The organism is Oceanobacillus chungangensis, assembly GCF_003369565.1.
Taxonomy (GTDB): Bacteria; Bacillota; Bacilli; order Bacillales; family Amphibacillaceae; genus Oceanobacillus; species Oceanobacillus chungangensis.
In genome coordinates this window covers 288358-345642 of record NZ_PIOD01000006.1, presented here as the reverse complement: position 1 = coordinate 345642, position 57285 = coordinate 288358, and the positions used below count along the sequence as shown (strand labels likewise).

General features: G+C 36.1%; 61 protein-coding genes and 2 pseudogenes (1 of these 63 only partly in view). 26 read left to right on the top strand and 37 right to left on the bottom strand.

What is annotated here, in order from left to right; all coding sequences use genetic code 11:
* Positions 1 to 881 carry the 3' portion of a DUF4179 domain-containing protein gene (locus CWR45_RS07770; protein WP_211315946.1) on the top strand. 151 nt of this gene lie to the left of the window's left edge, so only the last 881 of its 1032 coding nucleotides appear in the window; its start codon lies beyond the left edge, outside the window; its stop codon occupies positions 879 to 881.
* A 289-nt stretch (positions 882 to 1170) separates the two neighbouring features.
* On the opposite strand, the gene CWR45_RS07765 is transcribed toward CWR45_RS07770, so the two are convergent.
* Positions 1171 to 1422, bottom strand: coding sequence for a hypothetical protein (locus CWR45_RS07765; RefSeq protein ID WP_115749289.1), 252 nt, complete (start codon positions 1420 to 1422; stop codon positions 1171 to 1173).
* Between the two features lie 163 nt (positions 1423 to 1585).
* On the opposite strand from CWR45_RS07765, the gene CWR45_RS07760 reads away from it, so the two are divergent.
* The 4 genes from CWR45_RS07760 to CWR45_RS07750 all read left to right on the top strand — a co-directional run bounded on the left by CWR45_RS07760 (position 1586) and on the right by CWR45_RS07750 (position 3962).
* Complete coding sequence (locus CWR45_RS07760; protein WP_115749288.1) at positions 1586 to 2074, top strand: pyridoxamine 5'-phosphate oxidase family protein; 489 nt, start codon at positions 1586 to 1588, stop codon at positions 2072 to 2074.
* 350 nt (positions 2075 to 2424) lie between these two features.
* Positions 2425 to 3255 carry a Cof-type HAD-IIB family hydrolase gene (locus CWR45_RS07755; protein WP_115749287.1) on the top strand — a complete coding sequence of 277 codons (831 nt, stop codon included), beginning with the start codon at positions 2425 to 2427 and terminating at the stop codon, positions 3253 to 3255.
* 177 nt (positions 3256 to 3432) lie between these two features.
* Positions 3433 to 3555, top strand: coding sequence for a hypothetical protein (locus CWR45_RS20305; RefSeq protein WP_281271843.1), 123 nt, complete (start codon positions 3433 to 3435; stop codon positions 3553 to 3555).
* Between the two features lie 143 nt (positions 3556 to 3698).
* Positions 3699 to 3962, top strand: coding sequence for a NifU N-terminal domain-containing protein (locus CWR45_RS07750; protein WP_115749286.1), 264 nt, complete (start codon positions 3699 to 3701; stop codon positions 3960 to 3962).
* Positions 3963 to 4030: 68 nt separating this feature from the next.
* Here the strand turns inward: CWR45_RS07750 and CWR45_RS07745 are convergent, their stop codons facing one another.
* Entirely contained in the window at positions 4031 to 4873 is an 843-nt protein-coding gene (locus CWR45_RS07745) for a YitT family protein (protein ID WP_115749285.1), read from the bottom strand.
* A 101-nt stretch (positions 4874 to 4974) separates the two neighbouring features.
* On the opposite strand from CWR45_RS07745, the gene CWR45_RS07740 reads away from it, so the two are divergent.
* The 3 genes from CWR45_RS07740 to CWR45_RS07730 all read left to right on the top strand — a co-directional run bounded on the left by CWR45_RS07740 (position 4975) and on the right by CWR45_RS07730 (position 7118).
* Positions 4975 to 5841, top strand: coding sequence for a DegV family protein (locus tag CWR45_RS07740; protein WP_115749284.1), 867 nt, complete (start codon positions 4975 to 4977; stop codon positions 5839 to 5841).
* 122 nt (positions 5842 to 5963) lie between these two features.
* Entirely contained in the window at positions 5964 to 6167 is a 204-nt protein-coding gene (gene yppF, locus CWR45_RS07735; protein ID WP_115749283.1) for a YppF family protein, read from the top strand.
* 78 nt (positions 6168 to 6245) lie between these two features.
* Entirely contained in the window at positions 6246 to 7118 is an 873-nt protein-coding gene (locus tag CWR45_RS07730) for an SDR family oxidoreductase (protein WP_115749282.1), read from the top strand.
* 63 nt (positions 7119 to 7181) lie between these two features.
* Here the strand turns inward: CWR45_RS07730 and CWR45_RS07725 are convergent, their stop codons facing one another.
* Positions 7182 to 8666: an alpha-amylase family glycosyl hydrolase gene (locus CWR45_RS07725; protein ID WP_115749281.1), complete on the bottom strand. Its 1485-nt coding sequence runs from the start codon at positions 8664 to 8666 to the stop codon at positions 7182 to 7184.
* Positions 8667 to 8923: 257 nt separating this feature from the next.
* Entirely contained in the window at positions 8924 to 9295 is a 372-nt protein-coding gene (locus tag CWR45_RS07720) for a YisL family protein (RefSeq protein ID WP_115749280.1), read from the bottom strand.
* 244 nt (positions 9296 to 9539) lie between these two features.
* Here CWR45_RS07720 and CWR45_RS07715 point away from each other — a divergent pair, with 244 nt between their 5' ends.
* On the top strand, positions 9540 to 10736 hold the full coding sequence (locus CWR45_RS07715) for an ornithine--oxo-acid transaminase (RefSeq protein WP_115749279.1): 1197 nt from the start codon (positions 9540 to 9542) through the stop codon (positions 10734 to 10736).
* A gap of 70 nt (positions 10737 to 10806) precedes the next feature.
* Here CWR45_RS07715 and CWR45_RS07710 read toward each other — a convergent pair whose 3' ends face one another.
* The gene (locus CWR45_RS07710) at positions 10807 to 11985 is read right to left on the bottom strand and encodes a DUF418 domain-containing protein (RefSeq protein WP_115749278.1); all 1179 of its coding nucleotides are present in this window, start codon (positions 11983 to 11985) and stop codon (positions 10807 to 10809) included.
* A 252-nt stretch (positions 11986 to 12237) separates the two neighbouring features.
* Here CWR45_RS07710 and CWR45_RS07705 point away from each other — a divergent pair, with 252 nt between their 5' ends.
* The 6 genes from CWR45_RS07705 to CWR45_RS07680 all read left to right on the top strand — a co-directional run bounded on the left by CWR45_RS07705 (position 12238) and on the right by CWR45_RS07680 (position 14243).
* Positions 12238 to 12450, top strand: coding sequence for a spore germination protein (locus CWR45_RS07705; RefSeq protein ID WP_115749277.1), 213 nt, complete (start codon positions 12238 to 12240; stop codon positions 12448 to 12450).
* Between the two features lie 16 nt (positions 12451 to 12466).
* Entirely contained in the window at positions 12467 to 12682 is a 216-nt protein-coding gene (locus CWR45_RS07700; protein WP_115749276.1) for a spore germination protein GerPB, read from the top strand.
* A 132-nt stretch (positions 12683 to 12814) separates the two neighbouring features.
* Positions 12815 to 13399: a spore germination protein GerPC gene (gene gerPC, locus CWR45_RS07695; RefSeq protein WP_115749275.1), complete on the top strand. Its 585-nt coding sequence runs from the start codon at positions 12815 to 12817 to the stop codon at positions 13397 to 13399.
* Positions 13396 to 13611: a spore gernimation protein GerPD gene (locus CWR45_RS07690; RefSeq protein WP_115749274.1), complete on the top strand. Its 216-nt coding sequence runs from the start codon at positions 13396 to 13398 to the stop codon at positions 13609 to 13611. The genes gerPC and CWR45_RS07690 overlap by 4 nt, the downstream gene beginning before the upstream one ends.
* Positions 13590 to 13964, top strand: coding sequence for a spore germination protein GerPE (locus CWR45_RS07685; RefSeq protein ID WP_115749273.1), 375 nt, complete (start codon positions 13590 to 13592; stop codon positions 13962 to 13964). The genes CWR45_RS07690 and CWR45_RS07685 overlap by 22 nt, the downstream gene beginning before the upstream one ends.
* 60 nt (positions 13965 to 14024) lie before the next feature.
* Positions 14025 to 14243 carry a spore germination protein gene (locus CWR45_RS07680; RefSeq protein WP_115749272.1) on the top strand — a complete coding sequence of 73 codons (219 nt, stop codon included), beginning with the start codon at positions 14025 to 14027 and terminating at the stop codon, positions 14241 to 14243.
* A gap of 236 nt (positions 14244 to 14479) precedes the next feature.
* On the opposite strand, the gene addA is transcribed toward CWR45_RS07680, so the two are convergent.
* From addA to CWR45_RS07660, 4 genes are all read right to left on the bottom strand, one after another.
* The gene (gene addA / locus CWR45_RS07675; protein ID WP_115749271.1) at positions 14480 to 18217 is read right to left on the bottom strand and encodes a helicase-exonuclease AddAB subunit AddA; all 3738 of its coding nucleotides are present in this window, start codon (positions 18215 to 18217) and stop codon (positions 14480 to 14482) included.
* On the bottom strand, positions 18210 to 21704 hold the full coding sequence (addB, locus tag CWR45_RS07670; RefSeq protein WP_115749270.1) for a helicase-exonuclease AddAB subunit AddB: 3495 nt from the start codon (positions 21702 to 21704) through the stop codon (positions 18210 to 18212). The genes addA and addB overlap by 8 nt, the downstream gene beginning before the upstream one ends.
* Before the next feature lie 201 nt (positions 21705 to 21905).
* A complete protein-coding gene (gene lepB, locus CWR45_RS07665) occupies positions 21906 to 22457 on the bottom strand; it encodes a signal peptidase I (RefSeq protein ID WP_115749269.1) in 552 nt (183 codons plus the stop codon).
* A gap of 62 nt (positions 22458 to 22519) precedes the next feature.
* Positions 22520 to 23194, bottom strand: a complete 675-nt coding sequence (locus CWR45_RS07660; RefSeq protein WP_115749268.1) for a TVP38/TMEM64 family protein — start codon at positions 23192 to 23194, stop codon at positions 22520 to 22522.
* A gap of 227 nt (positions 23195 to 23421) precedes the next feature.
* Here CWR45_RS07660 and CWR45_RS07655 point away from each other — a divergent pair, with 227 nt between their 5' ends.
* The gene (locus tag CWR45_RS07655; RefSeq protein WP_115749267.1) at positions 23422 to 23811 is read left to right on the top strand and encodes a YhjD family protein; all 390 of its coding nucleotides are present in this window, start codon (positions 23422 to 23424) and stop codon (positions 23809 to 23811) included.
* Here CWR45_RS07655 and CWR45_RS07650 read toward each other — a convergent pair.
* The 3 genes from CWR45_RS07650 to CWR45_RS07640 all read right to left on the bottom strand — a co-directional run bounded on the left by CWR45_RS07650 (position 23747) and on the right by CWR45_RS07640 (position 26404).
* Positions 23747 to 24283: a competence protein ComK gene (locus tag CWR45_RS07650; RefSeq protein WP_245975375.1), complete on the bottom strand. Its 537-nt coding sequence runs from the start codon at positions 24281 to 24283 to the stop codon at positions 23747 to 23749. The genes CWR45_RS07655 and CWR45_RS07650 overlap by 65 nt on opposite strands.
* Positions 24284 to 24573: 290 nt before the next feature.
* The gene (gene lplA / locus CWR45_RS07645; protein ID WP_115749266.1) at positions 24574 to 25569 is read right to left on the bottom strand and encodes a lipoate--protein ligase; all 996 of its coding nucleotides are present in this window, start codon (positions 25567 to 25569) and stop codon (positions 24574 to 24576) included.
* Positions 25570 to 25675: 106 nt separating this feature from the next.
* Positions 25676 to 26404, bottom strand: a complete 729-nt coding sequence (locus CWR45_RS07640; protein WP_115749265.1) for an MBL fold metallo-hydrolase — start codon at positions 26402 to 26404, stop codon at positions 25676 to 25678.
* A gap of 468 nt (positions 26405 to 26872) precedes the next feature.
* Here CWR45_RS07640 and yhfH point away from each other — a divergent pair, with 468 nt between their 5' ends.
* Positions 26873 to 27001 carry a protein YhfH gene (gene yhfH, locus CWR45_RS07635; RefSeq protein WP_115749264.1) on the top strand — a complete coding sequence of 43 codons (129 nt, stop codon included), beginning with the start codon at positions 26873 to 26875 and terminating at the stop codon, positions 26999 to 27001.
* A 159-nt stretch (positions 27002 to 27160) separates the two neighbouring features.
* Here the strand turns inward: yhfH and hemY are convergent, their stop codons facing one another.
* The 4 genes from hemY to CWR45_RS07615 form a co-directional block, all read right to left on the bottom strand.
* Complete coding sequence (gene hemY / locus CWR45_RS07630; protein ID WP_115749263.1) at positions 27161 to 28576, bottom strand: protoporphyrinogen oxidase; 1416 nt, start codon at positions 28574 to 28576, stop codon at positions 27161 to 27163.
* A complete protein-coding gene (hemH, locus tag CWR45_RS07625; RefSeq protein ID WP_115749262.1) occupies positions 28573 to 29508 on the bottom strand; it encodes a ferrochelatase in 936 nt (311 codons plus the stop codon). The genes hemY and hemH overlap by 4 nt, the downstream gene beginning before the upstream one ends.
* 24 nt (positions 29509 to 29532) lie before the next feature.
* Positions 29533 to 30567 (bottom strand): uroporphyrinogen decarboxylase, encoded by a 1035-nt coding sequence (gene hemE, locus CWR45_RS07620; protein ID WP_115749261.1) that lies wholly within the window; start codon positions 30565 to 30567, stop codon positions 29533 to 29535.
* Between the two features lie 195 nt (positions 30568 to 30762).
* Entirely contained in the window at positions 30763 to 32937 is a 2175-nt protein-coding gene (locus CWR45_RS07615) for a transglycosylase domain-containing protein (protein WP_115749260.1), read from the bottom strand.
* A 426-nt stretch (positions 32938 to 33363) separates the two neighbouring features.
* Between CWR45_RS07615 and CWR45_RS07610 the strand changes: the two genes are divergently transcribed.
* Complete coding sequence (locus CWR45_RS07610; protein WP_115749259.1) at positions 33364 to 33861, top strand: antibiotic biosynthesis monooxygenase family protein; 498 nt, start codon at positions 33364 to 33366, stop codon at positions 33859 to 33861.
* 156 nt (positions 33862 to 34017) lie between these two features.
* Here the strand turns inward: CWR45_RS07610 and fosM are convergent, their stop codons facing one another.
* The 8 genes and pseudogenes from fosM to CWR45_RS07575 all read right to left on the bottom strand — a co-directional run bounded on the left by fosM (position 34018) and on the right by CWR45_RS07575 (position 38426).
* Positions 34018 to 34440, bottom strand: coding sequence for a FosM family fosfomycin resistance protein (fosM, locus tag CWR45_RS07605; RefSeq protein WP_115749258.1), 423 nt, complete (start codon positions 34438 to 34440; stop codon positions 34018 to 34020).
* Positions 34441 to 34478: 38 nt separating this feature from the next.
* Positions 34479 to 34666, bottom strand: a pseudogene (locus CWR45_RS20120) (hypothetical protein); the annotation flags it as partial.
* A gap of 1 nt (position 34667) precedes the next feature.
* Positions 34668 to 34748: pseudogene (locus CWR45_RS07595) on the bottom strand (LysR family transcriptional regulator); the annotation flags it as partial.
* A gap of 145 nt (positions 34749 to 34893) precedes the next feature.
* Complete coding sequence (locus tag CWR45_RS07590; RefSeq protein ID WP_115749257.1) at positions 34894 to 35097, bottom strand: hypothetical protein; 204 nt, start codon at positions 35095 to 35097, stop codon at positions 34894 to 34896.
* A gap of 60 nt (positions 35098 to 35157) precedes the next feature.
* Positions 35158 to 35973 (bottom strand): undecaprenyl-diphosphate phosphatase, encoded by an 816-nt coding sequence (locus tag CWR45_RS07585; protein ID WP_115749256.1) that lies wholly within the window; start codon positions 35971 to 35973, stop codon positions 35158 to 35160.
* A gap of 299 nt (positions 35974 to 36272) precedes the next feature.
* Positions 36273 to 36449 carry a hypothetical protein gene (locus tag CWR45_RS19770; RefSeq protein WP_170138816.1) on the bottom strand — a complete coding sequence of 59 codons (177 nt, stop codon included), beginning with the start codon at positions 36447 to 36449 and terminating at the stop codon, positions 36273 to 36275.
* A 51-nt stretch (positions 36450 to 36500) separates the two neighbouring features.
* Positions 36501 to 36971, bottom strand: coding sequence for a GNAT family N-acetyltransferase (locus CWR45_RS07580; protein WP_115749255.1), 471 nt, complete (start codon positions 36969 to 36971; stop codon positions 36501 to 36503).
* A gap of 438 nt (positions 36972 to 37409) precedes the next feature.
* A complete protein-coding gene (locus CWR45_RS07575; protein ID WP_115749254.1) occupies positions 37410 to 38426 on the bottom strand; it encodes a serine hydrolase domain-containing protein in 1017 nt (338 codons plus the stop codon).
* A 280-nt stretch (positions 38427 to 38706) separates the two neighbouring features.
* Here CWR45_RS07575 and CWR45_RS07570 point away from each other — a divergent pair, with 280 nt between their 5' ends.
* Positions 38707 to 39453, top strand: coding sequence for a hypothetical protein (locus CWR45_RS07570; RefSeq protein ID WP_115749253.1), 747 nt, complete (start codon positions 38707 to 38709; stop codon positions 39451 to 39453).
* 244 nt (positions 39454 to 39697) lie between these two features.
* On the opposite strand, the gene CWR45_RS07565 is transcribed toward CWR45_RS07570, so the two are convergent.
* The 5 genes from CWR45_RS07565 to liaF all read right to left on the bottom strand — a co-directional run bounded on the left by CWR45_RS07565 (position 39698) and on the right by liaF (position 43290).
* Positions 39698 to 40174, bottom strand: coding sequence for a thioredoxin family protein (locus tag CWR45_RS07565; RefSeq protein ID WP_115749252.1), 477 nt, complete (start codon positions 40172 to 40174; stop codon positions 39698 to 39700).
* A 3-nt stretch (positions 40175 to 40177) separates the two neighbouring features.
* Positions 40178 to 40624, bottom strand: coding sequence for a disulfide oxidoreductase (locus CWR45_RS07560; protein WP_115749251.1), 447 nt, complete (start codon positions 40622 to 40624; stop codon positions 40178 to 40180).
* A 212-nt stretch (positions 40625 to 40836) separates the two neighbouring features.
* The gene (locus tag CWR45_RS07555) at positions 40837 to 41463 is read right to left on the bottom strand and encodes a response regulator (protein WP_115749250.1); all 627 of its coding nucleotides are present in this window, start codon (positions 41461 to 41463) and stop codon (positions 40837 to 40839) included.
* 13 nt (positions 41464 to 41476) lie between these two features.
* Positions 41477 to 42517: a sensor histidine kinase gene (locus tag CWR45_RS07550; protein WP_115749249.1), complete on the bottom strand. Its 1041-nt coding sequence runs from the start codon at positions 42515 to 42517 to the stop codon at positions 41477 to 41479.
* 11 nt (positions 42518 to 42528) lie between these two features.
* A complete protein-coding gene (gene liaF, locus CWR45_RS07545) occupies positions 42529 to 43290 on the bottom strand; it encodes a cell wall-active antibiotics response protein LiaF (protein ID WP_245975374.1) in 762 nt (253 codons plus the stop codon).
* A 209-nt stretch (positions 43291 to 43499) separates the two neighbouring features.
* On the opposite strand from liaF, the gene CWR45_RS07540 reads away from it, so the two are divergent.
* Positions 43500 to 43934, top strand: a complete 435-nt coding sequence (locus CWR45_RS07540; RefSeq protein WP_115749247.1) for a ferritin-like domain-containing protein — start codon at positions 43500 to 43502, stop codon at positions 43932 to 43934.
* Positions 43935 to 44089: 155 nt separating this feature from the next.
* Here the strand turns inward: CWR45_RS07540 and CWR45_RS07535 are convergent, their stop codons facing one another.
* Both CWR45_RS07535 and CWR45_RS07530 read right to left on the bottom strand, forming a co-directional pair.
* A complete protein-coding gene (locus CWR45_RS07535; protein WP_115749246.1) occupies positions 44090 to 45304 on the bottom strand; it encodes an ABC transporter permease in 1215 nt (404 codons plus the stop codon).
* A complete protein-coding gene (locus tag CWR45_RS07530; protein WP_115749245.1) occupies positions 45297 to 46040 on the bottom strand; it encodes an ABC transporter ATP-binding protein in 744 nt (247 codons plus the stop codon). The genes CWR45_RS07535 and CWR45_RS07530 overlap by 8 nt, the downstream gene beginning before the upstream one ends.
* 692 nt (positions 46041 to 46732) lie before the next feature.
* Here CWR45_RS07530 and CWR45_RS07525 point away from each other — a divergent pair.
* The 3 genes from CWR45_RS07525 (at position 46733) to CWR45_RS07515 (ending at position 48511) form a co-directional block, all read left to right on the top strand.
* Positions 46733 to 47164 (top strand): HIT family protein, encoded by a 432-nt coding sequence (locus CWR45_RS07525; protein WP_115749244.1) that lies wholly within the window; start codon positions 46733 to 46735, stop codon positions 47162 to 47164.
* 295 nt (positions 47165 to 47459) lie between these two features.
* Positions 47460 to 47984, top strand: coding sequence for a tryptophan transporter (locus tag CWR45_RS07520; RefSeq protein ID WP_115749243.1), 525 nt, complete (start codon positions 47460 to 47462; stop codon positions 47982 to 47984).
* A gap of 167 nt (positions 47985 to 48151) precedes the next feature.
* Positions 48152 to 48511, top strand: a complete 360-nt coding sequence (locus CWR45_RS07515) for a YtxH domain-containing protein (protein WP_115749242.1) — start codon at positions 48152 to 48154, stop codon at positions 48509 to 48511.
* A gap of 410 nt (positions 48512 to 48921) precedes the next feature.
* Here CWR45_RS07515 and CWR45_RS07510 read toward each other — a convergent pair whose 3' ends face one another.
* The 3 genes from CWR45_RS07510 to CWR45_RS07500 all read right to left on the bottom strand — a co-directional run bounded on the left by CWR45_RS07510 (position 48922) and on the right by CWR45_RS07500 (position 52019).
* Positions 48922 to 49818 carry a glycine betaine ABC transporter substrate-binding protein gene (locus CWR45_RS07510; RefSeq protein WP_115749241.1) on the bottom strand — a complete coding sequence of 299 codons (897 nt, stop codon included), beginning with the start codon at positions 49816 to 49818 and terminating at the stop codon, positions 48922 to 48924.
* A gap of 151 nt (positions 49819 to 49969) precedes the next feature.
* The gene (locus CWR45_RS07505; RefSeq protein WP_115749240.1) at positions 49970 to 50827 is read right to left on the bottom strand and encodes an ABC transporter permease; all 858 of its coding nucleotides are present in this window, start codon (positions 50825 to 50827) and stop codon (positions 49970 to 49972) included.
* Complete coding sequence (locus tag CWR45_RS07500) at positions 50817 to 52019, bottom strand: quaternary amine ABC transporter ATP-binding protein (protein ID WP_115749239.1); 1203 nt, start codon at positions 52017 to 52019, stop codon at positions 50817 to 50819. The genes CWR45_RS07505 and CWR45_RS07500 overlap by 11 nt, the downstream gene beginning before the upstream one ends.
* 364 nt (positions 52020 to 52383) lie before the next feature.
* On the opposite strand from CWR45_RS07500, the gene CWR45_RS07495 reads away from it, so the two are divergent.
* A complete protein-coding gene (locus CWR45_RS07495; protein ID WP_115749238.1) occupies positions 52384 to 52878 on the top strand; it encodes a GbsR/MarR family transcriptional regulator in 495 nt (164 codons plus the stop codon).
* 4 nt (positions 52879 to 52882) lie between these two features.
* Here CWR45_RS07495 and CWR45_RS07490 read toward each other — a convergent pair whose 3' ends face one another.
* Positions 52883 to 53239 (bottom strand): DUF1878 family protein, encoded by a 357-nt coding sequence (locus tag CWR45_RS07490; protein ID WP_115749237.1) that lies wholly within the window; start codon positions 53237 to 53239, stop codon positions 52883 to 52885.
* 317 nt (positions 53240 to 53556) lie between these two features.
* On the opposite strand from CWR45_RS07490, the gene CWR45_RS07485 reads away from it, so the two are divergent.
* Positions 53557 to 54099: a DUF3267 domain-containing protein gene (locus CWR45_RS07485; protein WP_115749236.1), complete on the top strand. Its 543-nt coding sequence runs from the start codon at positions 53557 to 53559 to the stop codon at positions 54097 to 54099.
* 199 nt (positions 54100 to 54298) lie between these two features.
* On the top strand, positions 54299 to 55243 hold the full coding sequence (locus tag CWR45_RS07480) for a peptidylprolyl isomerase (RefSeq protein WP_115749235.1): 945 nt from the start codon (positions 54299 to 54301) through the stop codon (positions 55241 to 55243).
* Between the two features lie 51 nt (positions 55244 to 55294).
* On the opposite strand, the gene CWR45_RS07475 is transcribed toward CWR45_RS07480, so the two are convergent.
* A complete protein-coding gene (locus CWR45_RS07475; protein WP_115749234.1) occupies positions 55295 to 56617 on the bottom strand; it encodes a DUF5068 domain-containing protein in 1323 nt (440 codons plus the stop codon).
* 461 nt (positions 56618 to 57078) lie between these two features.
* Positions 57079 to 57276, bottom strand: coding sequence for a sporulation YhaL family protein (locus CWR45_RS07470; protein ID WP_115749233.1), 198 nt, complete (start codon positions 57274 to 57276; stop codon positions 57079 to 57081).
* Between the last annotated feature and the right edge of the window lie 9 nt (positions 57277 to 57285).

Genomic DNA, 57285 nt, shown 5'->3' with positions numbered 1-57285 from the left:
CTACTGCTGCTTGTGCCCTTATCGTAACTGGTGTAGTTCTTACAAATGAACATGTAATGGCCAGTATCAATGAATTTTTTAACTTTGGAGATAAGGGCATAGAGCAAGCCATAAATAATGGGTTTATACAGGAAAGTAATAGCACGATTACCGATCAGGGTATTAAAATAACGCTAGATAAACATTTTTCGGATGCTAATAAATTGGGATTAAATTTCCATCTAGCATTTGAAGATCCCTCAATCTTAAATAATGTATGGGAAGTTTCGATGGATTACCGATTAAAAAATGGTGATGGCGAATATATTCATGAGTTTATTCCAGATACAAAACCCTTAAAGGGTGACAACAGATATACATCTGGTTCTGATCATCAAAATCCAATATTGAATATAAAAACGGGGGAAATTCAGTATGATGTGTTAATAGATTCCAATGAAGGTGTTATTCCTTCTTTAAAGGATGCTGTAATAGAAGTGGAAAGTGTTAATGTTTTCTATAGTACGGGAGATCTCAAGAAAATTGATGGGGATTGGAAACTGTCAGTCGCCAACATGGAGAATGAAAAACCCGATTCAACTGTTCAGTTTGCTATGAAGGATCAAACATCCATCATTCAAGTTACCAAAGCAAACGCAAATCCAACATCATTAAATCTAACATTTTCATTGGATGGGATATATGAAAATGAAAATACTTTTGTAGACATGAAAATCGTAGATGAAGATGGTAATGAATATGGAGTAACTGGATTTAATAAGACTACAAAAAATAACGAAACGATTATTTCAACAAATTTCCCAATAACTTCTTATAACAATTCCAAAAATCTAAAACTTATTGTAGAGGGAATTGGTGAAGTGGAGCTGCATAAAAAATAGAAAGTAAAACAACTCCTGAATTATCCTGTTTTTTTACGGGGATGATTCAGGAGTTGTTTATGACGAAACTTTTGTCGTTGGAAATCAACATTTTCTAGTTGCTACCTCATTTATTAACATTTTTTAATATCGCAAATGCATGCAGTTTCTAAAGTTACTTTTCAATTAACCTGTACCGCCATGCTTTTCGGTTTTCCGCAAGCAGAAGAGGTACGATTCAATCCTTGATTCCGAGCTTCTGTCCTAGGTCTATCGTAAAGTTAGTAGAAAAGTTTGAAAGATTAAACCCTTATTCTTCATTATTATCATCTTTTCGTTTTGTTCTTAGATTATGGATATAGACTATTCGAAAGAGGCCACAAATAAATAGTATTCCACCCATAATTATCCCATTGATAATAGTAAAGCCATCAGTGAGTGATACAAAGAATCCTACAACAGTTGTAATAAATACAAGCACAGCCAGTGAAATGCCTAGACTCTTTTGTGAGTTAACTTTATTACTTTCAAGGTATTCTTTACATCCATTAATTCCATCCAAACATAAACCAACATCTCATACAACTTGATATTAAAAATAAGCATGGCCATCAAATCTACAGTTACTGGAATATTGTCCAGTGCCCTACTGTGTAAATTCCTAATTGATTAAAAATTGGTGTAAAGGGTAGTATACCTTTATAAACATAAAAGAGGTGATAGAAATGTCTAACACGATTAAACAAGAAGAAATGGAAACATTAAGAGAGTTAATCAAAGACGTAGACACTGCCATGCTGACGACATTAACGGAAGAAGGGCTTATTTCACGCCCTATGAAAACACAAGAAGTAGAGTTTGATGGTGACTTATGGTTTTTCACAAAAAAAGAAACTAATAAATATAAAGAAATTTTACATGATCAAGAAGTGAATGTTACTTATGCAGGAAAATCCTATGTCTCCGTTCGTGGAAGAGCAGAAATCGTTGAAGATATAGACAAGAAAAAGGAATTATGGAGCAAAACATATGAGAAATTCATGAAAACTTCTTATGATGATCCTAACATTGTCTTGATAAAGGTAAAAGCGGAAGCAGCAGAATATTGGGATACCGGTAATTTAGCGAAAAAAATCGCCTTTCTCTATAAACGCATAACAGGGCAAAGTTCCGAATCGACAGATGTAAATGAAACGGTTGAATTGGATAAATAACACTAAAAATGGATTGTCCGGTGATAGGACAATCCATTTCGTTATTTGAACGGAACGCTGACTCATCTTCAACTAAACTGACCCGTTAATACAATAACTTCTACATAAAATAGCTTTAATCCTTCTAGAATGCGAACAAGCGAGCATTTAAGAGTAAATCGGATCTATCTGAGGGAGTTATAGTACATTTCTTTACAAAGGATCATATATCATCATTTCAAAATAATGCCAATTTGGAATCTTCCTGACATACCATTTCCCTCACTTCATTGTTATTTAACGCTTGTCAGGTTAATATTACTTTACATCTGACCAATTGACTTATAAACTTAGTGCTATGAGGTGATCGAATGACAAACAGACATTTAATTGCATTAGATTTAGATGGTACGCTTTTAACTGATAATAAAGTAATCAGTTCACAAACAAAACAGACAGTACTAACTGCGATGGACGAAGGTCATATTGTTGTCATTGCAACAGGCAGACCCCATCGTTCAAGTATTAACTATTATCATGAACTTGGATTAAAAACGCCCATGGTAAACTTTAATGGCGCACTCCTACATCACCCAACAAATAGGAATTGGGATGCACTCCATAACCCAATGCCAATTCGTACTGCACATGCAATCATTGATGCATGCTTTGATTTAAATGTAAATAATATACTTGCTGAAGTGATGGATGATGTTTATCTTGCACAATACGATGAAAAGCTTATCGAAATTTATCAAGAGTCACCAGATGATCCCCCATTCAAAATTGGGAATATTAAACAAACATTAACAGAGGATCCTACTTCTATCTTAGTTCTGCCAAAGCAAGATCAAATAGAAACGCTGAGAAATCATTTAGATGACTATCATGCGGAATTTATTGAGCACCGAAATTGGGGTGCACCTTGGAACATCGTTGAAATTATTAAAAAAGGAATGAATAAGGCGGTTGGCTTGCAGAAGATTGCCCGTTATTATGACATACCGCAAGATCGAATTATTGCCTTTGGTGATGAAGACAATGATTTAGAAATGATTGACTATGCGGGAGTTGGAGTTGCAATGGGTAATGCAATACCGGGGTTAAAGAAACTGGCAAAGCATATTACGAAAACAAATGAACAGGATGGAATTGGGATTTTCCTCGAAGAATATTTGAAGCTCAATGTTAAAACAAGCTAGTTCCCTTTTGTTTCCATGATTAGAAATATAAAGAGTACCAATACTAGTAGTGAACGAATAATCGTTCACTCTTTTCTTCTTTTAGGAGGATTTTCTCCACGATTTCTATTGGACATTTGCAGAACCTACTGTGTTTTTTCATTTCGATTGATGTATTTTTCAAGAGGAGGAATCATCATGGGAAAAGGAAGTAAATCAAGAAGATTTACGCAGCAAGGTGCTGATTCTGTTAAGAAGCATGCCGAACGGTTTCCATATCGTTCCACTTTAGCAGAGGCAGAGACTGAGCGAAAACAGTAAAGAGCGAAATACCAAGGAAATCATCATTGACCTATGCAGACACCCATACTTATTTTTAGTTGGGTGTCTCTTTAATACTTTTTAAATGATAGTATTTCTGCTACTATAGAAGTAAGTATGATTTTGATTAGGAGGGATTTATTATGGGCGTTCGTATTGAACCTACACCAAATCCAAATGCAATGAAATTTTCAACTGACAGTATTATTTTTGAAGGAACAAATAGTGTATCCGTTATGCCTGGTGACATAAGTGAATATGCAGTATTAAATGATTTAATGAAGCTTGATGGTGTTGATAATGTGTTCGGTTACCAAAATTTTATTACTGTAAATAAGAAATTTGATGTCGAATGGGAAAGCATTACATCTAATATTCAAGAAGTTATTACCAAGCATGGCTTTTAAATAAGTACATAACGAATAAAATCGAGAGCAATCATTTTAGGATGATTGCTCTCGATTTATATTTAGTATTATTCTTTTCGAAATACACCATATACTCCAGCGGTCTCAATAATGTTTGTAAATGCATTTGGATCGACTTCTTGGATTATTTTTTCTAAGTCGTATAACTCATATCTTGTTATCACTAGATAGAGCATACTTTTCTCTGACTTCGTGTATGCCCCTTTAGCAGGCAAAATCGTAATTCCTCGTACCATAATTTTATGAATTGCCTGTTGTAATTCATCTGGCTTATGGGTAACTATCATTGCTGTAACCTTTTCATGGCGGGTATGAATGGCATCAATTATACGTGTAGTTACATACAATCCAACCATTGTATATAATGCGTTTTCTGGTTCATATAAAATTCCTGATAGCACGATAATTATAGCATTAATGATTAAAATAAAGCTGCCAATTGGTTTATCCTTCTTGCGTGATAATACCATTGCTATAATATCTAATCCACCAGTAGAAGCACCATGCTTCAAAGTTAAACCCACACTTGCTCCCGCAACTACTCCCCCAAATACAGCATTGAGAATGATATCATCTGACAGTGCAATAACCGGTAAAAATTGCAAAAATAGTGATGAAAAAAATACAGATACAATACTATATAAAGTAAAGCCCTTACCTACTTTATACCAGCCAAGTAGTAAAACTGGTATGTTTAACACAAACAATAATATACCTGTACTTAACCCAATTCCTAGAAAATCTTGAAAAATACTAGCAATCAGCTGAGCAGCACCTGTAAATCCACTACCATATACATTCGCTTCTATAAAGAAGAAGTTTAGTGATATTGCATTTAATAATGCGCCAATAATAACGATAATAATCCGTTTTGCTTCAATCATGAACATGATTCGGTTCCTCCTACTACGACTATACTTTGACTAACTAACTTTATAGCTTTAAACTAAAAGATACACAATTATAATTTAAAAAGAAAGTTGGTGTAACAATGACGGTAAAAATTCTAGCCGATTCTGCAACTGATTTATCAAAAGAACATTATAACGAATTTGACATTGAAATGGTACCATTAACTGTTCATTTAGATGATAAAGATTACCAAGATGGAGTTACAATTGAACCTTTAACAGTTTATAATGCAATGCGCGAAGGCAAGGTTCCGAAGACGTCTCAAGTTTCTCCATTAACATTTAAAACTATCTTTACACCTTATGCTGAGAAGAATCAACCTTTAGTATACATTGCGTTTTCTTCACAGCTATCCGGTACATACCAAACGGCGAAGATGATGCTACAAGAAGTGCTGGAGGAATATCCCGAGGCACCTATCCAAATTATCGATACAAAATGCGCATCACTAGGTTATGGACTTGTTGTGCTACATGCAGCTAAGCTCGCAAAATCCGGTGCATCAATAAAAGAAATTGTTGACGACGCTACTTACCAGGCGAAACATATGGTACATCTCTTTACCGTAGACGATTTGGAATATCTATATCGTGGTGGACGTGTAAGTAAAACTGCTGCATTTGTTGGCACTTTATTAAAAATAAAACCACTTCTACATGTTGACGATGGCAAACTAATTCCTCTTGAAAAGATTAGAGGCTCTAAAAAGGTCTTTGGTCGTATGCTTGATATGATGGAAGAACGTGGAGCTGATTTCAAAAATCAAAAAATTGGTATTTGTCATAGTGATGATCTTGAGCGTGCAACTCAGCTTGCTAACAGAATTAGCGAAAAGTTCGAAATCGCTGTTGATGATATCGAAATAGTCATGATTGGCGCTGTCATCGGGGCACATGTTGGTCCAGGTACAATTGGCTTATTTTTCTCGAACAAACCAAATAATTAATTCATGATAACTTGTCCAAATTACTGTTTGGGCAAGTTTTTTATTGCTAATTAGCATGCTTAATCAAACATGTACATATAGTTTATAGAAGGCTTTATATGCAAAAATTGAGGAGGATAACCATGCTAATCCATGAATTGGTCCATGCTTTTGCAAGTGAACGAAATTACACACCTGATTCGGTTGACCAACTATTAGATTTTTACCAGAATAAATATATCGCGCAAGAGATTGATATTAAAAATTACCGAAGAATATTTGAATACCTACATAAGCAAGGTGCAATCTCTGCATTTGAATACAAACAACTTGAAAAGTCCATTTAAGGACTTTTCTTTTTTGGTTTTTACTAATTATTTTTGGGGAAGATATAAAAAGAAGGATACAAAGGAGTTGTGGAACCAATGAACATGGAAAATAATAATGGAGTAGTTACACCACCAGCACAGCAACAACAACAGCAACCTGGACTCGAATCAGAAATGTTCCCAAGACCAGAGTATATTCGCGAGGATTACCAGGGTAGTTGTAAGTTAAAAAATAAAGTAGCGGTTATTACCGGTGGAGATAGTGGGATTGGTCGCGCAGTTAGTGTGCATTTTGCAAGAGAAGGTGCAGATGTTGCGATTATTTACCTTAATGAGCATGAAGACGCGAATGAAACAAAGAAATTAGTTGAACGAGAAGGACAAAAATGTTCATTAATTAGTGGTGATATTGGCGATCAATCATTTTGTGACACCGCCATTAATGAGGTATTAAGTACATTTGAGAAAATCGATATCCTTGTAAATAATGCAGGTGAACAGCATCAGCAAACAAACTTCCTAAATATTTCTAGCGAGCAGTTGGAAAAGACATTTCGCACGAACATCTTCAGTATGTTCTATTTAACCCAGGCAGTCATTCCCCAAATGACAAATGGAGGTTCTATCATTAATACATCCTCAATTACAGCCTACAAAGGAAATGTCGACTTAATCGACTATTCTGCTACAAAGGGAGCAATAACAGCATTTACAAGATCACTTTCTGGATCGCTTGTAGATAAAGGCATTCGCGTAAATGGAGTTGCCCCTGGTCCAGTTTGGACACCGTTAATCCCTGCTAGTTTTGATAAACAAAAGGTAGATTCCTTCGGTGGAAATACACCGATGAAACGACCAGGAGAACCTAAAGAGCTAGCACCTGCTTACGTATATTTGGCTAGTGAAGATTCTAGCTATGTAACAGGACAAATGATACATGTAAATGGTGGTACGATTGTGAATGGGTAATTGATAACTATCTTTTCTTAAAAAATGGCAAACGGAAGAAGCCGTATGCCATTATTATTCCAGTTATTCACTTTTTTTCGCTTTCCTGCTTAGATAAATAACCCCTACTACAAACAGCAAGAATATGCCACCCACAAAGCCTATAAATGACCAGTTAATCCCTGTATCTGGTCCTATAGAATAAACCTCTGCCGTTTCCCGGGCGAGCCCCACCCGATATGTACCATTTTCATTTTCCCTCACTAGGTTATCACCAAGATACCCCGTAAGCTGCATCCCAGAATCAATTCCATCTATATCCACATATGCAGATTCACTGCCATTATTTATTGCGATATACATTGTTTCATCCCCTAGCGTTCGTTTAAATACACTCATAGAATCACTCGAACCTACTAAAGCGAAATCTCCATGCTGTAATACCGGAAATTGACTGCGCAATGATGATATCCGGTTATGGAACTCTTTTAATTCTGAGTCACCACTATTAAACGGAACAAGCCGTTGCGATTCCTCTGCACTTCCACCGTACATGGGTAATTCTGTCCCTTGCAGAAGTGTAGGTGTTCCAGGAGATGTATACATATAGGTTAATGCTAATGTCCAGGCAGTTAATGCATTGCGTCCATTATCCGCGAATTTCTGGGTAAATCTCTCTCCATAAAAATCATCGATGTACAATAATCCATCTTGCTTACCGCTATTTTTCCAAGCATTATAAATAGCCTCAACAGATTGATCAGGTTTAGCGAATACATCTGACATTGAATGATAAAGTGTTTTATTTTCTATTGCTTCTAACTTTGTCCCTGATATTAATTCGCCATTATTATCATCCGTTTCTAAAATATCACCTAGTATATAAAAATCTGGCTGTAATTCCTTTATTCTTGTAGTAAATTGCTCTACAAAATCAGTTGGCACTTGATCAACTGCTTGGAGCCTAAACCCATCCAGATCTGTCTCCTCCATCCAATATTCAGCAACCTCCATTAAGTATGCTGTAACTTCTGGATTTTCAAGGTTGAGCTTGTCTACATTTCCCATCCATTCTGGAGAAGTTTCAGATGATTCGACTATCCAATCCGCTTTTTCTGGATCTTCTAAGATAGGATGACTACTAGCCACGAAATTGGTCACAAATTCTAATACAACCTTTATATCGCGATCATGCGCCTCATTAATTAACTGATGTAAATCATCCATCGTGCCGAATTGTTCTTCAATCGAATAAAAATCCTCTATCCAATAACCATGAAACCCATTTTCAGCATTTTCCATGATAGGCGAAAGGGAAATTATTGTAACCCCTATTTCCTCGAGATCATCTAGTTTTGCAATAATTCCTTGTAGATCTCCGCCATGGTAGCTTGTTGGATTATCAATATCTACTTGGCCATCGCGCTGAAAATCTCCATTATTGTAACGATCAATTAATATATTATATATTATTTCTTCGTGAATCGGCTGTCCTTCAGCGAATACAACGTTTTCATTATTAATGAATAAACATAATCCTATGATAACTACAAACAAAATCCTCTTCATCAAAATCTCCCCCACCATCTATGTAATGTCCTTGTTCTATTATTAATGATAGACCCGAATAGTCAATAAAATCTGTAATATTGTTGAAAAGACTTCACTTTTCTAATGGGTATTCCGCTGCTTTATCCTTATGATATTGATGGTTATTTCCACTGCTGATAACAGACCACTAGCATTCTACTATTAATTATAACAAACAATGCAAATTGAAAAAAAAGCTGCCTCATAATTTGAGACAGCCTCCACGTATCCTTTATTTACATATCAATACCTAATGGCAAGCGAACAAACCCTAAAACTAATACAATTAAAAGTGCGATTACGAATTGTACCCAGGCACTAGTTGTCGATTTCCCTTTAGACGATTTAATTAGAATCATTTCCATCGCAGCAATCAGCCAAATACCCGCAATACCTTTTACTATTACTTCCGCAAACATTGGCATTTGAATATTGGAGAAATACATTCCGAGCAATGATCCACCTGTGTATAAAATAAATAAATAGTCAAGGCGTAAAATCATATGTACAATTTTAGCCGGCTTTGCCTTTCCTTGCTTTTGCAAAATAATGGCGATAATTAGTAAAATTATTCCAAGTGCCCATGATGTAATATGCATATGTATCATCTTTTTTCCCCCTTCTTTTCAATAAGAATTTTTCGTTTTCCATCGTATATACTTAACCTCATTACTTCACTATCATATCATTATTTGATGCGTTTTTCACATCTAACAAAGAAAGTTAAAGTAAAGTTAATCTGAAACTGGTATAATATTATTAGATGGAAAAGTCGAAATTTTCCTGCTATAAAATTATAACTATCGCATCATTGCTTGATGCGATACACTAACATGATAATGGAGGGGTAGAATGATACAAACAACAAAAAATATCATTGCGTTAACGGAGGAGCATGGGGCAAATAATTATCATCCATTACCAATTGTCATTGAGGAAGCAGAAGGTGTTTGGGTAGAAGATCCTGAAGGGAATCGCTATTTGGATATGCTGAGCGCATATTCCGCTGTTAATCAAGGTCATCGCCACCCTAAGATCATTGCAGCTTTAAAGGCGCAAGCTGATAAAGTTACATTGACCTCACGAGCATTCCATAATGATAAGCTTGGTCCCTGGTACGAAAAGATTAGTAATCTAACGAAAAAAGAAATGGTTCTCCCTATGAATACAGGTGCAGAAGCTGTGGAAACTGCAGTAAAGGCAGCGAGACGATGGGCTTATGATGTGAAAGGTATTGCTGAGAATCAAGCAGAAATTATTGCTTGCGTGGGCAATTTCCATGGCAGAACTATGACAGCGGTTTCTTTATCGTCTGAAACGGAATATAAACGTGGCTTTGGGCCGATGCTTCCCGGTATTAAACTTATTCCCTTTGGTGATATCGAGGCACTTCGAGAAGCGATTACTGAAAATACAGCAGGCTTTTTATTCGAGCCAATCCAAGGTGAGGCTGGAATTATAATTCCACCTGATGGTTTTCTTCAAGAAGCATATCAAATTTGTCAGGAAAATAACGTCCTTTATATTGCCGATGAAATCCAGAGTGGACTCGGTCGTACTGGAAAATTATTTGCCTGTGATTGGGAAGACGTAACACCTGATATCATCATTCTCGGAAAAGCACTTGGTGGAGGAGTCTTTCCAATCTCCTGTATCGTAGCCAATAAAGATATTCTTGGTGTATTTAATCCCGGTTCACACGGCTCCACTTTTGGCGGTAATCCGCTAGCATGTGCAGTCTCAATCGCTGCACTTGAAGTATTAGAAGAAGAGCGACTCACTGAACGATCATTGCAATTAGGAGACTACATGATTGCTGAACTCAGAAAGTTAAATAATCCAATGATACAAGATGTACGTGGGAGAGGATTATTTATTGGTGTTGAATTATCGGAAACCGCTCGTCCATACTGTGAGCAACTAATGGATAAAGGGATATTATGTAAGGAAACACATGAAAATGTAATTCGCTTTGCACCTCCGCTTATTATAGAAAAAGATGATTTAGACTGGGCTTTAGAGAAGATTAGAGAAGTATTAAAGTCATAGATTTAAGGGGATGCTCAAACTCACGAGCCTCCCCTTATTATTTCCCGCACCCAAATCTTTTGTTCGCTCATTATACCTTCTTTTTACGAAATGGCTGCCTTTTTACATACATTAAACTCCGCCATATCCATTCAAGAGGACCAAACAAGAAATGATGGAACCACCATTTGCTTATAAAAATTTGGATAATAAATACGAGCAATACGATTAGTACTGTTGTAAATGGACCGACATAGCCATATAAACCAAATCCAACACCATAAAATAAGATAAAACAGATTAACGATTGCATGATATAGTTAGTTAACGACATCCTGCCAACAGCTATGAGTGGTTTGATTAGCTTTCCTCCAAGATTATTTTGCCCAATTAGGGTTATCGATGAGATATAAAAGATTGCCGAAGCTGTTCCACCAATATTATCTTGTATATAAGCGAACCATAGTGGATTACCAAATAAATAGATTCCCATTTTGATGCCAATAAAGAGAACAAAGCTTATCGCCCACAATCGAATCAATATTGCTTTGTGCTTCTGTGGCTCATGCAGCCACTTTTTTTGTGCAAGGTACATTCCAAATAAAAACAAGGGTAATAAAGTAGTGACTAATAACAGGTAGCTTATTCCCCCATTTCCGAACACCCAATCCTGATAGTTTTGTGTCCAAATAGTAATTAGACTTCCACTTCTATAATTCACTAATGCTTGGGCAATTCCATCGTCATTTGCTCCACCTAGTAAATCCCGTACTGCAAATAAACCAAATGAAATTAGACCTACACTCCCTACCAATAAACTTGTTCCCCATATTATCAGCGTACTAGGCTTCACTCTTAAAAATAGCAATAATAGTAAGCCAATCAATCCATAGGTTAACAGAATATCCCCATACCATATAGCAAATGCATGTATGAGACCAAAACAAATTAAAATAAACAATCGGCGAAATAAAAACAGCGATGGTTTTAAGTTACGATTTATGAGCCTTTCATTTAATAACTGAAATCCGAACCCAAATAATAGCGAAAATAATGTATAAAAGCTTGCTTGGAAAAAGACATCAATAACCCATTGCGTCGTTCTGTCAATTGAGGATGTCCAAACATCCTCTCCCCCTCCATGGATAAAATACGGAGCTCCAAATCCACCAATATTGACGATAAATATTCCAAATATCGCGAATCCTCTTGCGGCATCAATCCAAACTAAACGTTTAGATTCTTGTACTGGTGATATATTTGTTTCCATTCATCAACCATTCCTTCCAACGATTCAATATCTTTTACTATAACTTATTTTTAGACAATTGCGTTCATTCAACTGATATTGCTTAGTTATTTTCTATCATTGTTGTATTTTGGGTGATATTAACCACCGTGGATATACACTTTTTTCCACACCAATCCGCAATGTACTTACCAAAGGGAGATAATTTTTCTTACATGCTATCTGTTTCAACATTTAGCTGAAATGACATAAACTACTTTAGGGGGGATATCAATGCCAGCTAAAGTCGGTGCAGTAAAAGTAAGCAACATTTCTTCATCGAGCATCTTTAATATCGGTGATGTCTATTCGATGTCCCCACAAAGTACTGCCAAAACTTATGCTGGTAGTGGCTCCTTTAATACCGGAAACGGAATCCGTATCAATCTAAACAAATCAAATACGTATATCAATGATTCAGATAAAATTGATCAGACAATAAGTTAGTATTGGAGTGAATAGTATGAACATAATAATCCATCAATCGATAAGTATTTACCTTATAAAAATTGGCGCGATTACGAATTCCTCTGTTCTACAGATTGGCAGCACTGGAAGTATTCAAGCGCAATCTGATATTTATAATACTGGTGGCTATACAGAGCCTGCTGAAGAAGCAAAAATAGCAGCTAGCACTGGATCATCTGAAGTAACGCCATTAGTACCACTTGCGCCTTAGAAAACATGTCATGACCAACCATCCCTCTCACCAATCGATGAACACAAATTCTTTATTAATTGCATAAACTATTCTAGGCATTTGACTAGCTTTATCATTCTCTCTATCCTACAGTCGAAAGGGGAAGTGTTTATGAATGGAAATGAATGGAGTACCTATCTATACGAGCTTCAATACTGCATAATGCAACAAGATGAGAAAATTAAATTACTAGAAAAAAGAGTCGATACATTGGAAAAAAAGGCAACTGAAAACAAAGCACCAAACATTGAGAAGATTGAATACAAATTTGACCAGCTCAAGATTGAACACTTAGCAGGGACACTTCATATTGGCCTTTCCCCTAGCGATTTAGAGAATATAGAGGAATTAGCTAGTCAGCAAACAACTCCTCCAAATTATCCAGTGCCATTGAAACAACAATTAACAAGTGAACTTCAACAATACTTAAGAGAAACAGGTCCATCCCAAATAAGCAATTTAGCTGCAACCTATCATAAGCCAATCGATGAATCGTTTCAAGCCATGCTTCTTCAGGATATTAACAATCAGCTTCCTAGCCGAATTTCTTTTTATGAGCAAGAAGCATTGAAGCAGAATCATTCTCGTAATCACGATCAACTCCATACTTTCATTACCGATAGTATTAAAAATGAAATTAATCAGTCCTTACAAAATTACATGCAAAGTTCAGAAAAAGAAGGTGAAGATTCATGAATATTGAAGTACACAACTGGGGAATTAATGTAGGAAATATTCAAGTGGAAGGTGTCGGTTCTTCTTCCGTTTTGTTAATCGGCGACAATGAACAAATATTTCTTTCCTCTTTTTTCGATACGCCACCAGAAAGCTTCACATTTGGCAACATTATACCATTAGCACCTCAAGGGTTAAGAAGGGATAGTCGATGGAAAAACGTACATCAGTAGTTAATACGATTTATACGACTTCAATCGCAAGTAGCTCGATTTTCAACATCGGTGACAGTGTTACGATTAATCAAAAATCTAAAGCAATTGCATTACAAAAACAAAGCGAATATTTAAGTAAAAGTGATAATCTTTACTTCAAAGATTACGATATCTTCAAGAGAAAAACAGTGTGGCCGAATATTCCAACGATTATTAATCACTATAAGGTCCACCACCGTACAGATGCCATTTGTGTTCATCAAGTCAATTTAACCGCATTAAGTTTGTCATCTGTTTTTCAAGTGGGAAGTGCTAAGGATATTGCAGCAGATTCAAGGGTAAAACATTTTCGTATTTTGCAAGAAGATTAACATAATTTGTTGTACGTTCATACCATAAAAAATGAAGACACGTTCAAGAAGGTGAACAGAATGCCATCTATCGTCGGACCAATTAAAATAAATAGTGTTACTGGTGGGGTCATTAATTTTGGCGATTCGTTCTATTTATCTCCAAAAAGCAACTCAAAAACGAATACTGGCTCTGGGTCTTTAAATACAGGTGATTTCATGACTACGAATACTGGATTCAGTTCGACTAATCCATTCGATCCTGATGTGAACGATCAGAACAATACTGCAAATGCTTAAGAACAAAAGATCGAGCGCCTATTTACACGTACCACAACCCACATGTTTAGAAAAGCCTCCTTGATGGGGGCGGTGGAGCTGGACACGACCAATCTAAATATAAAGAGACTATCTCATGAGTTATGCGAACAAATCACATTTCCATAAGATAGTCTCTTTTTGTGGTTAAGAAAAACTAAAAACCTTCTTATCTAATAACTGCAACTAAGGCAGTCATCCAATAACTTGGCCAAACCTTAATTTTCTACTTTAATAATCAACTGTTTGGAAAAGAAATATAAATAAGTCTCCCTTACTGGTTGCTTCCATATTTGCTCTATCGCATGTTTGTATAATTTCATTTGAACTTTATAGCGACTCGCTAACTTTTCTCTTACAGTGTCTGTGACATCCTCATTAATTGCATCAGTTTTATAATCTAGAATGATCCAGCCATCGTCTTTCGGTATGAGACAATCAATGATACCTTGAACTAATACTTTTTCATCCATTTCATTAGTCCAGGAAGCATATACTTCACTTGCAGGTAATGTTAAGCTGAATGGCACTTCACGATAAACACTAGACACATCTTTCATAATATATTGCGCGATGTCTGTTTCAAAAAATTGCTCAATTGCTGTAATATCAATAACCTCTGCTTCCATTCTTGTCAAAATTTCTCTTTCAACTAGAACTTCCAAGAATTGCGCAATTTCTTGACCACTTAATTGCTTTTTTATCGGTAAATGCTGCATAACCGTATGCATTGCCGTTCCTTTTTCTGCAGCAGTAATTATTTTTTCCTTTTGCATAAAGTTTGGTCGTTTGACAATTGGTGCCCTAAACTTTTTAGTGATTAAATCACCACTATAGTCATCCATTATTTCTTGCTGTCGTTTTATTTCTGTAACCGATTGTTTCACACGTGCTTTTACTGCTTGTTCATATGGGTATTGATAGGATAATCGTTCCTTCACTTCTTCTTCCAATACTTCATCCATTATTTCTACCGGTTGCCAGTTGATAATCTTTTCACGCAGTTGTAAATCAGATTCAATATTCTGTTCCTCGAGATTGGTTAATTCACTAGCATGAATTACGGAAACCTGCCATCTCGATGGATCTCGTTGAATTGCTTCTGCCAAATCTATATCGATTTCCTCGGTTCTTAATTCAGCGCTTGATTCATGTCGAATCAATGCGGGACCAACCCAATCCAAATAAGTCTTTGATTCCTTTCGATAATATGCTGGCAGGACCCATTCATCGTGGTGAACCACCTTCTGCCATCTTTCTCGCTTCGCCTCATACGAGGCAACACTGCCAATCATGACTAGCTTCTCTTTAGCCCTTGTCAATGCTACGTATAATACTCGCATTTCTTCAGCTAATAGCTCACGTTTCTTCTCTTCCTTTAACGCATGATAAAACAATGTTGGATAAGTAATTCGTTTTACAGGATCGATATACTTACTTGCAAAGCCTAAATCTTTATGTAACAGATATTTTTGACTTAAGTCTCTGAAATTAAACTCTTTATCCATTGCGCCAACAATCACAACAGGAAATTCTAAACCTTTACTCTTATGAATTGTCATAATGCGAACAACATCTTCCTGTTCACTTAATGCTCGTGCTGCCCCAAGATCATCCCCTCGTTCTTCCATCCGTTCGATAAATCTTAAGAAACGGAATAGTCCGCGGAAGGATGTAGCTTCATAGCCTCTTGCTCTATCATAGAGTGCACGTAAATTGGCTTGTCGTTGGCGTCCACCTGGAATCCCACCAACAAAATCATAATAGCCGGTCTGTCGGTAAATATCCCAAATTAACTCAGACAGCGCCCCCTGTCTTGAAGCCATTCGGAATGCATGTAATTGCTCCAGAAATTTCGTAACTTTTTCTGCTGTTTCATTCGTATTCAGCTGTTTGTACTTTTTTAAGGCGTCATAATATGTGTTGGAACGGTCTGCTAGTCGTATCTTCGTAAGCTCATCCTCATTTAAGCCAACGATCGGCGATTTTAATACCGATGCAAGTGGAATATCTTGTCTCGGATTATCAATTGTTTTTAACAGACTAATCATGACTTGCACTTCAATTGCCTCAAAATATCCTGCCTGAAGCTCTGCATAAACTGGTATTCCCTGCTTCTTAAGCTCCTCGACAATGGTTGGTGCCCATGTCATTGACCGCATTAGAATGACGATGTCCCGATATTGAATATCACGTTGTATGCCAGCCCCCTTATCAAACACTTGTAAAGGAGTACTGTCGTCCGTTAACCCAATCCACGATTTAATCTTTTCCGCATATGCCCGTGCCTCTAACTGTGCCCTCTCTAAGTCCTTAAAGTTCTCTTCATCAACAGACATATCTGCTTGATCTTCTTGGTCCTCACGATCAATAATGAACAGCTCTGGAGAGGGTTCTAGAAACTCTAATGCATCATACATTTTATTGCCATAGATTAATTCTGCGTTCTGATCATAATTGATATCGCCTAATTCCTCATTCAATATTTGTCTAAAAATATAATTTGCACCAATCAAAACCTGCTCCCTGCTTCGGAAATTACTTGCCAAGTCAATTCGTTTTCCATTACTATCTTCCTCAGCAAATCGTTTATATTTCTGAATAAACAACGATGGCTCCGCATGACGGAAACGATAAATACTTTGCTTCACATCCCCTACCATAAATCGATTCCCGGGACCATCCTGATCACTTATTAACGATAAAATCGTCTCTTGGACAAGGTTTGTATCCTGATATTCATCGATCAATACTTCACTGAATTGCTTCTTATATTGAATCGCAACATTAGATGGGATATGACCATCTGCATTAGATGATTCTGGTTCCCCTAGTAATAATTGTAAGCAAAAATGCTCTAAATCGGAGAAGTCGACGATTGCCTTTTCCTTTTTTAACTCCTGAAACTTCTCTTTGAATTGCTTTACTAATTCTGTTAGATGTCCAATGACTGGTGAAAGCTCACGCATATCTTCCACATGACTACCCAGGTTACGATTAAACCAACTGTCCTTCATATTATTCCAGCGCTTCTTATAGCTGTCCCGAATCTTTTTCACTTTTTCTTTCTTCGTTTCATCGCATTCTTGTTTCTTCCTTGATAACGTAACAAACTTGCTAGAGGTAATAAATACTTGTAAATCGTCCCAGTTATCTACATAATTCATTGCCTCATATAATTGATTAAGATCCGCTTCAATTGCTTCGGTATATTGATATGGTCCATCGACTTCTAGCGTTAATGCTAATGCCTGCTGCATCTCTTGTTTAATCGCTTCTAATTGACTATTAACCTCACGCTTTATCAGATTTAGCCATGTTAATTCCGTTTCAACGAAATTTTCCGGAATCTCATAGTTACTTGCTAAACCATCAAGCCATTCTTCTGGCCACGGATTTTGAACCGAAAATGTATAGAGATCCAACAATACCTTCTCCACATCTAGGTCGCTACGATCACTTGAAAACCGGTCTACAACTGAGAAAAAATTCTCCTGTTCTTCTCCTTCTTTGCCATACCACGCTTCAAATAAATCATCAATTACCTCTTGTTTGATCAAATCAATTTCCATATCATTTGCGATGCGAAAGGCGGGATCAATATCAAGTAAATAAGCATATTGTCTTACTACGTCTAAACAAAATGAATGCAAGGTTGAAATGGATGCACGCTGTAATAAGGACAACTGCTTTTTTAAATGATTGGAGGTTGGGTTTTGTGCAAGTGCTTCTTCTAACGCAATTCCAACACGATTGCGCATTTCCTGTGCTGCAGCATTTGTAAACGTTACAACAAGCAGCGAATCTATATCAACAGGATTTTCCTTATTTAGCAGTTTCTGGATGATTCGCTCTACTAATACAGCTGTTTTCCCTGACCCAGCTGCCGCTGCAACGAGAATATCTTGTCCATCCGAATAGATTGCCTCCTCCTGCTCCTTTGTCCAATTAACCATCTGATTCAACCTCCTTGCTTAATTTCTCTAAAATCTCATCATCCTTCATATCCTGTAGCTTCCTGTAATTATTCTCCTCTAATAGAGGATCAAATTGACAAACAGAATGAAAAGGGCAATGCGTACAAGCTACATGTTGCTTATGCTGATAAGGATTTAAGTGAACCCCACCTGCAGTCATATCGACTCCTGCTTGCATCATTAACTGGTGGATGTGTGTCTGCAAGCTTGAAAAGGTTTCTTTACTAGCAACCTTAGAATGATGATTAAATGCACCATCCTTCTTGAATCCAGCAGGTATAACCTGACTTGTTCCAGTTGAAAGTGATGTATCCATCATTTGTACGACTTGCTCATTAGATAATAAGAGACCTTTCATTTTGTAATCCTTAAAAATCTCTTGTTCGATTAATTCCTCACTCATTTTCTGCGTACCTGAAATCATTGGGTTATGCACATGGAAGTACAGCACCCCAGCTGGTGTTGCTTTTACACCTAGCCATTTTTCTGAATGGGATAATACAACATCTAAATATGCAAGCATCTGTAATGCAAGTCCATAATAAACTTCAACTAAGTTTAGACCTTTAGCACTTGATTTATAATCAATGATTCGCAAATAAAGCTGTTCATTATTTAATCCTTTATCAACACGGTCAATTCTTCCTCGCAGCATAAGCTCAAACCCGTTTGGCAGCTGCATCGATAATGGCGGAAGCGTTTCTCCTTCGCCAAATCCTAACTCTAATCCTACTGGTGAGAAATTACTTTGACGCGCCTGTTCACTTAAAATATAAGCAGCCCTCGCAATAATTTCTTGAAGCTTTTTACCGATATATTTATAACGGTTTGAGCTATGTAAAATTTGATGCTGCAAAATTGGTGCTAGTGTCACTACCGCTTTTTCGGCATATTGATCCGTGTCTTGCTTTCTTAATTGGGCGAAATCCTTTCCATCTGCTTTAATCCATTCGGTAATAATTTTTATTGCCTCATGGAAGAGCATCCCAATATCTGGCGCATCTAGTTTATATGTCTGTCTTTCATTTAATTTTAAGCTATATTTTGCAAAATGCTGATACGAGCAGCGATAATAGGTTTCTAACCTGCTAACACTAGCCTTCACCTGCTTCGGAAATAACTCTTCTACCGTATCTTCTTCTAAATCAATCGGCATATTTTGATAATATAAACTCTGTAAAATTTGGTTGGTCGTGCTATTTTTATCATGATTTTCGACATACCAATTATAAACATGCCACCAAATTGATTTTACAGGATAGCCTTTTCGATTTCGTGCCAGCTGAGCTGTTAATGCTGCCCGTGTTTTTACTGGTGTCGTAATAAATCGATCCGCTTCGAATAATTCATCTGGGTCCTGTAATAAAAGATGGTCCTTACAACTTGGAAATAAATTTTCTAATCTACCAATTAATTGGGACGGCATCTTCGCCTTTCCTTCTTCATCACTCAATGGGTAGCTTACCCATAAATGGTCCTCTGCAGCTGTGAACGCGAGATACATATAAAACCAATCATCTAGTAATTGTCGTTTACTGCTGTCAGCAAGCTTTATACCTTGACCAGCTAACAATTCTCTTTCCGATTCATTTATCATTCCATCTATTGATGGCTTCATTGGCCAAACGCCATCATTTACTCCGAGTAAAAAGGCACATTTCACCTCACTCATTCTCGAACGGTCAATCGTTCCAACAATGACATGGTCAATACTTGGGGGAACGTGGGAGAATTTTAACGTTTCAAATCCTGCGTCCAGAGTTGCCCGGAATGTAGCAAGCTTCATCGTTTCATCGCCAGCCATCTCGACCATTTCATCAAATAGTTGAATGACTGCAATCCAAGCTTGCTCCTGTTCCCTTCCCTTTTCAATTTCACCTTGCTCATCGAACTGCTGCCTCATCTCCTCTAACCTTTCAGGAACACCGAGTGTTTCCAGCAATAGATACATCGTTTCACATAATTCTCTTACTGTCTTCGCCTGTCTGATTTGCTCATCAAAGGATTTTAGTGCACGAACGACTTGATAGCGATATTGATTAATCCTTATTTGTGTATTTTTTTCTGACGTTGTTTGCGTTGCATGATCGAATCCTCTAAAACGTTGGAACTTCCATTGCTGCTCGCCATTCCAGCGTTCCCTGGAACGAATTCCATATTCAAGTACATAGTTTTCCAGCTCATCAATTGCATCATTTGTTAATGGATTTTCTTTATCAGAGGAAGGAATAAAGCCCGTCTTCAGTACTCGGAATATTGCATCATAGCGCCAATTCCCTTCTACAATATCTAGTACAGATCGAATAAATTCTATTAAGGAATGATTTAACATCGTTCGTTTTTCATCAATAAATACTGGGATATTATGATCTCTAAAGATGGTCTGAAGTAAATCATGATAAACATCTGTTTGTCTGATCAGAACTGCAATATCTTGATAACGATAATTTTCTTCACGTACAAGACGAATCACCTCTTGTGCCGCTCCTTCTACTTCTGCTCGCGGATGAACAGCTTCAGCAATTTGAATAGGCACCTTTCCGCTATAAGCTGGTGATGGTCTCGTATCAAAATGCTCCTCCAAATGATAGAAATACGGTCGCTCACGAAACTTCCCTTTCGCTGTCCCCATCACAATTGGCTCTTCCATCACAATTTGATTCTCAGCAGCAATTTGCTGTAACGTCTCGTATGTTTGCGTTGTTTGATAAAATAAATCGAGCTCTGTTACATCTTCTTGTGGTATATCTAATGTTAAGGTAATTTTTACTGATTTACATTTCTTCATCAATGCTTCAACAACAATCAGTTCCTGTGGTGTAAACCGATGAAATCCATCAAAATATATTTCTGCACCATCCAACAGTTGAGTTTCAGGAATTCTATTTGCTAATAATTGCAATTGGTCTTCACTATCAATATAGTTATCTTGTAATGCATAAACCAGTTTCTCATAGATATACACTAAATCTTCAAGTTTTCTGGTTAATGCTTCTTCCCCTGCTTCTTTATGTACGAATTGTTTCATCTGTTCAATCTGCATATGGATTATTTCAGGTGTAACCTGATACCGTTTGAACTCGGTGATCATCGTTTCTAATTGTTTTAAAAACCCCTGTTTTTCCATTGCTTTTTGGAACGTCAACCATTCGCCTTGTTTCTCTTCGATAATTTTCCTAAGCATCATTTGGATTCCGACTGTACTAATAAATTGCTTCGTACCTCCACCACTCTCTTGCAGAACTCGCCATGCTAGTCGTGAGAAGCTTACAACCTGTCCACGAATACTCCCTTGTAATTCCTTATCGCGAAATAAAGTATATTCTTGTTGAAAGGTCATTTGATCAGGCACGATATAGAAAATCGGTCTGCCAGCAGGATCTTGAATTAGTTTCTCTTTTATTTCGTCTAACATTCTGCCACTTTTTCCAGTACCAGATTTCCCAATAATAAATTGGAGTCCCATTAAAGATTCCCCCGTTCTTATTTGTTTAGAAAACTAAGGTAAATCCTTAGCCTTTCGGTGACAGCCTTAGTTGCACTTATTCGTCAAGAAAGCTTTTATTCTTTCTTAACTACCAATAAAGTGAAACTCCATTCAATGGAGAGTAAAGCCTTTCTCCCAAAGAATGAAGTTCTATTACTTGTCTATCTACGAATATTATTATCATTTACCAAGACCTAACGACATTTCGGAAATGGGCCAATACATCGCATCGACCTTGCCGACCAATTGCTCTATTGAAACGAAACCAAAGGAACGACTGTCCAGGCTATCCTGTCGATTATCACCCATAACAAACAATTGCCCATCAGGCACTGTTGTTTCTCCTGTAATTTCTTCTAATGTAAAATTCTCAGTAAACGGTCGGGTATTACTTGCTTTCGCATGAAATTTAAGAAATTCTTCTTCCATATACTTACCATTGATATACAGTTTATCATTTTTATACTCGATTTGGTCACCAGGCAAACCGATGACACGCTTCACATAATCTTCCCGTTTATTGGCATGGAATACAATTACATCAAATCGATCTGCTTCAGCCAAATTGTAAATTACTTTGTTAACCATTAGTAAGTTTCCATCATGTAGCGTCGGCTCCATGGATTTACCATCAACAATATAACTTGCAAACAGAATCGGGCGAAGTGATATCACAGTAAATACTACGACCAATAAGACTAGTGTGATTTTCCAAATTTTATTTTTTTTCATATAATCTTCCTTTAGGTTATGATCATCAATACAGTTACCATAATACCCCTTTGGAGATTATTTTAATCCTTATCCTTGTCCTCATGCTTATCCAGAAGAGGAGAAGATTTCTCGTTGGCGTTTCGTTGCAATCTTTTCTCAAGATATTTACCTAACATCCAGAACAATACAACGCAAATGATTACGATAATCGTCTTCAATGGATTCTGGGCAAACTCCATAAAACTTGATCCAACATATGCAATTGAAAAGACCATTACGGCTTTTCCCATAAAGACCGCTAGTACGAACTGTTGGATGCTAACCCGAGAAAGCCCGGCCACTACATTAATAACGGCAGAGGGGGAGAACGGAAAACATAATAAAAGAAATAGCGGACCAAATCCTCGACGCTCTACCCATGATGTTATCCTTGTAACCTGCTTATTTTCCCGTACTTTTGAGAGCAGTTTAGTATGCCCTAATTTGCGAAGAATGAAGAAGACAAAAATTGAGCCAATGCTTGTACCAAGCCAAGATAATAAAAATCCTTGCAATAACCCATATGCAGCAGCATTTCCTAGTACAAATACCATCAATGGTAAAAACGGTAGAAATGATTCAATAAACGGCAATAATATTCCTGGCAGTGGACCTAATCCCTCATATTGGCTTAATAATTGCAAAATAAATGCTTCTAGTCCTTTATCTTCAAGTACAGTTTTCCAATTCGAAAAGGTAATATTCATTAAATACATGTAGTTAAGGCTCCTTATTACATAACGTTCCATTTTTTCTATATCTATTATACATTCTTACACATTTATTTTAAGTTAAACAAGTAAATATGCATAGTTTAAATAACATTATTCGCCACTTTCTTTTCATCTTAATATATATTTTATTATTTTGGTGTATTTTTATTTGATTATATCATATAATAGAACTAAATAGGAACAAACGTTCTGATGAGAAGGAGATTATTATGCGGTATCTTAAAGATGAGGAGCTACAAATAGCAACACGGTATCTATTCCTTTCCATGGCTATCGTTGTTATTAAACAGGACATTAGCCTTGTTCAAGGAGGACCATTTAAAATAAAAGAACCTTATGTGGAATTGTTAGAGAAAATGGTAAATGAAGCGGTCAAAGAACGTAGAGAGTTACGAAGGATTATGGCGGAACAACATATTCAAGTCATTCGCTTAAATAAAAATGATTCTTTTACTTCGTTTCTTTTTCAATGTCAAGGCAGACAACAGAAACAGAACTTTTTTAATCCTTCGATCCGTAAAAAGGTAGAAGCAATCATTCAGGAGCTAATTGTGATGGCTCTGCCACCATCCCAGCCTTTTGCTGCTGTAAATATTTAATTCGATTGTCGAGCAGAAAGCGGTATTGTGCGGTTCGTTGCAGCTGGTTTAACATTGACCCATAAGAGACCCGAAGAATAATCCTCTTGCCATTTTTAAAAATGAATTCAGTATCATTCTCTCCCGTTTTTTTTATTTGATCAATGTGTGAATGTGCAATCCATGAACATTTAAGGTTCTTCGGAGAAGTTGTAGGAAAAAAGTACATTCCACTTATAGGGTCCACAGAGATTGGCGCTTTATGCGTAATTCCGCATATATCCAGAGTCCCTTCTTGTCTACCTCTGAGACTGGAGCCGAAAAACTTACAAGCATAATCGATTACTTTACTAGGAGGAAAATCAACAAAATATTCTACCCCCTCTTCTAATACTCTTGTAATTGGATCGCCCATTTGGTTCTTTTCAGCAATAATTGCCATCGTTAGTGGTGTTACTTCATAGTACGGAGTATAAAAGTCTTTTATCATCATTGTGGAACATCCTTTCATATAAAATGAAAAGATCGTGGCTTAATTAGTAAGTTATCATAATTCACAAATAAAAGATAGTAAAAAACGAAATTTTACAAATAATTAAAGTTAGCATTTATCAATTTTTTACTTTTTTAAACAATAATTTAACATTGATTGTTGCTGTTAACATAAACTGTGAACTACTTTGAGGAGATAACTCTCCCTGATCTGCCCACTAGAAAAATTGTTGGCACTCCTCTCATATAGCCAAAAAACAGCTCGCAATCCTAAGCGAGCTGCTTCCTTTTTTAATAGAGCAAGTTAATAAAATCTTCTTTTGTAATTTTTCCTAGATAATGAGAAACATCAAAATCTTCTAAAGCTTCTGCAATTGCTTGACGTTCATGGCGCACACCAGCAATTCTTTCTTCTAAATCCGCTATATTACCGATACCAAAGAAGTCACCATAGATCTTACAATTTTTGATAACTCCCTTTTGTACATCCAAACGAACATCAACTAAGCCAGCAGGGAATTTCTTAGATTCTTGGACGTTATATGATGGTGATTTCCCGTAGTTCCATTCCCATTGTTGATAACGATTTTTAGAAATCTCATAGATATTTTGCCAATCTTCTTCCGTTAATACATATTGTGGAACATCACGAATATTATCAACCTTGAAGACATGTTTTAAGATTAATTCCTTAAATTGATCGACAGCAATCTTTTCATCAAGGAATTCGGAAATATTAGCAACACGACTTCTTACAGATTTGATCCCCTTTGATTCAATTTTAAGTTTATTTACTTTTAATGCTTTCGAAAGCTCTTCAATTTCAGAGTCTAGCATTAATGTACCATGACTGAACATACGTCCTCTTGTTGAGAACATTGCATTTCCTGAGATTTTACGCCCTTCTACAGCAAGGTCATTACGTCCTTGCATTTCTGCTGGAACGCCTATGCTCTTTAGTGCATCAATCATTGGCTGTGTAAATTTAGCGAAGTTTTGGAAGCTTTCCCCGTCATCTTTTGTAATAAAACTGAAGTTTAAATTTTGTTCATCATGATAAACAGCGCCACCACCAGAGAGACGTCGAACAACTTTAATTCCTTTTTCCTCCACATAATCTGTGTTAATTTCTTCAATCGTATTTTGGTTTCTCCCAATAATAATTGATGGTTTATTAACATAGAAAAGTAAATATGTATCTTTTTCTCCAAAGTTCTCTAATATGTATTCCTCAATCGCTAGATTTACCATTGGATCAAGAATGCCTCTATTATCGATAAATTTCATTGCCAATTACCTCCTAATATTCTATATACAGTAGTTTAATACTATGCTTTATTGAAATCAAAGTATATCTCTCAGATTTCACATTATATAATAAACAGCTTGATTATTAATTCCAAGTAAATCCAATTTCAGCAAGATTTATTTTTCCATTATAAATCTGTTTCGCCTCTTCGACTAATTGGTTAACATCACCAAATTGTGGTAGATGGCTAAGCAATAACGCTTTAACATTCGCATCATTTGCGATTCTCGCCCCTTCCTCACTTGTCATATGCCCGGCTTTCGATCCATCCAGCCCGGCATAATAATTACAATCGGTAATGAGTAAATCGGCATCCTTCGCAAAAGGAATGAAATCAGCCGTATAGCTCGAATCTGCTGTATACACTAATACATTTTCACCATCTGTTACTCGCATTGCATAACAAGGGACAGGATGCTTCGTTTTTAGAAAGGTAATCGTGAATGGTCCGACCTCTAATGATTGCTCTGGATCATAGGCAATCCCTCTTGTATAATCATGGGTTAATGTTGTGAACCCATGCTCATCCTCCATGTGACCATAAATCGGGAGGATTTTTTCAGCTCCTGTTACATTATTCTGTACTAGTCTGGCATATTGTAATACTCCAACATCTGCAATATGGTCATGATGATAATGAGAAACGATAACAGCTTCGAGCTCCGAAACTGCTTTGTATCTTTGCAATGCTGATAAAGACCCACTTCCTACATCAATCAATAACGAAAAATTATCCTTTTCTAATAAGTAAGATGATGTTGCACCACCTGCTGCAGGGTAGCCTCCCCAATAGCCGATTACCGTTAACTTCATATAAACTCACTCCTATTTTCATAAGATAGTAAAGTATAAAAAACTCTCTATATAAATCTATTGCGAGTGTTGACCACGTCCAGCTCCAGCGCCCGTGCTCTTAGCGAGACTTCCTTCACCTCATGACAATCTAAAGAAGACTTGCCGATTGGTTACACATGAGGCTTAGTCGCACTTATACCCCTGTGGTGAAAGTCAATATCGATTTGGTGCTTAAGGAAGGCCGACTAAGATTGGCATTCGCCAACGTCGACATACCCCTAAAGTGAAGGGGCATATTTAATTTTTCTCCTACGAAGGTATGTTCGACAAAGCAAACCACCCCAAACTGCGGGGCGCAGTCCGTACGTCGCTAAACGGGCGCTTCTGCTTTTTTTCTTTTTGTAGTAACACAGTGTTGACAAAATGAATACTGTTGTATTACAATATTAATAATCAGTTAATTCAGATTTGCAAAGGGGGATGAATATGGAAAACGTTATCGAATTCTTTAAAAATCTACCTAAAAGAAAATGCGACGTATGTGGGCAAGACATCGTCGAAAAAGCAGATTGCTATGGTCATATATGTGATGAATGCGATCATCCTGCTAGATAAGTATGAATCTGACAAAGGAATAATCCTACCTGCAGCTATCTTGTAGCTGCAGTTTTTTTGTGCAGATATGAAATCCTAAGCTATCTTACCTGCTTAGAAAACTAAGGTTTAACCAAGCCTTAGGTGACTCTTAGTTGCATTTATCCGTTAAGAAAATATTTATACTTTCTTACCAAGCAAAAACTCTAATACCTCCGTTGCTGCCTGTTGACCTTGATCAATGCAGTCCGGTATCCCCATTCCATCATAGGAACTACCAGATAAATATACACCTGGTAAGCTTTCCTTTAGTCGATCTCTTACGCTCGCAATTCGGTCTAAGTGACCAACATTATATTGTGCACGCCCCTTATTCCAACGGGTAATTACCGTAAGTTCTGGTTCTGATTCAATACCCATAATTCCTTTTAAATCTTCCAAAACAATGGCAGTCAGTTCTTCATCCGTTAGATTAACGAAAGATTGATCACTTGCGCGACCAACATAACAGCGCAGCATAACCTTACCATCTGGTGCTGTTGTTGGCCATTTTTTATCAGTCCACGTACAAGCTGTTATAGTATAGTTTTCAACTTCCGGTACTTGGAATCCAGTTCCATCAATATCATTGCTGATTGCTGATTTATCAAAAATCATAACAACATTTGCAGTAGATGTAGTCGGGATCTCATCTAATGTTTGGAAGAAGTCATACCCCTTAAACATCTCAGATACCGTATAATGCGGTGTTGCTACAATAACTGCATCCGCTTGATACAATTCTCCGCCGCTTAATAATAACTGATATCCTTGATAATTTTTTTTAATCATTTGTATAGCGTTATTTAGAATTACTGTACCATCTGCTAATTCAGCAGCAAGTTTATGCACTAAAGCTTCTAAGCCATCACGAAATGAGAAAAATATTCCCTCTGTCTTTTTACCTTTATCCTCTTTAGGTGCCGGGATTGTTTCTTGTAAGCCCTTAATAATACTTCCGTACGTTTGCTCCAATCGAAGAAGATTTGGATATGTTGCAAGAAGACTCATTTTATCAATATCAGCAGAATGGATACCTGCTAGAAGTGGTGATAATTGTTTGTCAACTAGCTCGTTGCCGAAGCGATGGCGCAGGAATAAACCTAATGACTGGTCCTTGTCTGTTTTACATTTTGGAATTGTAAGATCTTCTAGTGCACGCTTCTTCCCCTCTTCCGAAATTAATGTGGAAGATAGGAGTGATTCCTCACTTTTCGGTATTCCCATAAAGGTCCCTTGTGGCAATCGATGGAACTCGTTATCCACTATCAAATATGATTTCCCTGTAGAATTCCAGATAATTTCATCTTGAAGCCCTAGCTCCTTGACTAATTCTACTGCTGCTGGTTTTCTTGATAAAAGTGAATCAGGCCCTTGTTCAATTGTATAGCCAGCTTGTTTTAACGTTTTTATTTTTCCGCCAAGTCGTCCACTTGCCTCAATCAATTTCAACTCGATTGCAAGTCCTTGCCGCTCTATTTCTTTTTGTAAATAATAGGCGGCGGATAATCCAGTTATCCCACCGCCTATAATTACGATACTTTTTTTATTATTCATACTTCGCTCTTCACTTTTTTCAAGACAACATTTGCTAATGTCTCAATAAATAGTGGCGCAACGTTTGGCATTTCTGGACGATAGTATTTCGCACCTATTTCATCGCAAACAACTTTACATTCGTAATCATTATCAAATAGAACCTCTAAATGATCTGCAACGAAACCTACTGGAGCATATACAAACGAACGGAATCCTTCCCTATCATACAATTCCCGCGTTAAATCCTGTACATCTGGTCCAAGCCACGGATCTGGTGTGTTCCCTTCACTTTGCCAACCAAGTGCATAATGTTTAACACCAGAAGCTTCAACAAGAAGCTCGGCAGTTTCTTTCAATTGATTTGGATACGGATCACCATTTTGTAAAATCTTCTCAGGGAGACTATGTGCAGAAACGATTAATACTGCCTTATCCCGTTCTGCCTCTGACATATTTCCAAAAATCTCTTTAACCCCATCAGCCCAGAATTTAATAAATCCAGGTTCTGTATACCAGCTCTCAACTGCTTCAATTGTAATTCCGTGTTTTGCAGCTTCATTTGCCGCACGGTCATTATAAGACTTTACACTAAAAGTAGAATAATGTGGTGCTAGTACAATAGATACAGCTTCTGTCACGCCATCATTTGCCATTTCAGCAACAGCATCCTCAATAAATGGCGCGATATGTTTTAAACCAATGTATGCTTTATATTCGTAATCATCTTGCACTTCATTTAGTTGTGCTTCTAAGGCACTTGCTTGTTGTTCTGTAATCTTCGCTAATGGTGAAACACCACCAATTGCTTTATAGCGGTCTTTTAAATCTTGTAATGCATCTGCTTCAGGTTTTCTGCCATGGCGGATATGCGTGTAATAAGGTTCAATCTCTTCCTCTTTCGTTGGTGTGCCGTATGCCATTACTAATAATCCCAATTTCTTTTTTTCCATGTTTTACACCTCTACTTTAAAAATTTACGCTTTAGTATAAGTATGAATATAGTCTGTTAGTTTCTTCAATGTTGCTGGTTCTATTTCAGGTGTTACTCCGTGACCAAGATTAAATACATACTTCCCTTGCTCTAATCCATCATCTAAAATAACTTTTAATCGTTCTTCAATTGTTTCCCATTTAGAAAGTAAAATTGCAGGATCTAAGTTACCTTGAACAACTTTCGTAACGCCCATTTCTCTTGCTTCCTTAATTGAAGTGCGCCAATCAAGACCGATAACATCGACAGGCAAGTCATTCCATTCAAGCAACAGGTGCCTTGCGCCGACACCGAAGATAATTAATGGAACTTGATGTTGACGTAATTCAGAGAAGATTCTCGTCATCACTGGTTTAATGAAAATCCGATAATCGGAAGCATTTAAGGAACCAACCCACGAATCAAAAATTTGGACTGCCTTAACCCCTGCTTCTATTTGTGCCTCTACATACGTAATAATCATATCTGCAAGCTTGTCCATTAACGCAAACCATGTAGCCGGCTCACGGTACATTAATGCTTTCGTTTTCGTATAATTTTTAGAAGGACCACCTTCAATCATATAGCTTGCAAGTGTGAATGGTGCACCACTAAAACCAATTAAAGGTACGTCTAATTGTTCTTCCGTTAGTAAACGGATCGTATCAAGGACGTATGGAACATCTGTACTTGGATTTATTTCTCCTAATTTTTCAACGTCCTGAAACGAAGTAATTGGATTATGGATCACCGGACCAATACCCGATTTAATCTCTACATCCACTCCAATAGGTTGAAGTGGTGTCATAATATCTTTGTAAAGTATCGCAGCATCTACCCCGTAGTTTTCAACAGGCAAGCGAGTTACAAACGCACATAACTCTGGCTGATGAGTAATTTCAAACAAAGAATATTTTTTCTTAATTTCTCGGTATTCGGGCTGTGATCTACCTGCTTGGCGCATATACCAAGCTGGAATATAATCGGTTTCTTCCCCTTTGTATGCGTTTAGGATTGTAGTATTGATTTTTCTCGACATATAAATTCATCCTTTGTAGGTACTGTAAATAGTATATATCATAATTCAAATAGGAGGATAACCCCCATTATTTGAGCTTCCATAATAAACTATAGCCATTTCTATCATAAAAGTGTAGCATTGTGTCATTATTGTCATGAATTTGTCTTATTTAGGAATTATTCTAAACTACGAACTATGCATATTAATTGACAATTACCATGATAATTCGATAGTCTCCGATCTTGTGCCTTCTAGCTTCGTGAGTGGATCGTAAGGAACAATATAATATCGATTTGATTTGAATAAGGCATTATTAATAATAAATTCAGTCTCACCCCCTACTTCACCAACTCGTGTATCAATTCCATCTTCTTCCCGATAAATACGGTATATGACACGTTCATCTACTGACCCTTGCCATGATAGTTTTCCTTTAACAATAGAAAAGCCACCAAATTCATAGCTTGCTTGTAAATCTATTATTTCTGGAAGTATGATTGGTTTCGGTAAATCCTTTACTGAATCAGGCTTTGTGAAGCTTTCCACTAATGGCTCCATTTTATCCATTTCTGTTAATATCGCTTTCGTTAAGCTTGTTGGATAGTTACTTCCACCAGTCAAATAATGTTTCTTATCTGATTTGTCATACCCCATCCATAATGCTGTTACATATTGTGGTGTATACCCAACAAACCATGCATCCTTTGTTTGTCCTTCGACAAATGGATGCTGTGTCGAACCCGTTTTCCCTGCTAAATCCTTCGAGAATTCACCAGCAGTCGCAGTACCAGTTTCCACCGCTTCCAATAAAATTTCCGTCATATTCCAAGCAACTTGCGGACTAAATACTTCTGTTTCCGATGGTTCTGCTTGAGATAACATTTCTCCATCTCTATTGTAAATCCGATCGATGGTATGCGAATCTATCATTTTTCCTTCATTTGCAAATGTTCGATAGCTCTCCATCAATTGCAACGGAGCAACCCCCTCAGAAAGTCCACCTAAAGCGATAGCTAATCCTTCATCCTTTAAATTAATTCCCATCTTTTGTAAATACTTTTTAGAGTAATTAATCCCAATTTCATCTAAAAGCCAAACAGTTGCAGCGTTATTTGAATACTTCAATGCATCATAAATCGTTACTGAATTAGCATAAACATTATCTGCATTCGATACGACATATCCACTATAATCGGTTGCATAATCAGGTAAAATTGTATAAGGCTGATACTTGTCAGGTTGCATCATCGCCGGTCCGTAAACAGCGATCGGTTTAATCGTCGAACCAGGCTGTCTTTTCACCGTCACTCGGTTTAAATCGCCTAGTTGATAATTCCTGCCACCAAGAGCAGCAATAATTTTACCTGTACCCTGCTCCATCATAGTAAACGCTCCCTCAACACCTGTCGTATTGCCTGGGAAATAGGATTCTTCTTGGAACTTCTCATAAGCGATTCGCTGTTTGTCGTCATCCATATTGATAATAATGCGATATCCGCCACGTTTTAACGCATCGATTGAAAGCTGGTATTTCTCGCTCGCTTCCTTCATCACTAGATCAATGTAGCTATCTGCCCATGGATTAGCTTCTAATTCTAGGATTGCTAAACCAATCGTTTTCCCTTCTTCGGTTAATCTTGTTTCTGTTGAAATCATCCCAGCAGCTTCCATTGAATACAGCACAGTATTTCTCCGATTTAATGCTTTATCGGGATGATTAATGGGTGAATAGCCATTTGGTGCTTTTGCAAGTCCAGCAAGCAATGCCCCTTCTGCAATCGATAAATCATGAACCGATTTCGAGAAAAAGTAGTTCGAAGCTGTTTCAATTCCATATAGTCCATTACCGAAGTAAATTTCATTTAAATATAATTCCAGTATTTCGTCCTTCGATAACTTTTGCTCAAGATAAATCGCAGCCATTACCTCTTTGGTTTTTCGTGTCCATGTTTTATCATTGTATAGGAATAAGTTTTTTGCTAATTGCTGGGTTATCGTACTAGCACCCTCGACCTTACTCATTGCAAGTATATCTTTATATATTGCTCGGAAGACTGATTTAATATCCACGCCAGCATGCTCATAAAAACGCTGATCCTCAATCGCAATAAATGCATCTTTCACATGATCTGGTATCTGATCAATTGGGACCAATGTCCGGTTTTCATTATAAAGTTTACCAATGACCTCACCGTCAGTAGTTTCAAGTGTTGTCGTAGTATCCAAGATTAATGCTTCTTGATTGACGATAAGTCTACCACCGTATAAAATAACGCCAAGCCCTATCAAGGCGATTACGAATAGAATCACGATTGATACTATCGAAATTTTCCAGCGCTTTGACAGTTTAAAGCGCCGTTTTTCGTCTTTTTGCTTTTTATTTCCCATTTGTTCACCTCTGTACATACTTCATTATACGGCATTTTTCGACAGGCGCAAACTAGGAGAATGGCTCATTCATTACCTGTAATATGGAAACAGATTAGTATGCAATCCATCTGCAGTTACGTTATGATAAAGACAGAAACAAATGCGGAAGTGCCCGTTTGTGCTGTGTACAGGCCGGTCCCTGTAGTTTGGGGTGGTTTGACGTCTCGAACATTCCTTCGCAGGAGATAAAGGAAACGCTTTGGGAGCGTTAGCGAATCGATGTTAGCTTTCACCAATCGGCAAGTCTTCTTTAGATTGTCATGAGGTGAGGGAGATTCCGCTAGGAGCACGGGCGTTGGAGCTGGACGTGGCACCTCCTGTCACGTGAATTGGAAAAGGAAATTTTTTATACTTTCCTACTTTGTAAAGAAAGGGGTTTCAGGTATGAAGGCTTTTATGACAAATGGTACAATTGACTTTTTACTAAAACTAGAAGAGAAACATCGAGATATTCAGTTCTACTTTATGACAAATAGTGAGAACGGGGCAGCATATTATGAAAATTCCAGCAAAAATGTATTCAATGCTGGGCGTGAATATGAAGTGATTAGCGAAACAGGTGAAATGAAGAAAGAAGGATTTATCGTAATGAATAACATTCCTGTGCAGGAGGAGGAACAGCCCGCATTCGAATATCGTTTTAAAAACAGTAAAAATGCAGTAGATGCGATGCCAGGGTTTGAAGCTTTTCGATTGCTTCGACCCGTAAATGGAAATACGTATGTCGTCCTCACACAGTGGCATTCTTCTATGGACTTCAATAACTGGAAGAATTCAGACCAATTTAAGAAAGCGCACAAGAAGCAATCAGCTAAACCAGCTGCATATTTCCCTGAACGACCTTTTGTAACAACGTATCAGATGTATTTGGAGGAAGAATGAGGTGGAGCCGATTTTTCTTAATATACATCGGTAGTAGCTTCGATATATGATAATAAATAATACTTGTATTTTGAATCAGGCTGGATCAAAATACGAGTATTGTTTTGTTGTTGGATTGATGGAAATTTAATGCAGGAAAAGTTAAAAATAAAAATTTTAGTCATAAAACTCCATATGTGTTTTGTCCTGTTTATAGTAATTCAATCTGTCTTGTAAGGTGCCTGTATGAAATTCAAATTTATGCCCATCTGGATCAGTGAAATAAATAGACTTTTTATCTCTGGCATCTCTCGGACGACTTTGTAGAATATTTACATTCAAATTCATTAATCTTTCATAGAGGCAATCGAAGTCTTCTTCTTCAATAGAAAAAGCGATATGTGTGTATGATTGGTTGATTTCATTACGTGGAATGTCCTTTTCTTCATTTAGAGCAATCCACATGCCATCTAAATCAAAATATGCAGTACTTCTACCTTTCACTAATAACTTTGCTTCAAAGACATTTTGATAAAAAGCAATAGACGCCTCTAGATTAGAAACTGAAAATAAAAAATGATTAAGACCTTTTACAAACACAGTATCACCTCAAATTAATATTCTATAATACTATTATGTTCTCTTACTGCGAGAGAATGCTCGAGAAACAGTGTTTCCCATACTTTTGGTAAGGAAACGCCCATAATTTCAGGAAATTTGTCAACCAGTGTTGCTGTATCCATTTAAGTAATGACCGTAAATATTTTAATGTATCCGCTAGTGATAATTCTAAGATTTTATCTGTTTGAAACAGTGTTCCATCCATATTTAATCTGGTGGCTCAACGTAGGTTGCGAAATCCCCAATTTCTCCGCTGCTCTCGTAAAATGCAGCCCTTTACTGACCATTAAAAAATACTCTAAATGTCGTAATTCGATAATCTTTCAATTCTTTCTACTGAATGATTATTAATTTTTTTCAATAAGTTGATCTAATTCCCCTTATACAAATGCCAACGTTAATAAAGAATAAAAGCTTTACTCTTTCTTATCACTACGTAAAATGTCTTTTGTCAGCAGCACTTAGTATGAATAATATAGCAATACCAAAAACAAAGCCTTGCACTATCATCGTTGTCCAAACACCAAATGAGAACGATTCTGAAAGTAGGAATAACAATATTGGACTTACTAATATTAATGTTAATCCAATTGCAAATGCCGTCCTTTCAGATAATGATTTAATTTTATCTAGCATATTTTCTCCCCCTCATGGTTCTTTATAGCAGGAATAATTTTTACTATTATTAATTTTATACTAAAAGAAAATTAGAAGCAGTATCCCAACGATAAAACAATAATATGTAAAATAAACTAGTTTTCCATTTTTCATAATTCCCATAAACCATTTCATTGCAAAATAGGTCATTAAAAATGTCGCAATAAATGCTGCTAAATATGGAATTGCTAAGTCTGATTTATTAGATTCATTCAAAAAGTCGGAAAAACCGAGCGCTACACCTCCAAGACTTACTGGAATATACAGCATAAACGAAAATCGAAGTGCTGTTTCTTGCTTCATTCCAACAGCTATTGCTGAAATTATCGTTGCTCCTGACCGACTAATTCCAGGAGTTAAGGCTACAGCCTGACCTAAACCGACAATGAATGCATCCCTAATCGTAATGTCACTTTCACCCTTTGTTCCCTTCATATTACGAATTAGCCAAAGGGCAATCCCTGTTACAAAGAGCATGACTGCAATAGTTGCCATACTGACATAATCTGCAATAAAATCACTTAACAATATCCCAAGAGCACCAGCTGGAATGGAACCGATGACTATAAAGCAAACAAACCGAAAGTCACTTTCATAGCGATTATTTTTTGTTTTTAAATAATAGATCGAATTGCTTATTAACCTTACAATATCTTTTCTGTAAATATAAAGTATCGCCAAAAGTGAGGCAGTATTTGTAAGAATAGCAAAAGTAAATCCTTGTCCACCAAGGCCCAAAATTTGACTGGCAATCATTACATGTCCACTTGATGATACTGGAATAGGTTCTGTAAATCCTTGAACTAATCCAATGATAATCATTTTGATAATATATATAGTATCTAATTCTTCCATGTTAATCTCCTTACTAAAATGTTCGTATTATACTAACCGAATTTAATTATTATTTTCTTAAAACTATATTAGAAGCTCCAATATTCTGGACCACCGTGTTGATACAGATAAGGAATCCGTGTTCCCCTGCTTTCAAAATACAATTCAAACCCATCACTTGTATTGTATTTCATTTATTAAGGCCGTCTTTAGCGTAAATTTTCTTCTAACAGATAGTCCACTTATTAACCTTCCTCTACTTAAGTTAATGCATGATTTAGAGAATCTTAAAAATATCCATTTATGCACTAAGGATTTTCCTATTTTTTATATAAGCCCAACCCTAAACTAAATAGTAAAATCAGAATAGTAAAAGTGACTAAAACACCGATCGTATCCCAGTCTATTTCTCCATCTCGAATAATACTCACAATGGTTATTGTTAAAAGTACGCCTGCAATTCCAGCAAGAAATGTCTTCAATTTATTAATCCACATTACCTCCTCTGCAGTCTGAATCAGCTAGTCAACTTGAAAAACTGAGAGGACTCAGCCTACCTCCTTTTCCAAACTAAAAAATACCTGACCTTCATAAGTTCTTTCATCAAATTTAGTAAAGCCAAGTGAAGTCCAAAAATGAAGCGCCCTCCTGTTTGTAGAATGAACGGCTATTTGAATGAATTTTACTTGTTTGTTTCGCATTAGTCTTTCATAAAACTTAAATATTTCCGTTGCATATCCTAAATTTTGATATTTTTTATGTACGGCAAGTAAGCTTATCCAAGGTTGATTATGTCGAGGGCTGGACATTCCAAAATCGATAATTCCGATAAATTCATTATCTTTTTTAACGAAATACCTTTCTACCTGTAATAACTCCGATTCCTTGAATATTTCCAGAATATCTTCATTCTCCAATATTTCTTTTCCATATGCAATCAAATTATATTCGGTATTGGAATTCATAATTTCTTTTTCTAGGCTAATCTTATCAATCTCATTTTTAACCAAGGTAAGCATACTTCCACTACTCCTCTAGTCAATTTTATCTTGTGAAAATCCAAATTAAAATTAGTGCTAAAGCAATTACAGCCCAGATAAAGGCTTGCCTGTTTTTCTTCAAATTTCTAACCTCCCTAAATTGAATAACATCATCAATATTTAGATAGACCAAAGTAATTTGTAGATAATGCTTTTTATCGGCTTAACCATTCATCTACAATTGTACAGAATCCTTCTTCTTTCCAGAGTAATAACGTATCTAGTTCTCCTTTGTGTTTACTTCAATACTAACATAATTATCCAAACATTTTACCGAATTTTCTATAAGAAAAAAGTGATCAAGTTCTATGATTACAATTCATTTATGTAGTCCTTTCATTTTAGTTAACCACTTATTGAAAACTTCCCGATACTTGAATAAAGAAAAACAGTGCCCTTATTTCAGTTATGTATCAGCTAGTTCAATAAGCAAGTCATTATTGTATCCCCAAACTCTCGAACATCAGCTAAATAATCAAATCCATCTGGAGAACCAAAACTATTAAAAGCTCGCATTGCGACAAGATTATGCTCTGGTATAACTAGAAGCGTGACACCTGTATATCCTAAAATTTGATAGGATCCTTTGGGTAGAAGTTCACCAATTTCTGATTTTCTTGCAAGCAAATCTTTTACGAACCATAAGCACCCGTTTTGTGGAAGTTCTGCATCTAAAGAACTTGGGCTTTGAACGGCTGTAGCAATATTTATGATTTCATTTGGTATAATTTGCTTTCCATTTATATATCCCTTTTTTAAATGAAGGTATCCCCATTTAGCCAATTCTCTTGATGATACATACATATTCATCTTGTCACCGTCAGTATTCATGCTTGTAGACCAATTAGGGTCATTGGCTTTTCTAATAACATCGGCCATTTTTTCATTCATTTTTCCATACCAGCCAGTCTCCGATAAATTAAGAGGTATTAATACATTATTAGCTACAATATCTGCCACTGATTTGCCTGTTGTATTTTTTACGATTGCAGTCAGCATATCAACTCCGATACCTCGATATGCCCAATTTTCCCCAGGCATAAATTCTCGGCATATCTCCCCATTAATACTCCTTAACCCATGCGTATGTGTTAGTAAATTTCTTATTGTGGTCCCATTTAATATGGGATTCTTTAATGGAAGGTATTTTAGTATTGAATCATCTATTGAGTCAATGAATCCTTCATAGATTGCGTAGGCAACTGCAAATCCAATATAACTTTTTCTAACAGATGCAACGTTAAATTGAGTATCTTCTTGAATTTCCCTTGCATCAGGATCCTTAGATTGTTTACCCCAATATTTTTCTGTAACGATATTATCGTTATGGATAATAACAACAGATGCACCTGAACAGTCAACTATTTCTGAGATCTTTCTCACATTTGATACAACTGAATTAAATTGAGTGCTTATCATTCTATTAATAATCATCTCTTTATTTCCTTCCCTTATTGCATCAATTAATAGAAAATGAACCTAACATTATTTCAACACAATATTATCGCTATCCATTATAATTGTCTATAATTTTCTGTTAGTAAATTATAGATATTATTTACGATTGTCCGTCTCTTTATAGATAAAATGTTGAATAGAAATCAATAGCAGAAATCTTGTGTTAATATTAAATAATAATACCAACTTATCAGAACAATTTAGGATCAGAAAAGATTTGTATTCATCCCCCTATGAACAAAGGAGATAGTTTTGAATGAAACAAATATATGCATTCGAGCAAAAAGAAGACTTCGACCGATATCAAGGTATCATCCAAAGGTTTAGTAATAAGCTGAAGAATTATCAAAAAATATTGGAAGAACAATATGCATTGAATGATTTACCAAAAGGTGTGATATGGACAACCCCAGAGCTAGCAACTAATGCTTTTTCTGATATACCAATACCAGCCTACACAAATAAAAATTTGATTTACATGTCACCAGACATAGCATATTGGAGAAAACTATTCCTACAGCAATTGGAAGGAAAACAATTGCCTAAAGTGCAATATTTTTATGAGAACTATTCTGAAAAAGAACTATTTATCATTTTAGCACATGAATTAACACACCATTCAGATCTATTCTTAGATGGATTTGAAGATGATCGAGAAGATGGTATCTGGTTTGAAGAAGGAATGTGTTTTTACTTACCGAGAAAATTATTGCTTAGCGAAAAGGAATTTGACGAGATAACAGCTGTAGAAATGGAACTGGTTAATACTTTCAATGACAAGTACGGCAATCATTCGATAGAAGCGTTTGGCAGCAGCTCTTACGAAGGCAGCTTATCAAGCATTATGTTTGATTATTGGCGCAGTTATCTTGCCGTAAAACATTTAGTGGAGGTTCGTGCAAAAAATGATCTGATGTCCGTTTTTGATCAATATCGTAAATGGGATCAGGAAGGCAGAAAAGTGTCGTTAGTGGAATATTTTGAGCTAGAATCTTTTGTTTAAATAACGAATACTGAACACATAATAAAAAACCGTATTAAATTAATGGATCGTTATCCAAATTTCATACGGTTTGTTCATTTTAAAAGAGCTCAATTTTAGCAAGCATACTAGAAAATACCGATATATTCGGAAATACGCCGATACCTCACGAAAACTCGCCGATATCCGCTCTCCCGCACACTTCCATTCTAGAAACTTCGGGAAGTGACAGGCACATTCACATACCAACTCAGAGCCCGCACTCTTATTTCAATACAAATTCATCAAAGAATGCCTGGAACTCACTCTCCGGCTGCTGTCCGACAATCCGAGCGACTTCTTGTCCACCTTCAAAATAAACCATTGTTGGTGTTGATTCGATAACGACTGGAGATTTATCGCCAAACTCCCATAAATTAAATTTCTTCATATCAATATTATTTTCTTCTGCTAAAGGTACTAAATACGGTGTTGTTTGTTGGCAATACACGCAAGTTGGGCTATAGAAATAAACTGTTACTGGTTCGCCACTTTCAATCTTTTCATTTAATTCATCAGGAAGAATTTGGTTTCCGTAGTTTGGATCGTCAAGCTGGTCAATCGTTTCCTGTTTTAAATCTGTTGTGCCATAAGGATTGTTGCTTCCTTCTAATTTTTGATTATTCTTATAGTCAATTACGAAGAATAACGCAATAAATAATACAATGATCGCACCAATGAAGATAATCATTTTCTTACCCATTATTTATTTCCCCTCTCTGTTCTTTCTTTGTTCACTAATTAAAAGAAGATGCAAAACAAAAATAACAATAAATGCTACTCCAGCTAGGAATGGAATCGTGACAAAACCAAAGTAGTTCACATAGACAACATTACATGGGACCCCACCGACACAAGAGCCGCCTATTTCTTGAAATGCTGGTACTTTTTGAATTAAGTAATGGTATGTAGAAACACACATCCCTATTCCACTTAAAATAAGACCTGGTAACGCAATATTAATTTCCTTTTTAAATGCAGCTATACCATAAATCACAACGAGTGGATACATCAGGATTCGCTGGTACCAGCAAAGCTCACATGGAATATATCCCATTACTTCCGAATAAAACAAGCTTCCTGACATTGCAATAAAGGCCTGAGCCCAGATCAGCATTAATAGGTTCTCCGCTTTCTTACTCAATTTTCCCATTTACTAGTTTTTCCTCTCTTCTTTATTTACATTTGTAATTATACAAACGCAATAGTAGAAACACAAATAAGTTTACTTAGAAGCTGTGATTAAATATGACAATTTGGCGAACGACACTGAATTATTTTTTAGAAAACTTGGTTGTCACCAAGCCCTCGTTTGTTTCACTTATTAAGTAAGAAAGTATTTATACTTTATAAATTCCATAAAATTTATAAAAGCTGATTTCGATGTACGTAAACTGCTGCCTGTGTCCGGTCATGTACTTCAAGCTTTGATAGTATATTACTAACATGGGTTTTCACCGTTTTAATACCAATATATAATTTCTCACTTATTTCTTGATTCGTCATTCCATTGCCAATGCAGAGCAAAACTTCCAATTCACGTTCTGTCAACGTATCATGTGCCTTCTTATTTTCGGAGCGAAAACTATTCATCATTTTTCCGGCTACTTTCGGTTCAATTACATTTTGCCCACTCGCCGCTTTCTTAATTGCCGTGGCAATTTCCGTTGCTGAGGATGTTTTTAATAAATAGCTAAATGCCCCTGCTTGAATCGCCGGAAAAACTTGTTCGTCATCATAATAGCTCGTCAAAATAATAATTTTACATGATGGGAGCTGCTCCATCACGTGTTTTGTCGCTTCAATTCCATTCCCATTCTCCATCATTAAATCCATTAATACTACATCAGGCTTCAATTCTAAGATTAACTCTGCACCTTCATTGCCACTCGACGCTTCGCCGACAATGTCAAATTCATCCTCTGTTTGTAAGTATGCGATAATTCCTTTGCGAACAATTTCATGATCATCAACAACAATAACACGAATCATGGTCAACTCCCCCTTAACATGGAATTCTAATATCAATATAAGTCCCTTCATCATAATTCGATCGAACGATGAATGTACCACCCAGCTCTTCACTTCGTTCTCGCATTGTCTTTAACCCATATGACGTATTCCTTGTTGCATTCTTCGTAACATCAAACCCCTTTCCATTATCTCGAATATGCAAGAACAACTCCCTCGCACGCTTTGTAATCGTTAAATCAACCTTTGACGCATTCGCATGGCGTAAAATATTAGAAATTGATTCTTGAATAATTCGAAACACATGCTCTTCAATCGTATCGTTTAAGCTTAATTCATCTTCAATTACCAGTTTAAAATCAATCGAGTTTTTCCGTTCTATCTCTACAATCAGCTTTTCGATCCCTTGCTTCAACGAATCACCAGATAAATGAACCGGTCGTAAATGTAGTAATAGTGCACGCATCTCGGTTTGTGCTTGCAATGCAGCAACAGATACGTCTTCAATTTGCTGTTTTGCTAGTTCTGGTTTATTATCAAACTGTTTAGTTGCCGCTTCTGCCATCATCGTTAACGCAAAAAGCTGCTGACTTACAGCATCATGTAAATCCCGTGCAATTCTCTGTCTTTCTTCAATAACAGCTGCTTTATGTGCGGTTTTTGCAAAATCGGATTTTTCATCTGCCATTCGTTGTAATGATTTCACTTGGTTCTGAAGCTTTGCCCCTAACTCGTTCAATTCATTGGCAATCCTGCTCAATTCATCGTTTTCCATAAAATGGATTGTCGTTTCGTAGTTTCCATTCGCATATTGGGAGATTAATACTGACATGGCATCCAGTCTCTGTTTCATTGTGCTACTTGACTTAAATCCAGTATATAGTGAAATAATTGTTGCTAGTACAATATAAAGTCCCATGAATAGAAAGATACTATTAATCGTTAGCCAGCTAGGACTAAACAAAACATGAATGGTTAACAGCAGCGAGAGCAAGGTTACAGTTGTTAGAAATAATCCATACAAATGCGAACGGATAAAAATATAGCGAATACTTGAAAATCTGCCTTTCTCCATTGTTTATCCCCCTACACTTGATAAATTCGGATGGATCCTGCCCTAAGCCGGATATTAAAATCTAATTTCTGAACAGCATCCTCATAATTCTCGGTTTCATATTTTAACGAGCGATTGATTCCATCAACCGATTGTTTGATCACGACAATTTCGCCCGCACTCACCGATGCATCCACTCGAAATGCTACATTTTCAGGAATAATAATATTTACATCCCCTGCCAATGAATGAATCGCGAAAGGAATTTTCTTTTCTGGGATAAATGCTTTTGAAAAATCAAAGTAAAATTCCCCAGCAAGATTTTTTAAATTCATTGGTTCCACTTTCCAATTTTGTTCATTGAATTCATGATTTCCTATTGAAAAGGTAGAACCATGATAGGCTTTCTTCTTTTTATTTTTAGTATCTGATTCATACTCAAAAACGATATTGGAACCTCTTTCGAACATCATAAATCCAATATAAACTATTAATAATGGCCATAATTTAAACACATCCCAGAAGTCAAAGCTAATGACTTCAAATCGATCCAGTAATAATAAGGTTCCAAAGATCAATAAGAACGAGCCTGCAGACCAGCTGCCACCTCTTTTCAAGAAGTAGTCACCGAGACATTTAATTCCGATAAAGACAAAGAAAGTTGGATACATATACTGCCAAGCAATTCCTATTTCAAAATTAATCATACCGATATTCGCTAAAACGAGCATCAATCCAAATATGATTAATACAATTGCTATAAAATAACGAAACGCGTGTTTCAATTTGCTCATCCTTTCAGAAGAAAATTCAAGAAGTATGGTATGTATTTTTAGTGTATCTTTTATACAATTAATCGAGAACCATCCATAGATTGCTTCTTCCTCCGCCTTAAGACCGAGATTGAATTTGGATTATTAAACTTATTCAAAATATAGTTTTGACTTCGAAGCAAAAGGGTATTGTATAAGTATACTAAATAACATTCAAAGGCGGGATTAATTTGGAAAAAGATTTAGAAAAATTGATTGAAGGACTTAATGTCGATTTAGCTCATGAATATGGTGCAGCGATTCAATATACATATAGCGCATCTGTCGTAACTGGTCTGTATCGTTCAGCATTAAAACCATTTTTTGAAGATGAAATTACAGACGAACTCGGACACGCGCTATATTTATCCGAAAAAGTAAAATCACTTGGCGGAACACCAACAACTGAATCAGCTAAGGTTCCACAACCAACAGAGGTAAAAGAATTATTAGAAGCAGTGCTTGAATCTGAAACAAACACAATCAAACGATATGAGGAACGAATGCAACAAGCAGATAACTTAGGATTAACGGAGCTTAAGGTTAAACTAGAAGATTTAATTACAGATGAAACCCATCACAAGGAAGAAGTTGAGCGTTTACTCGCTGATCCAAGATTTTCTTAAAACAAAAGCTTAAAGCAAGTTTGTGGTTGTACATGCTAGGAGCACGGGCATTGAAGCTGGCTTCTCCTTTCACGTAAATTGAATTGGTAATTTTCTCTACCCATCTTTTTTAAAGGGCAGCCGAATTGGCTGCCCTTTTTTTCTATTATGCCGTTTCACACTAACTTTGATTTAATGTAACCATTAATAAATAATATACTAAACAAGGCCCCAGCAACAATAAATACTAGAAATCCCAAGTATTCCTGGATAGCAATAAATAGTAGTGCATAAATAAAAACTTGAACAATACTTAGCTGAAGGATGATTTTCAATACAGCATCCTTTTTTATCGTTTGATCCACAGGATAGAGATCTAACCATATATTCGTTCGAAAATGTTGATATAATGGCATCATCTGAAAGCTACTTAAATAGATAAACAACAAGCCAAATAGTGCCTTCATCCATACATTTGGTATTAGAAATATGAATAATCCGCCGATAACGATTAAACGAAGATACATACCTAAATAATCGCCACTCCGAATAAACGTAATCCGAAATAGATAGTCATACGTATGTTTTCTAGCAAATAGAATACGGCTGGATACGACTGAAACGAGCCAGTGCCGCTTCTTTGTTCGATTTTTTAGATGTGGAACATCAGCAAACATATTGGCAAAACGATAGAAGGATTGCATCCGATTCTGATCTTTTTCCACAAGCAAGTCCCACGCTATACCTGCTTGCTTCTTAGAAATGTTGTAATCATATAAGAATAAAAACGCGAATAGGGCAGTAATAATTCCAGCAAGAAGTAGATTACCTTGAATAATGAAATAAAAAATAGCAATATTTAATAAAGTACGTGCTAATAGATCAATCTGTCTAACCTTAGCTTCTCTGACCTTCAGCATCCACCAATTGGCAATCAAATTTCCGATTTTAAATAAGAGTACAATCGCAAGTGTCAGCAAGTACCCCGTTCCTGTTCGTTCTGGAAAAGCTGCGAAATATAACGGACTGAATGCCGCAACTAAAAGTAAGATTAAATAAAGCTGAACAACAAAGCTATAAATAATCGAATTACGGAAGTAGGCATTCATTTTATCCTCCGCCACGATGATGAATACTAGATCTGGTTCTTGAAGTAATGTTCTTACAGGACTGTAGCTGACTAATAACCCCAATGAAACTCCAATTACAAGTGCAGTTGGAAAGTTTTCTGGAAGAACTGTGAGCCATTGCTGGTAATAAAATGCGGTGGCTGAAATTAGAAAAAACATAACAACAACCATATGACCATTTAAGATATAACGTGTATAGCGGCCCAGCTCCTTCATATGTGCAGACAATCTTTTTTTATAAAATTCATGTGAATTAAACATGGCTATCTTCCTTCGTTAGCTGCACATATAAATCATCTAATGTTGCATTATGCATATTAAAGCTTGTACGTAATTCATCGATTGTTCCCATTGCTCGAACTTCTCCATCATGCAGAATAACAAACCGATCGCAATAACGTTCTGCGGTCGCCAATATATGGGTTGACATTAATACGCCGGAGCCTTTTTCTTTCATTTCCTCCATTAAATTCAAATACGACTGAATCCCTAACGGATCTAAGCCAACGAATGGTTCATCGACAATATATAATGGCGGTTCAAGTAAGAATGCACACATAATCATTACCTTCTGCCGCATTCCCTTTGAAAAATGGACCGGAAACCAATTCAGCTTTTTCTCCATCCGAAATTCTTTCAAGAGCGGTGGCAATCTCTTTTCAAATAATTCTTCAGAGATTCCGTACGCCATTGCTGTTAACCGCAAATGCTCCCCAAGGGTCAATTCATCATATAAGATTGGCATTTCTGGAATATACGCCATTTGATTTCGATATGTAGTTGGATTTTGTTTGAATGTTTTTCCATTTACAGAGACTGTTCCTTTTTTCGCTTGCATTAGACCAATTATATGTTTAATTGTTGTACTTTTACCTGCTCCATTTAAACCGATAAGACCAACAATTTCTTTTGGATACACATCGAATGAAATTCCATGTAATACATTTTTATGTGTGTATCCACCATAAAGATTATCTATATGTAATAATGATTCCATCAGGTTACCCCCTTCATTATCGTTTAATTTTACCATTACTGGCGTCTGAAAGCCAAAGTATACGTTACGAAACTTTCGACAACATGTTTTGTATTATATTTACAGAAATAAATTTATTAAATTAATGTGTATAAAACTTTAACTTCTACACAAAATATTATTGAAGACGTGGGGTGTCTCACTACAAAAAATTCTGTGTCAAACACAAATGAGGTGTTAGTGATCGAATATCTAATGTAATTTCGTGTAAATTCACACAAAATGAGGTGTTAGACTTCGGAAATCTACTCTGAATTTAGTGGATAAAACACAAAATGAGGTGTTAGTGATGGCATACTAATGACAAATAAAACCCTTTTGCCAGGACTCGTCTCATCTCAAATGAGATGCTGACAAAAAGGTTTTTGTAAACTCGTTGCGATAACGAATTGTTTACAGTCCCCACATTAGCTTGCAGGTTACCCTCGTCTTCTTAAAGCAGGCTAGTTCGCAGTATGCGAGCTAGACCTGTTTATTACTTTTTTAATTTTATTATGGCTTCATTCGAAAGGCTTTACATTCCCACCCATTCCTCTATACAATTGAACTAATAGAAAACTTCGCTAATGCAAAATCTATGCGATAGCCTTATAGGTAAGAAAAATTCTATAATTTCTTCTTTTGACGAACAAATAAACGAGGAGTGGAGAGTATTGAGTCACAAGGATTGTGTTTTTTGTAAAATTATTAATGGAGAGTTACCATCTGCAAAGGTCTATGAGGATGAAGAAGTACTAGCGTTTCTTGATTTAACTCAAATTACAAAAGGACATACACTTGTTGTTCCGAAAATACATACAAAGAATATTTACGAAACAACACCAGAAGTAGCGAAGGAACTCTTTGCACGTATTCCAGTGATTGCCAACGCAATTAAAGATACATATAAGCCTCTTGGTATGAACTTACTGAATAACAATGAGAAGGCTGCAGAGCAATCTGTTTTCCATTTACATGTTCATTTAATCCCACGTTACGGGGAAGGCGATGGCTACACACCAAATTGGACGACACATACGGATGAATACACATCAGAAGATTTACAGCAAATTGCGAAGAAAATTAATGAAAACATAAAGCATTAATTTATTCCAGTGGATTTATAAAATCTAGATCCAATTCAATATCGAAAATCGTGTCTGGAATTTTTTCCAGGCACGTTTTGTTTTTTATGTGCATAATAAATGTAACTGAATTTCATAAACTCAACATCATCACGCCCAGAAAAATCCTCTCTTGACGACTTTCTTAATATCAGAAAATTACTGCTTTAGATTCTCAGTGAAATCTGTTATAATGGTTCTAATATTCCGCAGCTGACAATGAGTGTACAGTTGGGAATTAAAAGCTGAGTGAAGCTTGAGATGAGGAGAGGTAGAAATGAAGATTAGAGTTCTTATTATTTTATCATTATTGGTGGGTATCGGCACAATCTTGCATGCTGCAATCCCAGGATTATCAATTGCTGGAGTAAAACCAGACTTATTGCTGTCGATGATGTTTATCGGAATTTTCCTATTCCCTAAGGCAAACTATGTTTTACTATTATCACTAGTATCAGGAATCATTTCTGCACTTACAACAAGTGCACCAGGTGGGCAACTCGCCAATATTATCGATAAACCAATCACAGCTTTTGTTGTACTTGCATTATTTTTACTAGCACAGAAAAAAGTAAGTACGACTATTAGTGCTCCTGTATTAACGTTTATAGGTACACTCCTTAGTGGATCGATATTTGTTTTTGTTTTATCGTTAATTGCAAGTTTGGGTGAGGGTGGATTTATTGCATTATTTATCACTGCTATCCTACCTGCCGCGGCATTGAACACTGTAATCATGATTGTGATTTATCCAATTATCCAAGGGATTATCAAACGGACCAATTTAGTTACCGTTTCATAACATTAGATAGCAATATTACTGTTAATCCTCTGGCAATACGTTGTCAGAGGATTATTTTTACGTCTGCTTTACATTACTTGTGAAAAATTTTACAAATTGAAAGATGTTTACTCGTAAGCTGAAAAGAGAAAGGGTATAATAAGAGTATAGAAAGGAGCGAATACATTATGACAAAAGCAAAATCATTCGTGTTAGGACTTGTAGTTGGGGGAACAGTTAGTGCTGCAGTCACATTATTAAGTACGCCTTCATCAGGGAGAACTGTTCGTGATCAAGTTAAAATGCAAGGATTGGAACTAAAACAATTATTAACCAACTTAAAAGAAAATGGATTGCGATTAAAAATGCAATTTAGAGAAAGCTCAAAAGAAGGAGCAGTCCTTATTAAAGAGCTCACGCAAGATATTAGAAACTCAGTGGAAGAATGGAAAGATACCGTTGAACCCCACCAAGATAACATCCATAAATATTTAGAGCAAATTGAAACAAGTATTAGGGATCTTGAGGAGAAGGTAAAGAAACAGTAAGCAAAGGCTGAAACTTATCTTAAAGGATTTATTTTTTCCTATTCCATGACTAAAGCATCCAGTGATGACTTGCGCACTGCGGCTTAAAGGACGTGGGATTGTACGACAATGCTACACGAAGGGGCATATTTATCTAACATTCCCTCCCTCCGAAATAAAGGAAACTTCTTGGAGCACTAGCCGTGACTTAGATTATAGCTTGAAGAAGTCTTGCCCATTACTATCGCTGGAGCTGGACGTCGTCGAATTAAATAGGAAATTCCCTTTACTTTCTTATTCTATTAGATAACTAGGCTGTCGCCAACTTTTAGATGGCAGCCTTACGCTTATTCGTTAAGAAAGTTTTATTACTCTAATTTCTACAAAAAACAGGGCTTTCTCATCTTGAGAAAGCCCTGTTTTTACTTTAGTTATTTTACTCCTTCAGTCCATTCTGCAACACGTTCTGGGTTTTCTTCAACCCAAGTAGCCGCTGCATCTTCAGGAGTTGCACCATCTTGAATTGCTGTCATAACTTCTTCCATTTCTTTTGTTTCCCAGTAGAAGTTATCAAGCACTTGATATGCTTCAGGCATATCCTCTTCTAACCCTTCACGCACCATTGTTTTAATTACTTCTTCTTCACCAAAGGTACCATTAGGATCTTCTAAATATTTCAAATCGTATTTTTGGAATTTCCAATGTGGATTCCATCCAGTTACAATAATTTCTTCTTCATTATTATAAGCCTCTCCTAAAGCAGTTGTCATTGCACCACTGGAAGATGTTTGCACTTCCCATCCTTCTAAGTTATCATACTCTTCAACTGCTCGTTCTGCTCCTGCAACTACTCCAGCACCTGGTTCAATTCCAGTAATTGTCATATTTGCTTCATCGGTTAAATCAGCAATTGAATTAACATCCATATATGATGGAACTACTAAACCAATTTTAGCGCCCTCTAAATTCTCACCAAGATCTACTACACGATCTCCATATTGTTCAAATTGAGCAGCATGTGTACCTGGCATCCAAGCTGCAACCATTCCGTCTGCCTCACCACTTGCTACAGCTTCCCACATAACAGCATTATCTAATGGTGTTACATCAACGTCATATCCTAAATCTTCTAGAACTTTGCCTACTACATGTGTAGAAGCAACCTCTGTATCCCATTCAACATAGGCTAAATTAATTTCTTGATTATCTACTACTGCATCTTCATTACTTCCAGAATCTGATTCCTCATTCGATCCACAAGCCGCAATAAATAATATTAATAACAAGCCTGTTATTAGTGCTACATATTTTCGATTAGCCTTAAACATACAATTAATCTCCCCTTCAGTAAATTATTTATATTAGAATTTTTCAATTAGATAAGGAAATTATAGAATTACCTTCTATTCTCGTGACAAGAAACTACGCACCGTCATTCTAGGATGCTGGTGTTTTATTCTTTTGAAAAATTTCCAATCATTAGTCTTTCTTTTTGTTCAAGTTTTGTGTGAAGCGATCAATGATAATTGCTAATATTACTATCCCAATGCCAGCAACAAATCCCGGTCCTACTTGGGCACGTTGTAAGGATGATAGAACTTCTTTTCCTAGACCTGGTGCACCGATCATTGACGCAATTACAACCATCGATAATGCGAGCATTACTGTCTGATTGATTCCAGCCATGATTGTTGGTCTCGCCATCGGTAGTTCAACCTTGAACAATTTCTGTGCTCCCGTGCTACCAAATGCATCTGAAGCCTCAATTAAATCTTTCGATACTTGACGAATACCCAGGTTCGTGAATCTTACTGTCGGAGGCGTTGCAAATATTAACGATGCAAATACACCTGGTACCATACCAATTCCAAAGAACGCAACCGCCGGAATTAAATATACAAATGCAGGCATGGTTTGCATGAAATCTAGAATAGGCGTAATGATTGTATTTGCTATCTTACTTTTCGACATTAAGATACCGATCGGAACACCAATAATTATTGATAATAGACTCGCTAGAATCACGAGTGTTACAGTGTTCATTAAATCTTCCCAGTGCCCCTGATTATAAATCAGCCAAAGTCCAACAACGGAAAAGGCAGCTAATCCAAATTTCTTTCCAGTTATAAAGAATGCAAGAATGGCAACAATCAAGATAAAAATAACTGGTGGAATATTCATTAGTAAATCCTCTGAAACGAATTCCATAAAATCGCCAAAGTATTCCTTAATCGGATCAAATAAGAATGCAAATGTATCTGTTAACCATCTTGTGAAGCTCTGTGTTGCTTCACTAATTGGTATTTTTGGCATAAAATCTAATAAGTTATCGAGCATTTTCTAAATTCACCTCACCATCACCAGAAAGTGCTGCAATAACAGCGCCACGTACAATAATTCCTTGTAGTTTGTCCTTTTCTACAACGGCAACAGGAACCTGCGAATCATGGATAATTGCAAATATCTCATGTAATGCTGTGTCCTTTTCTACCTTTGGAATATCTGTTTTGATAATCTTTTTCAGATCGCTAATCTCGTTTTTAATTGCATCTGAAGCATCATCTGCCGTTATATACCCTTGTAAATTACGTTTATTATCAATGACAAAAATGCTTGATATCCCAGTCTCACGCATTCTTTCCAATGCAACACGTGGTCCGTGTTTTTCAATATAAATTGTTTCTGGACGCTTCATAATGTGTTGAGCCGTTAAAATCTTCGAACGATCAACATCTTCCACAAATTTTTCTACATAATCATTTGCAGGATTTACAAGAATCTCTTCTGGTGTACCAATCTGAACGATGACACCATCCTTCATGAGGGCAATGCGATCACCAAGACGCAATGCTTCATCTAAATCATGTGAGATAAATAGAATCGTTTTTTGCATTGTTGATTGTAAATCGAGGAGTTCGTCTTGCATATCTTTACGAATAAGTGGATCTAACGCAGAAAATGCCTCATCCATTAATAATATTTTCGGATCGTTTGCTAGTGCTCGCGCAAGTCCTACACGTTGCTGCATTCCTCCAGATAGTTGCCCCGGCTTCTGATTAAGATAACCACCTAGGCCAACTAATTCCAGTGCTTCTATCGCTTTTTTCTGCCGTTCTTCTTTTGGTATACCTTGTATTTCCAATCCATATTCTGCATTTTCTAAGATAGTTCGATGGGGGAATAATGCGAATTGTTGAAACACCATGCTCATTTTTTCTCGTCGAGCCTTACGGAGTGCTTTTTTATCCATTTTTGATAAATCTTCGCCTTCAATAAGAATGCTTCCTTCAGTTGGCTCAATTAAACGATTAATCAAGCGAATCAATGTTGATTTACCACTACCTGACAAGCCCATAATGACAAATATTTCACCTGCTTCAACACTAAATGAAGCCCGGTTCACTCCAACACTATTACCTGTCTCTTTTAATATGGCTTCCTTTGATAAGCCTTTATCAAGGAGCCTTAATGCTTGCTTTGAATTCTTACCAAATACTTTTGTTAGATTATTTACTTCTATTACTGCCACATTTCTTCACCTCTTTTATTTTTATTCATAGTAAACTAAGCTGTTGCCAAACTTTTTAGCAACTGCCTTTGTTGCACTTATACAGTGAGAAAGATTTTTAGACTCTCTTATCTGCAAATTTACAATAAAATTAATGTGATAACTGATGTAAGCAATCTACTTTATAACTATAAACTTTGTGCAAATTAATCTCAAACTTTATATTCGGTCAAATAAGTATGTATTTTACGTACAGTTTAAACTGTACGTAAAATACATACGTTATCCTTAAGATTCCTGCCAAATGCTCCAGTATGCGATATAGTTCCTTAGTTTTATTTAAATACATTTTGATGTACCCTATAAATAAGATTGGGAGGATATTATGCTTACACCTGATAATATTAAAATTATGGATAAAATAATAGTTGAATTCTCAAAAACCATTGAAATGTTTGGTTTAACTCCTCTAGAGGCACGTTTATTTATATACCTCTATCTCTCAGAGCAAGCCTTTACATTAGATGAAATGAGTGAGGCGCTTGGAAAAAGTAAGACTTCAATGAGCACCAATATAAGAAGCTTACTAGAGTTAAATCTTGTTACTCGCGTGTGGAAAAAAGGAATACGGAAAGATCTTTATGAAGCAAATACACAGCTATTCAAAGCATTTATGAATACCTACCTTAGCAGATGGATTGACGCTACCAAACAACAGCTAGATGGCTTAGAAGGTATTAAACAACTTCTAACGAAAGAGGAAGAAAATGCTTCGATTATTAATCAGGAGCAATTAATGAATCGTTTAGATAATATTATTAGTTTTCACTTACAGATAGAGAAACTGTTTAAAGAAATGAATCAAAATATAAATAGATAATCAATTATCTCCGTTTATATTTTGATTCATTACGATTAATGATATCAATAAATGTATCCATTAAAGAAGGAAAATATCCTTCTTTTTTTAATCCGTAGATAGTATGATTCGGATTCAGCTTCTCATTCAGCATCCCCGCAAAATGAATTAGCAATAATGTAAAATCCATAAGCCCTTCCTCTTTTTGTTCTTCAAAAGTATCATTTAATTTATGTAGTAATCCCATCAATTCTTCATACTCTTCAAATGTAATATGATTTTCAATGATTAATTTTGTAAATGGATAATGGTCCATATCGATAACTTTAGATAGTAAATGAATATGAAATGAACTTGAATCGTTTATCTTTATTTCTTTCATTTCAATTCCCCCCAAAATCTAAATTAATGTATTATCTCGCGCTTTTAAAGCAAAGCGTTTTTTATCCCCCACAATCAGCTTTTCCCTACGAAAAAGTGTTGTGATGAACTTTATCTATTATGTTATAAATTTTACACGTATTTATTAAAAAAGCTATTGATTTTTAATATCAAACAGACTATTATTCATCAAGTGGCATTATTATATTTAGAGAACTAGGATTTAAAAAAGTATTTCAGTATAGCCCTTGTTACATTTATGTAATAAGAAATAATTATTTTTCTTAACTCCCTAATAAATAATCATGGAGGATCGACATGAATTGCTGGAAATCAGTAAGCTCAACAAAAGAATTTGGCCATAATCGCCTATTTCTAACATCATCCTTAGTAGGGATATTAACCTTTATCCTACTTTATGTTCCTTATTCTATTATTCATGAGGTAAATTATGTAGATGAGTCTGGGACAATTCCATTTATTATTGCAATATGCTTATTACCTTTCTTGCATACATCTATGCATATTCTACCATTAATCATGATGAAGAAACGAGTAATAATAACTTTCAGTCAAATGAAATTTACAGGACTTCCTATTAATTATCACGTAAAAACACATTTAACAAAGAAAGCAGCAATTATAGTAGCTCTATCACCTACTATACTAATAACGTTTCCTGGATTCATAATGAGTTATTACTTTAAAGAATATTTTGTATATATTTTACTTGTTACATGTATCCATATAGGTATTTCATTTATCGATTTTTGGTACATCAAACAAATGATTCAGGCTCCTAAAACCGCTTATATTGAAAAAGGACAGGATGGAGTAGATATATTATTGGAAGTAAATTAAGGATCTGGTTCATTTCTGATCCTTTTTTTGACACCTTTTCCACTTTAAACCATGTTGAGAACAAGTTTTTCTTATAGTTTGTGGCAGAATATAGGTATTTTGATGGTAAAATGATGTCTGACTATTTATTTTATATTAAAGTATGGTATATTAATCAGTGTGAAAATAGAAGTACGAAACAGATTAGGAGTGTTAATGGATGAAGAAACTAATTATCGCTACAGCGTTATCGGCAAGTGTATTAACCTTAGCAGCTTGCAGTTCGAATGACGAGGTTGTAGTCGAAACAAGTGCTGGAAATATAACGCAGGATGAATTTTACAATGAATTAAAGTCAAGATACGGTGAAGGCATTCTCCAAGAAATGGTAACCGTAAAAGTATTGGAAGATAATTATGAAGTAAAAGAAGAAGATATTGATAGTGAAATTCAAGCGATGAAAGATATGTACGGTGAACAGTATGATATGCTAATCACGCAACAATTTGGTGATGAAGATGCATTACGGAATATTATCAAGATTTCACTTCTACAAGAACAAGCCGCTGCTGAAGAAGTAGAAGTAACAGATGAAGAGCTACAAGATTTATATGATAAGAAGAATAAAGAAGTAGATGCATCCCATATACTAGTTGCAGATGAAAAAACAGCAAATGAAGTAAAGAAAAAGCTTGACGAAGGTGGAGATTTCGCTGAACTTGCTGCTGAATATTCTACAGACGGAACAGCTGAAGATGGCGGGAACTTAGGATATTTCTCTACAGGACAAATGGTTCCTGAGTTTGAAGATGCAGCATTCAGTATGAAGAAGGGCGAAATCAGCGAGCCTGTTCAAACACAACACGGTTTCCATATTATAAAAGTAAATGATGTTCGGGAAAAAGAAGAAAGCATTGGCAAATTTGAAGATGTTAAAGATGAGCTGCGCCGTGAATTAGTTGCACAGAAAGTAGATCAAACACAGTTGCAAGAAAAAGTTAATGGCTTGATTGAAGATGCAAATGTTAAAGTAAAAATCGATGAATATAAAGATTTATTCAAACCTGCTAAAGAAGTAGATAAAAAAGAAGATACAGAAACAAATGCTGACAGCTCTGACAAAAAAGAGGATGCAGAAACTGAAGCAGATAAAGAAACTGAATAATGTAGTAAAAAAAGAGGTCGTCCAGTGGACAACCTCTTTTTTTAGATATGTTTATAATTCAAAATTGGTCGTCTTTCCTTTGGAGATGTCTTCTGCATCTTGATTCTTAAATGGCCCAATTTCTATTTCAAACGCTTTGTCTTTCCAGATTTTATCGTACTGTTCCTTATCCAAAGCATATATTTGTAACAACTCTCCAGATTCTCCTGCTTCAATTAGATCATCATAGCTATAATCAAGGAGCATTCCTTCCTGGAGCATATACTGCGCTCCATCATTAACAGTTAGCTTAGAAGGCGTAAGAGTTAAACCAATTGCTTCTGAGCCTTTATTATCTAAATTAAATTTCGCGGTTAAAAGTACAATTCCATTTGTAAAATTCTCAAATCGTGGTGCTTCTACTTCGTTAGGAGTAAACTCTGTGAATTGATAGCCATCTAGCGTGACATTAACATCACCGATAGCTTCACTCTTACTAAGACCCTCTGCTTCTTCCAGCATCTTCTTTTCACCCATATTTTCCGAGGTTACTCTATCTTGATAAAATGCAGCATCAGCAGCAACCTTTTCAGCACCATCCTCATTCAGGCTAAGCGTAAATTTACCTTTCTTACCAATTGATGAACCAAAATCGCCTTTTTCTAAAATTGGTTCAGGAATTTCTACTGATACAGTAGATGCATCTAAAGCAGATGATAAATGTTCCTTGCCAAATGGATAAGTATAATAGCCTGTTACAGTTTCTCCAGCTTTTAATAAATAATCATTATCAGGCGCTAATATAGAAGGCAGTTGACCTTCTAGCGGCAATAAATCCCTGTAATTATTGTAATCCTTTGGTGCACCAGTAAAGGACGCATAAAATGCAGGCATGTAGTACACATCCTCAGCCCGATTATTTGTTACTGTATACTGTGCAATGATTACACCTCCATTTGTTTCATCATCAAATGGAATACTGTAATCCGTGTGGAAATCAGTTAGTTCAACTAATGAATATGCATCAAGTGAAACCGATACATCTTCCATTGTATGTACTTGAGGTTCAGCATTTTCATATATTACTTTCGCTGTTCCTTCCGTCTCCTCTTCCATATATATTATTAGTTCCGAGAAATCCGTTTCAGTGCCCTCAGTAGTACTAACTTCTTCTGCTTGCTCTTCCGAATTTTTCTCAGCTTCTTCTTCAGGAGCCTCTTCTGCCGGCTCTTCCTCTGATTCTTCCCCTTCTTGCGTCACAGCTTCTTCACTATTTGCTTCCGTAGCATTTGCTGGTTCTTCTTCTTTTTCATTTCCACAGGCACTTAAAATGAGTGCGGTTACTATAATTGTAGTAAGTAACATGATTAACTTTTTCAAAAATTCTCCCTCCATTTTTAAAAACTGTTATTATTCTAACATATTTGTTAAAGGGCTAATATCAGCAAAAAGTAGGAGAATAACTGGATTATATTACCAAACTAGGTATTAATATTCACATAATAGTAAATTAGGAGTAACTGGAATTTGATATTATTGTTAGGTATTCTCGGTCAAACTTTGCCTACTGATGGATTATCAATTCCTATTTAATACACCGTTTCTAGTTTATTGGCTGCTTTGAATGGAAATAGTTTTGTAATTACCATAGAGATTACAAAAAAGATTTAATTGAAGTTTTCTCTTAGGTGCTACTCGACATAGTGAAAATAACCGTCATATCCAGTTCGCGATTATATCATATTTACAACCAATTAAAAAAGAACTGCTAGAACAAATTTTCATTTGGTCTAACAGCTCACAACGCATTAACTATTATGTTAATAGTCTACCATGCATCTGCCTCAAACTTATTGTTAATTCGACAATTCTCTTTTTCTATTTTCCCTTGCTTCCCGCTCGCTCTCAATTCGTTCAATGTAGATTCTTCCCTCACGTTCAATAAATTGTTGTTCCAATCTACTTTCAGCAAGCCTTGCCTTAAAAGCCATATATGCACTGACAAAAATTAACGCAATAACAACGATAACCCACAAAGGCATTCCAGCAATCATTCTTTAGCC

Excerpts from the sequence above, each read along its gene's own strand:
- CWR45_RS07760 (WP_115749288.1), top strand. The coding sequence starts at position 1,586 with ATGTCTAACACGATTAAACAAGAAGAAATGGAAACATTAAGAGAGTTA.
- CWR45_RS07755 (WP_115749287.1), top strand. The coding sequence starts at position 2,425 with ATGACAAACAGACATTTAATTGCATTAGATTTAGATGGTACGCTTTTA.
- CWR45_RS20305 (WP_281271843.1), top strand. The coding sequence starts at position 3,433 with ATGGGAAAAGGAAGTAAATCAAGAAGATTTACGCAGCAAGGTGCTGAT.
- CWR45_RS07750 (WP_115749286.1), top strand. The coding sequence starts at position 3,699 with ATGGGCGTTCGTATTGAACCTACACCAAATCCAAATGCAATGAAATTT.
- CWR45_RS07745 (WP_115749285.1), bottom strand. The coding sequence starts at position 4,873 with ATGTTCATGATTGAAGCAAAACGGATTATTATCGTTATTATTGGCGCA.
- CWR45_RS07740 (WP_115749284.1), top strand. The coding sequence starts at position 4,975 with ATGACGGTAAAAATTCTAGCCGATTCTGCAACTGATTTATCAAAAGAA.
- yppF (WP_115749283.1), top strand. The coding sequence starts at position 5,964 with ATGCTAATCCATGAATTGGTCCATGCTTTTGCAAGTGAACGAAATTAC.
- CWR45_RS07730 (WP_115749282.1), top strand. The coding sequence starts at position 6,246 with ATGAACATGGAAAATAATAATGGAGTAGTTACACCACCAGCACAGCAA.
- CWR45_RS07725 (WP_115749281.1), bottom strand. The coding sequence starts at position 8,666 with ATGAAGAGGATTTTGTTTGTAGTTATCATAGGATTATGTTTATTCATT.
- CWR45_RS07720 (WP_115749280.1), bottom strand. The coding sequence starts at position 9,295 with ATGATACATATGCATATTACATCATGGGCACTTGGAATAATTTTACTA.
- CWR45_RS07715 (WP_115749279.1), top strand. The coding sequence starts at position 9,540 with ATGATACAAACAACAAAAAATATCATTGCGTTAACGGAGGAGCATGGG.
- CWR45_RS07710 (WP_115749278.1), bottom strand. The coding sequence starts at position 11,985 with ATGGAAACAAATATATCACCAGTACAAGAATCTAAACGTTTAGTTTGG.
- CWR45_RS07705 (WP_115749277.1), top strand. The coding sequence starts at position 12,238 with ATGCCAGCTAAAGTCGGTGCAGTAAAAGTAAGCAACATTTCTTCATCG.
- CWR45_RS07700 (WP_115749276.1), top strand. The coding sequence starts at position 12,467 with ATGAACATAATAATCCATCAATCGATAAGTATTTACCTTATAAAAATT.
- gerPC (WP_115749275.1), top strand. The coding sequence starts at position 12,815 with ATGAATGGAAATGAATGGAGTACCTATCTATACGAGCTTCAATACTGC.
- CWR45_RS07690 (WP_115749274.1), top strand. The coding sequence starts at position 13,396 with ATGAATATTGAAGTACACAACTGGGGAATTAATGTAGGAAATATTCAA.
- CWR45_RS07685 (WP_115749273.1), top strand. The coding sequence starts at position 13,590 with ATGGAAAAACGTACATCAGTAGTTAATACGATTTATACGACTTCAATC.
- CWR45_RS07680 (WP_115749272.1), top strand. The coding sequence starts at position 14,025 with ATGCCATCTATCGTCGGACCAATTAAAATAAATAGTGTTACTGGTGGG.
- addA (WP_115749271.1), bottom strand. The coding sequence starts at position 18,217 with ATGGTTAATTGGACAAAGGAGCAGGAGGAGGCAATCTATTCGGATGGA.
- addB (WP_115749270.1), bottom strand. The coding sequence starts at position 21,704 with ATGGGACTCCAATTTATTATTGGGAAATCTGGTACTGGAAAAAGTGGC.
- lepB (WP_115749269.1), bottom strand. The coding sequence starts at position 22,457 with ATGAAAAAAAATAAAATTTGGAAAATCACACTAGTCTTATTGGTCGTA.
- CWR45_RS07660 (WP_115749268.1), bottom strand. The coding sequence starts at position 23,194 with ATGTATTTAATGAATATTACCTTTTCGAATTGGAAAACTGTACTTGAA.
- CWR45_RS07655 (WP_115749267.1), top strand. The coding sequence starts at position 23,422 with ATGCGGTATCTTAAAGATGAGGAGCTACAAATAGCAACACGGTATCTA.
- CWR45_RS07650 (WP_245975375.1), bottom strand. The coding sequence starts at position 24,283 with ATGATGATAAAAGACTTTTATACTCCGTACTATGAAGTAACACCACTA.
- lplA (WP_115749266.1), bottom strand. The coding sequence starts at position 25,569 with ATGAAATTTATCGATAATAGAGGCATTCTTGATCCAATGGTAAATCTA.
- CWR45_RS07640 (WP_115749265.1), bottom strand. The coding sequence starts at position 26,404 with ATGAAGTTAACGGTAATCGGCTATTGGGGAGGCTACCCTGCAGCAGGT.
- yhfH (WP_115749264.1), top strand. The coding sequence starts at position 26,873 with ATGGAAAACGTTATCGAATTCTTTAAAAATCTACCTAAAAGAAAATGC.
- hemY (WP_115749263.1), bottom strand. The coding sequence starts at position 28,576 with ATGAATAATAAAAAAAGTATCGTAATTATAGGCGGTGGGATAACTGGA.
- hemH (WP_115749262.1), bottom strand. The coding sequence starts at position 29,508 with ATGGAAAAAAAGAAATTGGGATTATTAGTAATGGCATACGGCACACCA.
- hemE (WP_115749261.1), bottom strand. The coding sequence starts at position 30,567 with ATGTCGAGAAAAATCAATACTACAATCCTAAACGCATACAAAGGGGAA.
- CWR45_RS07615 (WP_115749260.1), bottom strand. The coding sequence starts at position 32,937 with ATGGGAAATAAAAAGCAAAAAGACGAAAAACGGCGCTTTAAACTGTCA.
- CWR45_RS07610 (WP_115749259.1), top strand. The coding sequence starts at position 33,364 with ATGAAGGCTTTTATGACAAATGGTACAATTGACTTTTTACTAAAACTA.
- CWR45_RS07590 (WP_115749257.1), bottom strand. The coding sequence starts at position 35,097 with ATGCTAGATAAAATTAAATCATTATCTGAAAGGACGGCATTTGCAATT.
- CWR45_RS07585 (WP_115749256.1), bottom strand. The coding sequence starts at position 35,973 with ATGGAAGAATTAGATACTATATATATTATCAAAATGATTATCATTGGA.
- CWR45_RS19770 (WP_170138816.1), bottom strand. The coding sequence starts at position 36,449 with ATGTGGATTAATAAATTGAAGACATTTCTTGCTGGAATTGCAGGCGTA.
- CWR45_RS07580 (WP_115749255.1), bottom strand. The coding sequence starts at position 36,971 with ATGCTTACCTTGGTTAAAAATGAGATTGATAAGATTAGCCTAGAAAAA.
- CWR45_RS07575 (WP_115749254.1), bottom strand. The coding sequence starts at position 38,426 with ATGATTATTAATAGAATGATAAGCACTCAATTTAATTCAGTTGTATCA.
- CWR45_RS07570 (WP_115749253.1), top strand. The coding sequence starts at position 38,707 with ATGAAACAAATATATGCATTCGAGCAAAAAGAAGACTTCGACCGATAT.
- CWR45_RS07565 (WP_115749252.1), bottom strand. The coding sequence starts at position 40,174 with ATGGGTAAGAAAATGATTATCTTCATTGGTGCGATCATTGTATTATTT.
- CWR45_RS07560 (WP_115749251.1), bottom strand. The coding sequence starts at position 40,624 with ATGGGAAAATTGAGTAAGAAAGCGGAGAACCTATTAATGCTGATCTGG.
- CWR45_RS07555 (WP_115749250.1), bottom strand. The coding sequence starts at position 41,463 with ATGATTCGTGTTATTGTTGTTGATGATCATGAAATTGTTCGCAAAGGA.
- CWR45_RS07550 (WP_115749249.1), bottom strand. The coding sequence starts at position 42,517 with ATGGAGAAAGGCAGATTTTCAAGTATTCGCTATATTTTTATCCGTTCG.
- liaF (WP_245975374.1), bottom strand. The coding sequence starts at position 43,290 with ATGAGCAAATTGAAACACGCGTTTCGTTATTTTATAGCAATTGTATTA.
- CWR45_RS07535 (WP_115749246.1), bottom strand. The coding sequence starts at position 45,304 with ATGTTTAATTCACATGAATTTTATAAAAAAAGATTGTCTGCACATATG.
- CWR45_RS07530 (WP_115749245.1), bottom strand. The coding sequence starts at position 46,040 with ATGGAATCATTATTACATATAGATAATCTTTATGGTGGATACACACAT.
- CWR45_RS07520 (WP_115749243.1), top strand. The coding sequence starts at position 47,460 with ATGAAGATTAGAGTTCTTATTATTTTATCATTATTGGTGGGTATCGGC.
- CWR45_RS07515 (WP_115749242.1), top strand. The coding sequence starts at position 48,152 with ATGACAAAAGCAAAATCATTCGTGTTAGGACTTGTAGTTGGGGGAACA.
- CWR45_RS07510 (WP_115749241.1), bottom strand. The coding sequence starts at position 49,818 with ATGTTTAAGGCTAATCGAAAATATGTAGCACTAATAACAGGCTTGTTA.
- CWR45_RS07505 (WP_115749240.1), bottom strand. The coding sequence starts at position 50,827 with ATGCTCGATAACTTATTAGATTTTATGCCAAAAATACCAATTAGTGAA.
- CWR45_RS07495 (WP_115749238.1), top strand. The coding sequence starts at position 52,384 with ATGCTTACACCTGATAATATTAAAATTATGGATAAAATAATAGTTGAA.
- CWR45_RS07490 (WP_115749237.1), bottom strand. The coding sequence starts at position 53,239 with ATGAAAGAAATAAAGATAAACGATTCAAGTTCATTTCATATTCATTTA.
- CWR45_RS07485 (WP_115749236.1), top strand. The coding sequence starts at position 53,557 with ATGAATTGCTGGAAATCAGTAAGCTCAACAAAAGAATTTGGCCATAAT.
- CWR45_RS07480 (WP_115749235.1), top strand. The coding sequence starts at position 54,299 with ATGAAGAAACTAATTATCGCTACAGCGTTATCGGCAAGTGTATTAACC.
- CWR45_RS07475 (WP_115749234.1), bottom strand. The coding sequence starts at position 56,617 with ATGGAGGGAGAATTTTTGAAAAAGTTAATCATGTTACTTACTACAATT.
- CWR45_RS07470 (WP_115749233.1), bottom strand. The coding sequence starts at position 57,276 with ATGATTGCTGGAATGCCTTTGTGGGTTATCGTTGTTATTGCGTTAATT.